This window comes from Halomonas cerina, from assembly GCF_014192215.1.
GTDB lineage: Bacteria > Pseudomonadota > Gammaproteobacteria > Pseudomonadales > Halomonadaceae > Halomonas > Halomonas cerina.
The window spans coordinates 169,428-227,098 of sequence record NZ_JACHXP010000001.1; the positions used below are offsets into that span (position 1 = coordinate 169,428).

The 57,671-nt window shown below is 65.4% G+C and carries 41 protein-coding genes and 1 pseudogene (2 of these 42 cut by a window edge); 24 read left to right on the forward strand and 18 right to left on the reverse strand.

The annotated features are described in order from the left end of the window. The 9 genes and pseudogenes from FHR94_RS00805 to FHR94_RS00845 all read left to right on the forward strand — a co-directional run. Positions 1 to 1,100, forward strand: the 3' portion of a protein-coding gene (locus FHR94_RS00805; RefSeq protein WP_183323552.1) for an argininosuccinate synthase. 121 nt of this gene lie to the left of the window's left edge; 1,100 of the gene's 1,221 nt are visible here — the last part of the coding sequence; its start codon lies beyond the left edge, outside the window; its stop codon occupies positions 1,098 to 1,100. A gap of 48 nt (positions 1,101 to 1,148) precedes the next feature. Continuing rightward, complete coding sequence (locus FHR94_RS00810; protein WP_183323554.1) at positions 1,149 to 1,448, forward strand: HlyU family transcriptional regulator; 300 nt, start codon at positions 1,149 to 1,151, stop codon at positions 1,446 to 1,448. Between the two features lie 127 nt (positions 1,449 to 1,575). Further along, positions 1,576 to 2,703: a DUF294 nucleotidyltransferase-like domain-containing protein gene (locus FHR94_RS00815; RefSeq protein ID WP_183323557.1), complete on the forward strand. Its 1,128-nt coding sequence runs from the start codon at positions 1,576 to 1,578 to the stop codon at positions 2,701 to 2,703. A 38-nt stretch (positions 2,704 to 2,741) separates the two neighbouring features. Continuing rightward, a pseudogene (locus tag FHR94_RS00820) lies at positions 2,742 to 2,960 on the forward strand (transposase); the annotation flags it as partial. Between the two features lie 186 nt (positions 2,961 to 3,146). Then, positions 3,147 to 10,544 carry a SpvB/TcaC N-terminal domain-containing protein gene (locus FHR94_RS00825; protein WP_183323559.1) on the forward strand — a complete coding sequence of 2,466 codons (7,398 nt, stop codon included), beginning with the start codon at positions 3,147 to 3,149 and terminating at the stop codon, positions 10,542 to 10,544. A gap of 69 nt (positions 10,545 to 10,613) precedes the next feature. Further along, positions 10,614 to 11,228, forward strand: a complete 615-nt coding sequence (locus FHR94_RS00830; RefSeq protein WP_183323561.1) for a hypothetical protein — start codon at positions 10,614 to 10,616, stop codon at positions 11,226 to 11,228. 47 nt (positions 11,229 to 11,275) lie between these two features. Then, entirely contained in the window at positions 11,276 to 20,425 is a 9,150-nt protein-coding gene (locus FHR94_RS00835; protein WP_183323563.1) for a Tc toxin subunit A-related protein, read from the forward strand. A 555-nt stretch (positions 20,426 to 20,980) separates the two neighbouring features. Further along, complete coding sequence (locus FHR94_RS00840; protein ID WP_183323565.1) at positions 20,981 to 21,382, forward strand: antitoxin Xre-like helix-turn-helix domain-containing protein; 402 nt, start codon at positions 20,981 to 20,983, stop codon at positions 21,380 to 21,382. Beyond that, the gene (locus tag FHR94_RS00845) at positions 21,376 to 22,068 is read left to right on the forward strand and encodes an RES family NAD+ phosphorylase (RefSeq protein WP_183323567.1); all 693 of its coding nucleotides are present in this window, start codon (positions 21,376 to 21,378) and stop codon (positions 22,066 to 22,068) included. The genes FHR94_RS00840 and FHR94_RS00845 overlap by 7 nt, the downstream gene beginning before the upstream one ends. A 585-nt stretch (positions 22,069 to 22,653) precedes the next feature. On the opposite strand, the gene FHR94_RS00850 is transcribed toward FHR94_RS00845, so the two are convergent. The 6 genes from FHR94_RS00850 to nth all read right to left on the reverse strand — a co-directional run bounded on the left by FHR94_RS00850 (position 22,654) and on the right by nth (position 29,285). Further along, positions 22,654 to 25,407 (reverse strand): ATP-binding protein, encoded by a 2,754-nt coding sequence (locus tag FHR94_RS00850; protein ID WP_183323569.1) that lies wholly within the window; start codon positions 25,405 to 25,407, stop codon positions 22,654 to 22,656. Positions 25,408 to 25,414: 7 nt separating this feature from the next. After that, positions 25,415 to 25,612, reverse strand: a complete 198-nt coding sequence (locus FHR94_RS00855) for a hypothetical protein (protein WP_183323571.1) — start codon at positions 25,610 to 25,612, stop codon at positions 25,415 to 25,417. After that, complete coding sequence (locus FHR94_RS00860; protein ID WP_183323573.1) at positions 25,609 to 27,681, reverse strand: 3'-5' exonuclease; 2,073 nt, start codon at positions 27,679 to 27,681, stop codon at positions 25,609 to 25,611. Before FHR94_RS00860 ends, FHR94_RS00855 begins: the two co-directional genes overlap by 4 nt. After that, positions 27,681 to 28,052: a response regulator transcription factor gene (locus FHR94_RS00865; protein ID WP_183323575.1), complete on the reverse strand. Its 372-nt coding sequence runs from the start codon at positions 28,050 to 28,052 to the stop codon at positions 27,681 to 27,683. The genes FHR94_RS00860 and FHR94_RS00865 overlap by 1 nt, the downstream gene beginning before the upstream one ends. Before the next feature lie 196 nt (positions 28,053 to 28,248). Then, entirely contained in the window at positions 28,249 to 28,518 is a 270-nt protein-coding gene (locus FHR94_RS00870; RefSeq protein WP_183323577.1) for a hypothetical protein, read from the reverse strand. Between the two features lie 131 nt (positions 28,519 to 28,649). Further along, positions 28,650 to 29,285, reverse strand: a complete 636-nt coding sequence (gene nth / locus FHR94_RS00875) for an endonuclease III (protein ID WP_183323579.1) — start codon at positions 29,283 to 29,285, stop codon at positions 28,650 to 28,652. A 242-nt stretch (positions 29,286 to 29,527) separates the two neighbouring features. Here nth and FHR94_RS00880 point away from each other — a divergent pair, with 242 nt between their 5' ends. Beyond that, positions 29,528 to 30,469: an IS1595 family transposase gene (locus FHR94_RS00880; RefSeq protein ID WP_183323581.1), complete on the forward strand. Its 942-nt coding sequence runs from the start codon at positions 29,528 to 29,530 to the stop codon at positions 30,467 to 30,469. 28 nt (positions 30,470 to 30,497) lie between these two features. Here the strand turns inward: FHR94_RS00880 and FHR94_RS00885 are convergent, their stop codons facing one another. Both FHR94_RS00885 and metG read right to left on the reverse strand, forming a co-directional pair. Beyond that, on the reverse strand, positions 30,498 to 31,274 hold the full coding sequence (locus FHR94_RS00885; RefSeq protein WP_183323583.1) for an RnfABCDGE type electron transport complex subunit B: 777 nt from the start codon (positions 31,272 to 31,274) through the stop codon (positions 30,498 to 30,500). 11 nt (positions 31,275 to 31,285) lie between these two features. Further along, the gene (gene metG, locus FHR94_RS00890; RefSeq protein ID WP_183323585.1) at positions 31,286 to 33,322 is read right to left on the reverse strand and encodes a methionine--tRNA ligase; all 2,037 of its coding nucleotides are present in this window, start codon (positions 33,320 to 33,322) and stop codon (positions 31,286 to 31,288) included. A 282-nt stretch (positions 33,323 to 33,604) separates the two neighbouring features. Between metG and FHR94_RS00895 the strand changes: the two genes are divergently transcribed. From FHR94_RS00895 to FHR94_RS00910, 4 genes are all read left to right on the forward strand, one after another. After that, positions 33,605 to 33,874: a hypothetical protein gene (locus FHR94_RS00895; protein WP_183323588.1), complete on the forward strand. Its 270-nt coding sequence runs from the start codon at positions 33,605 to 33,607 to the stop codon at positions 33,872 to 33,874. 197 nt (positions 33,875 to 34,071) lie between these two features. Beyond that, positions 34,072 to 34,770, forward strand: a complete 699-nt coding sequence (locus tag FHR94_RS00900) for a TVP38/TMEM64 family protein (RefSeq protein WP_183323590.1) — start codon at positions 34,072 to 34,074, stop codon at positions 34,768 to 34,770. A gap of 39 nt (positions 34,771 to 34,809) precedes the next feature. Beyond that, positions 34,810 to 35,166 (forward strand): hypothetical protein, encoded by a 357-nt coding sequence (locus tag FHR94_RS00905; protein ID WP_183323592.1) that lies wholly within the window; start codon positions 34,810 to 34,812, stop codon positions 35,164 to 35,166. 12 nt (positions 35,167 to 35,178) lie between these two features. Continuing rightward, on the forward strand, positions 35,179 to 35,718 hold the full coding sequence (locus tag FHR94_RS00910) for a cytochrome P460 family protein (RefSeq protein WP_221188309.1): 540 nt from the start codon (positions 35,179 to 35,181) through the stop codon (positions 35,716 to 35,718). Between the two features lie 44 nt (positions 35,719 to 35,762). Here FHR94_RS00910 and thiI read toward each other — a convergent pair whose 3' ends face one another. The 5 genes from thiI to FHR94_RS00935 all read right to left on the reverse strand — a co-directional run bounded on the left by thiI (position 35,763) and on the right by FHR94_RS00935 (position 41,706). Beyond that, a complete protein-coding gene (gene thiI / locus FHR94_RS00915) occupies positions 35,763 to 37,247 on the reverse strand; it encodes a tRNA uracil 4-sulfurtransferase ThiI (RefSeq protein WP_183323594.1) in 1,485 nt (494 codons plus the stop codon). A gap of 89 nt (positions 37,248 to 37,336) precedes the next feature. Then, positions 37,337 to 37,618, reverse strand: a complete 282-nt coding sequence (locus FHR94_RS00920) for a hypothetical protein (protein WP_183323596.1) — start codon at positions 37,616 to 37,618, stop codon at positions 37,337 to 37,339. 90 nt (positions 37,619 to 37,708) lie between these two features. Further along, on the reverse strand, positions 37,709 to 39,475 hold the full coding sequence (locus FHR94_RS00925) for an EAL domain-containing protein (protein ID WP_183323598.1): 1,767 nt from the start codon (positions 39,473 to 39,475) through the stop codon (positions 37,709 to 37,711). Positions 39,476 to 39,553: 78 nt separating this feature from the next. Further along, entirely contained in the window at positions 39,554 to 40,747 is a 1,194-nt protein-coding gene (locus tag FHR94_RS00930; RefSeq protein ID WP_246389771.1) for a 1-acyl-sn-glycerol-3-phosphate acyltransferase, read from the reverse strand. Between the two features lie 26 nt (positions 40,748 to 40,773). Continuing rightward, complete coding sequence (locus FHR94_RS00935; RefSeq protein ID WP_183323603.1) at positions 40,774 to 41,706, reverse strand: recombination-associated protein RdgC; 933 nt, start codon at positions 41,704 to 41,706, stop codon at positions 40,774 to 40,776. A gap of 335 nt (positions 41,707 to 42,041) precedes the next feature. On the opposite strand from FHR94_RS00935, the gene gyrA reads away from it, so the two are divergent. The 8 genes from gyrA (at position 42,042) to FHR94_RS00975 (ending at position 53,024) form a co-directional block, all read left to right on the forward strand. Next, the gene (gyrA, locus tag FHR94_RS00940) at positions 42,042 to 44,753 is read left to right on the forward strand and encodes a DNA gyrase subunit A (RefSeq protein WP_183323605.1); all 2,712 of its coding nucleotides are present in this window, start codon (positions 42,042 to 42,044) and stop codon (positions 44,751 to 44,753) included. A gap of 22 nt (positions 44,754 to 44,775) precedes the next feature. Then, complete coding sequence (gene serC, locus FHR94_RS00945) at positions 44,776 to 45,879, forward strand: 3-phosphoserine/phosphohydroxythreonine transaminase (RefSeq protein WP_183323957.1); 1,104 nt, start codon at positions 44,776 to 44,778, stop codon at positions 45,877 to 45,879. Positions 45,880 to 45,882: 3 nt separating this feature from the next. Then, positions 45,883 to 46,977, forward strand: a complete 1,095-nt coding sequence (pheA, locus tag FHR94_RS00950; protein WP_183323607.1) for a prephenate dehydratase — start codon at positions 45,883 to 45,885, stop codon at positions 46,975 to 46,977. Positions 46,978 to 46,979: 2 nt separating this feature from the next. Next, entirely contained in the window at positions 46,980 to 49,244 is a 2,265-nt protein-coding gene (locus FHR94_RS00955; RefSeq protein WP_183323609.1) for a bifunctional prephenate dehydrogenase/3-phosphoshikimate 1-carboxyvinyltransferase, read from the forward strand. Next, entirely contained in the window at positions 49,241 to 49,936 is a 696-nt protein-coding gene (gene cmk / locus FHR94_RS00960; protein WP_183323611.1) for a (d)CMP kinase, read from the forward strand. The genes FHR94_RS00955 and cmk overlap by 4 nt, the downstream gene beginning before the upstream one ends. Positions 49,937 to 50,114: 178 nt before the next feature. Continuing rightward, positions 50,115 to 51,791: a 30S ribosomal protein S1 gene (gene rpsA / locus FHR94_RS00965; RefSeq protein ID WP_183323613.1), complete on the forward strand. Its 1,677-nt coding sequence runs from the start codon at positions 50,115 to 50,117 to the stop codon at positions 51,789 to 51,791. 360 nt (positions 51,792 to 52,151) lie between these two features. Beyond that, complete coding sequence (locus FHR94_RS00970; RefSeq protein WP_183323615.1) at positions 52,152 to 52,535, forward strand: histone-like nucleoid-structuring protein, MvaT/MvaU family; 384 nt, start codon at positions 52,152 to 52,154, stop codon at positions 52,533 to 52,535. A 195-nt stretch (positions 52,536 to 52,730) separates the two neighbouring features. Beyond that, positions 52,731 to 53,024 (forward strand): hypothetical protein, encoded by a 294-nt coding sequence (locus tag FHR94_RS00975; protein WP_183323617.1) that lies wholly within the window; start codon positions 52,731 to 52,733, stop codon positions 53,022 to 53,024. A gap of 9 nt (positions 53,025 to 53,033) precedes the next feature. Here FHR94_RS00975 and FHR94_RS00980 read toward each other — a convergent pair whose 3' ends face one another. From FHR94_RS00980 to FHR94_RS00995, 4 genes are read right to left on the reverse strand one after another with little or no spacing between them, the layout of a single operon-like run. Continuing rightward, complete coding sequence (locus FHR94_RS00980; protein ID WP_183323619.1) at positions 53,034 to 53,912, reverse strand: DNA replication terminus site-binding protein; 879 nt, start codon at positions 53,910 to 53,912, stop codon at positions 53,034 to 53,036. After that, entirely contained in the window at positions 53,909 to 54,142 is a 234-nt protein-coding gene (gene yacG / locus FHR94_RS00985) for a DNA gyrase inhibitor YacG (protein ID WP_183323621.1), read from the reverse strand. Before yacG ends, FHR94_RS00980 begins: the two co-directional genes overlap by 4 nt. Positions 54,143 to 54,192: 50 nt before the next feature. Beyond that, positions 54,193 to 54,807 (reverse strand): dephospho-CoA kinase, encoded by a 615-nt coding sequence (coaE, locus tag FHR94_RS00990; RefSeq protein WP_183323623.1) that lies wholly within the window; start codon positions 54,805 to 54,807, stop codon positions 54,193 to 54,195. Positions 54,808 to 54,820: 13 nt separating this feature from the next. Further along, positions 54,821 to 55,672: a prepilin peptidase gene (locus FHR94_RS00995; RefSeq protein ID WP_246389772.1), complete on the reverse strand. Its 852-nt coding sequence runs from the start codon at positions 55,670 to 55,672 to the stop codon at positions 54,821 to 54,823. Positions 55,673 to 55,825: 153 nt separating this feature from the next. Here FHR94_RS00995 and nagZ point away from each other — a divergent pair, with 153 nt between their 5' ends. Beyond that, complete coding sequence (gene nagZ, locus FHR94_RS01000; protein ID WP_183323627.1) at positions 55,826 to 56,839, forward strand: beta-N-acetylhexosaminidase; 1,014 nt, start codon at positions 55,826 to 55,828, stop codon at positions 56,837 to 56,839. Positions 56,840 to 56,895: 56 nt separating this feature from the next. After that, a complete protein-coding gene (locus tag FHR94_RS01005; protein WP_183323629.1) occupies positions 56,896 to 57,474 on the forward strand; it encodes a hypoxanthine-guanine phosphoribosyltransferase in 579 nt (192 codons plus the stop codon). A gap of 140 nt (positions 57,475 to 57,614) precedes the next feature. Here the strand turns inward: FHR94_RS01005 and FHR94_RS01010 are convergent, their stop codons facing one another. Beyond that, positions 57,615 to 57,671, reverse strand: the 3' end of a protein-coding gene (locus FHR94_RS01010) for an AMP-binding protein (protein WP_183323631.1). Its footprint extends 1,635 nt past the window's final position; only the last 57 of its 1,692 coding nucleotides appear in the window; its start codon lies off the right edge, out of view — the gene reads right to left on this strand; its stop codon occupies positions 57,615 to 57,617.

The window sequence follows — 57,671 nt, forward strand, 5'->3', positions numbered from 1 at the left end:
AGGGCGAGGAAGTCGAGCCGGCGCGGGCCAAGGCGCAGGCGCTGGGTGTGAAGGAGATCTATATCGAGGACCTGCGCGAGGAGTTCGTCCGCGACTACGTCTATCCGATGTTCCGTGCCAACACGATCTATGAAGGCGAATACCTGCTGGGCACCTCCATCGCTCGCCCGCTGATCGCCAAGCGGCTGATCGAAATCGCCAACCAGACCGGCGCCGACGCCATCTCCCACGGCGCCACCGGCAAGGGCAACGATCAGGTGCGCTTCGAACTGGGGGCCTATGCGCTCAAGCCTGGCGTCAAGGTGATCGCGCCGTGGCGCGAGTGGGATCTGACTTCCCGCGAGAAGCTGATGGCCTACTGCCAGCAGCACGACATCCCGGTGGACTTCACCAGCCAGAAGAAGAAGTCCCCCTACTCCATGGACGCCAACCTGCTGCACATCTCCTATGAGGGCGGCAACCTCGAGGACCCCTGGGTCGAGGCCGAAGAGGACATGTGGCGCTGGAGCGTGGCGCCGGAGGTAGCCCCGGATACCCCCACCTATGTGGAACTGACCTATGACAAGGGCGACATCGTGGCCATCGACGGCGTGCCAATGCGGCCCCACGAGGTGCTCGAGAAGCTCAACCATATAGGTGGCGACAACGGCATCGGCCGCCTCGACATCGTCGAGAACCGCTATGTGGGCATGAAGTCACGCGGCTGTTACGAGACCCCGGGGGGCACCATCATGCTGCGCGCCCACCGCGCCATCGAGTCGCTGACTCTTGACCGCGAGGAGGCCCACCTCAAGGACGAGCTGATGCCCAAATACGCCGAGGTGATCTACAACGGCTACTGGTGGAGCCCCGAGCGGCGCATGCTGCAGGCGGCCATCGACGAGACCCAGAAGAATGTCTCCGGCGTGGTGCGCATGAAGCTCTACAAGGGCAGCGCCACCGTGGCGGGTCGCAAGTCAGACGCCTCGCTGTTCGACGAGTCCATCGCCACCTTCGAGGACGACGCCGGCGCCTACGACCAGAAGGATGCCGAGGGCTTCATCAAGCTCAACGCCCTGCGTCTGCGCATCGCCGCCGGCAAGGGCCGTCAGCAGGATTGATACCGGGCCGGCGCGAGCCGGCCCTTTTCTGCACCAGGAGGTGGGCCCATGCTGAAGAAACTGCTGTCTGGCCTATTCGGTGGTGGGGAAGACAAGCCGGAGGAGGCTCTCGCCGCCGAGCCGGTGGCGTACAAAGGCTACCTGATCGTCTCCGAGCCTGCCGACGAGGGCGGCCAGTTTCGGGTCAGTGGCTGGATCCGCAAGCCGCTGGAAGGAGGCGGGGCGCTCGAGCATCGCTTCGAGCGCTCCGACATGGTCCCGGGGCGTGAAGCCTGCAACCAGTTGATGGTCAGCAAGGCCCAGCGCTTCATCGACGAGGTGGGCGACGACATGTTCGCTTCGCGTTGACCCGAAAGGCTATCACCGTGACGACGCCGGCCCTGATGGGCCGGCGTCGCTGTCTGTGGCCGGCCGGCGTGCCAGGTTGCCGGTGGCTCGGTACACTGGCCCCGTTCCGCGTCGACCCGGAGGGGCCATGAAGCTGCTGCAGCGCGCCTCGGCCTGGCGTGAGCTCTTCGCTGGCGACCGCCTGCCCGACCCGACGGCCTGGCCACCGGTGCTCTCGCCGCTGCAACAAGCCCTGACCGCCCTGGGGGCCGAGCCCGACCTGGCCCATGTGCATGCCTGGCGCCTCTCGCTGGTCGACGCGCTCGATCGCCTCGACCTGCCGGCCTGGCGCATCAGCCAGCTGGTCAGCGACCTTAACGACTGGCTCTATCGCCGCGCGATCACCCTCAGCCTGGAGGAGATGCGTAGTCGGGGCTGGGGCGAGCCGCCGGTGGCCTTCTGCGTGCTGACCCTAGGGTCGGCAGCGCGTCACGAGAGCCTGCTCGGTCCGGATCAGGACAATGCCATGATCATCGCCGACTATCCGGATGCCCGGCATGTCGAGATCGACGGCTACTTTCAGGCCCTCGGCGAGCGCTTCACCGCGCGTCTCGCCGATGCCGGTATCCCGCTGTGTCCGGGGCATGTCATGGCCCGCTGGCCCATGTGGCGCAAGCGGCTCGGTGAATGGGACGCACAGCTTGCGATCTGGACCGCCGAGCGCCGGGTCAAGCGGGTGCAGCAGGCCAATATCCTGCTCGATTTCCAGCCGGTGTACGGGGACAAGACCCTGGCCGAGACCCTGCGCGACCGGGTGGTCGCCCTGATGCCTCGAGCCCACCTGTTTCTGGATGAGATGGAAGCGCTGCTCAACGAGCTGCCGGTGGCGCTGGATCGCCTCGGGCGCCTGCGAAGCGGCGACGCCGCGGCACCCCACGGGCGGGCCCTCGATCTCAAGCATGGGGGTGTGCTGCCACTGGTCAATGCGGTGCGCCTGCTGGCGCTGCGCCATGGCGTGCGGTCATCGGCCACCCGGGAGCGCCTGGTGGCACTGGTGCTCGCAGAAGCCTTGACGGCCGACCAGGCCCGGACGCTGACCGCGGCCCTGGAGCGTCTGCAGGCGCTGCTGCTCGAGAGCCAGCGCCGGGCCCTGGCGGAGGGGCGCGCCCCGGACGGCTGGGTGGATCTCGACCGCCTGGACGAGGCGCAGCGCCTGCTGCTACGTCACGATCTGGGCATCATTCGTCGGCTGGTGAGGGAGGCAAAGACGCAGTAGGCGTGGAATTCAAACAGGGAACCTACTGAACCGCCGGTACGGTGGCGGAACCGAATCAGGCCTGGGTGGCCGATATCACGGCGATCTGGACACTGGAAGGATGGCTCTATCTGGCGGCGGTGCTCGACCTCCATGACCGGCAGTTGGTGGGCTGGGCGATGGCGGACCACATGCGCACGCCGCTCTTACTGGACGCCTTGGAGATGGCCGTGGGTCGCCGGCAGCCCAAGAGCGGGTTGATCCATCACAGCGACCGCCATCCAACGTGAAGGGCTGGCCTGCTCGCACAGCAGGGCACACTCGCGGCGCTGGTGAAATATCCGGGCTAAGCTAGCCTACACACATGGAGTAAGGGATTTTGCCAGCCACTCGCTGCGCAGAATAAGGTGAGGAGGCCAACTGCGTGGCATGTTCCCTTGCCGGCCAAGGGGGGGATGACACCCATGGCCAAAGCAGGCAAAGCCAACGAGGTCATTTCGCTGCCACCGGGCGGTGGAGCGGTGTCGGGTATTGGTGAGACCTTCTCGCCAGACCTCTTCACTGGGACCGGGAACTTCACCGTTCCGATCGAACTCCCCCCGGGCCGGAACGGCTTCCAGCCCGAACTCAAGCTGATATACAGCACGGGTAACGGCAACGGGCCCTTTGGTCTTGGCTGGAGCTTGAGCATCCCCGGCGTCAGTCGCAAGACCTCCAAGGGGGTACCTCGCTACCGCGACGCAGCGGACGTTTTCCTCCTTTCCGGGGCCGAGGATCTAGTACCCGTTTCCGGCGACTTCCCCGGTGAAGTCCAATATCGTCCTCGCACCGAAGGCCTCTTCGCGCGCATCGCCTATCACCGCGACAACCAAAACAGCTTCTGGAAGGTCTGCAGCAAGGACGGCCTGGCGAGTGTCTATGGCACGCCTGCGGCGCTTGGGGCCGATCCGGCCGTAGTGGCTGCTCCTGACGACCGGACTCAGGTCTTTGCCTGGAAGCTCACCCGGACCCTGGATGCCTTCGGCAACCGGATCGAGTATGAGTATGAACGAGATAGCGGTGAGGAAGGGCCTCATCGCTGGGATCAGCTATATCTCAAGCGCATCCGTTACGTCGAGTATAACGAGGCGGGCACGAATGCCGAGCGGTTCCTGATCTCGGTCGGCTTCGAGTACGAAGAGCGCCCCGACCCCTTCTCCGACTACCGCTCCGGCTTCGAGATCCGCACCCGCAAGCGGTGTCGGCGGATCGTGGTCCGGACCCATGCGGACAAGGACCGACGCGTCCGCATCTACCAGCTAAGCTATCTCGACGAACGCATCGCGGCCGGTGAGCTACCCGAGGCGCTCTCGCCGCTCAACGGCGCCTCCTTGCTCAGCCAGATCCGGGTCATCGGCCACGATGACGAGCAGTCAGAAGAAGCGGATCAGACCGCAGCCCTTCCGCCACTGGAATTCAGCTACACCACGTTCCAGCCCAAGGAGCGAGACTTTTTTCCGCTCGAAAGCCGCAACCTGCCGGCCCGTTCCCTGGCCAGCCCGAACCTGGAGCTGGCCGACCTCTTCGGCAATGGGCTTCCCGACATCATCGAGATGAACGGCGCTGTCCGCTACTGGCGCAACTTGGGCGGCGGCCGTTTCGATCTGCCGCGCGAGATGCGGGAAGCCCCGGTCGGGCTTCGACTGGCCGATCCGGGCGTCCAGCTCATCGACGCCAACGGCGACGGCCGCATCGATCTGCTGGCCACGGCGAACGGGCTTTCCGGCTACTTCCCCTTGAACTTCCAGGGGGCCTGGGACCGACGTTCCTTCCAGCGCTATCGGCAGGCCCCCAGCTTCAATCTGGAAGATGCCGAGGTGCAGCTCGTCGATCTGGATGGCGACGGGGTCACAGATGCCATTCGCTCGGGCCGCCGTTTCGAGTCCTTCTTCAACGATCCCCTGGAAGGCTGGAACGATACCCGCCGGGTAGAGCGCCGAGACCTCGAGGCGTTTCCCGACGTCAACTTCTCCGATCCGCGCGTCCGCTGGGCCGACATGACAGGGGATGGCCTGCAGGACATCGTCCTGGTCCACGATGGCAACATCGAGTACTGGCCCAACCTGGGCCACGGCGACTGGGGCAAGCGCATCCATATGCGGGGCGGCCCGCGTTTTCCCTATGGGTACGACCCACGGCGCATCCTGCTCGGCGACGTGGACGGCGATGGCCTGGCCGACCTGGTGTACGTCGATCACTGCAAGGTGGTGCTGTACATCAACCAGGGCGGCAACCGCTGGAGCGAGCCGATCGAGATCGACGGTACCCCGCCTGTGACCGACCTGGATGCCGTGCGCCTGATGGATATGCTGGGCACCGGCGTCAGCGGCGTGCTGTGGAGCGAGGAAGCGAAAGGGCAGGGACGTCCTCATATGTTCTTTCTCGATTTCACCGGTGGGGCCAAACCCTACCTGCTGGACGAGATGGACAACCACCTGGGGGCGGTGACACGAGTGGCTTATGCGCCCTCCACTCGGTTCTATCTGGAGGACGAACAAAGTCCTGAGACACGCTGGCAAACGCCGTTGCCGTTTCCCGTCCAGGTGGTGGCCCGGGTCGCGGTCGTCGACGAGATCTCGCGGGGCAAGCTGACCACCGAATACCGCTACCATCACGGCCATTGGGACGGCGCCGAGCGCGAATTCCGCGGCTTTGGGCGGGTCGACCAACGGGATACCGAAGTCTTTGAGGATTACCAGGCCGCCGGCCTGCACCCGGACCGATCTTTCGCAGCCGTAGCGAGCGAATCGTTTTCACCGCCGACCGAGACACGCACCTGGTTCCATCAAGGGCCTATCGGCGAGGAGTTCGGCGACTGGTACGAGGCGGACTACAGCGCGGAGTTCTTTCCCGACGATCCACAGCGGCTCGAACGACCCGCAGACTTTGCGGCCTTCCTCCGCGACGCTGACATTCCGCGCCGCGTGAAGCGCGATACAATTCGGGCACTCCGCGGGCGCATCCTGCGGACCGAGCTCTATGCCCGGGACGACTCGGCGCGCGAGGACCGGCCCTTCACCGTGACCGAGCACCTCCACAGCGTGCGCGAGGAGCAGGCGCCCGCCGATCCAGGCGATCGGTCGCGCCAGCGGATGTTCTTTCCTCACCCCGTTGCCAACCGCACCACCCAGTGGGAGCGCGGTGACGACCTGATGACGAAGTTCCGCTTCACCGAGGATTACGATCCTTTCGGCCAGCCGCAGCAGGAGACCCGGATCGCCTGTCCACGCGGCTGGCGGGAGCTCGAGGACACGCCGGGCGAGCCGTATCTGGCCACTCAGAGCCGCACGGTCTACGCCGAGCCCGTCGACCCTGAGGTCTACATCGTGGACCGAGTGGCGAAGGTCACCACCCGCGAGACCGGGAACGACGGCACCCAGCGCGTGCTCGAACTGAAAGACGTACCCGACGACAGCGCCGCGCTCACGGTCATCGAGCAGACACTTAATTTCTACGACGGCGAGGCCTTCGAGGGACGGTCTTTTGGCGAAGTCGGGGAGCACGGCGCCCTGGTGCGTTCCGAGAGCCTGGCGCTTACCGAGGACATCCTGCACGACGGCTACAAGAGCGGCGACGCGATTGCGGATCCGCCCGAACGGCCGTCCTACCTGGTGCCGGGGGCTGCGCCGGTGGCCAACGTCGAGCATCCGCAGGAATTCCTCGACTTCCTGCCTGAGCTCGCCGGTTATACCTTTCATCCCGGCGATGCCGATCGCGAGCGCGGCTACTTCGTGGTTACCACTCGGCACAAGTACGACGTTCAGGACAGCCCGGAGGGAACGGGACAGGGCATGCGGATCGTGACCCGCGACCCGCTGGGGGATGAGACCGGGAACCGCGATACCCATATCGACTACGACTTCTTCGACCTGTTGCCGACCAAGGTCACCGATCCGGCCGGCCTGGAGATTCTCGCCAGCTACGACGCGCGCGTGCTGCAGCCGCGCGAGGTGAGCGACTCGAACGGCAATCGCACCGAGTACGCCTTCACCCCGCTGGGGTTGCTCGAGGAGATCTTCGTCCGGGGCAAAGATGCCACCGAAGGAGACGACAACCGGCCCAGCACGCGCTTCGAGTACGACTTTCTGGCCTTCGCCAACAGCCCGCCCGATCAGCGCCAGCCCGTTTTCGTGCACACCATCCAGCACGAGCATCACGATACCGAAATGGACGTGCCCCTGCCGGAGCGGAATGCGACCATCGAGACACGCGAATACTCCGACGGCTTCGGCCGTCTGCTGCAGACGCGCACCCAGGCCGAGGACGTGCTCTTCGGCGAACCGGTTTTCGGTGGCGGGGTGCTGCCGGCGGATCAGGACGAGACGGCCAGTACCCAGGCCGCCGTGGTCGGGCAGGAACGCAGCCCGGGCGATCCCCCCAACGTCGTGGTCAGCGGCTGGCAGATCTATGACAACAAGGGACAGGTGGTGGAGCAGTTCGAGCCGTTCGTCTCCCGGGGCTACGGTTACCTTTCCCCAGACGACGAACGGACCCGGTTCGGGCGGGAGGTGCTCGGCCAGAAGGTCACCCTGTTCTACGACCCGCGCGGCCAGGTGATCCGTACCGTCAACCCGGACGGCTCCGAGCAGCGCGTCGTCCAGGGCGTTCCGGGCAGCATCGCCCAGCCCGACGTGGCGCGCCACAATCAGAACGGCGAGATCGTATTCGAGCCAACGCCTTGGGAGACCTACACGTATGATCCAAATGACCTGGCTTCGCTGAGCGAGCCTCCCGATCAGACCGGCCTCACCCTGGCGGATCGCGCGCCGGAAGATCACCACTTCACCCCGGCCAGCATCGAGGTGGATGCGCTGGGCCGAACGATAAAGTCGGTCGAGCGCAACGGGCCAAACCCATCCGCCGACTGGTTCACCACGCGCTCCACATACGACATTCGCGGCAACCTGCTCACCGTGACCGACGCCCTGGGCCGGAAAGCCTTCCAGTACACCTACGATCTTGCGGACAACCCGCTGCGCATCGAGAGCATCGACGCGGGCCTGCGGCGCCTGGTGCTGGACGCCGCCGGCAACGAGATCGAGCGGCGCGATGGCAAGGGCGCACTCATCCTCCAGGCCTACGATCGCCTGCAGCGACCGATTCGAATGTGGGCGCGCGATGATGCCGCCGGCACCGTGACCCTGCGCGAGCACCTGGTCTACGGCGACGCCGGCGATCCGGCTCAGGCTCCAGTCGAGCGGGCAACCCATCGCGCCGAGAACCGACTGGGTGCGCTCCACGAGCACTACGACGAAGCGGGCCGCCTGACGTTCGAGCGCTACGACTTCAAGGGCAATGTGTTGGAGAAGGTGCGGCAGATCATCGGCGATGATGCCATCTCCAGCGTGGTCGCTTCCGCGTTTCAAGTGGATTGGCAACCGCCCGGCGGCACCACCTTGGACGCCCATGCCGCCACGCTGCTCGACTCCTTCGAGTACCGCACCTCGTCCGCGTACGACGCACTCGACCGAATCAAGCGCACGCTGTATCCCCAGGATGTGGAGGGACAGCGCCAGAAGTTGCGTCCGATCTACAACCGGGCCGGCGCCCTGCAGCGGGTGACGCTTTCAACGGATAGCAACGCCGAGCCCGTCACTTACGTCGAGCACATCGGCTATGACGCCAAGGGACAGCGCACGCTGATCGCGCTGGGCAACGGCGTGATGACCCGCTACGCCTATGATCCTGAGACGTTCCGGCTGGCGCGGCTGCGTAGCGAGCGCTACGAAAAGCCAGAGCCGGACACGCCTATCTACGAGCCCACCGGCGCTGCGCTCCAGGATTTCGCGTACGAGTATGATCTGATCGGCAACATCCTCGCGATCACCGACCGCACACTGGGTTGCGGCGTGCAGGACAACCCGCAGTCCGCACTCGTTTCCGATCCAGCCCTGGCATCGCTGGTGGCCCAAGGCGATGCCCTTATCCGCCGGTTCATCTACGATCCCCTCTACCGCTTGACCGCAGCGACGGGACGCGAGTGCCAAGACATTCCACGGCCTCGCCCGTTTGCGGACGACCAGCGCTGCGGTGCCAACTCAGGGAACCATGGCACACCGAACCAGGAAAACGCCCCCCATCTTACCGCCCCCTATCGCGAGGAGTACGCCTACGACCCGGCGGGCAACATGCTCTCCCTGACCCATCGGCACAACGGCAACGCCTGGACACGGCACTTCGGCATGGGCGGGATGACGCCAGAGCAGTGGAATAACGAGTGGCCCGTCCACCTTGCCACGGGCGAATGGCCCGATCCTCGCGGCAACCACCTGACGCATGTGGGCCATCAGGCTGCAAATATTCCTCAAAGTCATTTCTTCGATGCCAACGGCAACCTGACGCGGGAACACACGGCGCGTCACTTCGAGTGGGACCACAGTGACCAGCTGAAGGCCTACCGTACCCAAGTGGAGGGTTCGCCGCCGTCGGTGCGCGCCCATTACCTCTATGATGCGATTGGCCAGCGGGTAAAGAAGCTGGTCCGCAATCAACAAGGCGAGATCGAGGCAACGATCTACATCGACGGGTTTTTCGAGCACCACCGCTGGCAGGGTAACGGCTCTGGTACCGGAGAGAACAACCGATTTCACGTGATGGACGATCAGCAGCGCATCGCCATGCTCCGTGTCGGTGATCCGCACCCGAAGGATGAGGGGCCGAAGGTGCAGTACCCCCTGGGCGATCATCTGGGAAGCAGCAATCTGGTCGTTGATGATCAAGCGAACTTCATCAATCGCGAGGAATACACACCCTACGGCGAGACCAGCTTCGGCAGCTTTGGCAGGAAACGGTATCGATTTTCGGGCAAGGAGCGGGATGAAGAAAGTGGGTTGTACTACCACGGGGCAAGATATTACGTGCCATGGGTAGGGAGATGGGCAACAGCGGACCCTGCGGGATTGGTGGATGGAACGAACTTGTACCGATATGCTCGGGACAATCCGATTGGCCTAATCGATCCAGAGGGTATGCAGGCACAGCCAGAGAACGAAAGAGGAAGAACACGAAACTTACAACCATCCATAGTTTCTGTCTCTTCGGAGAAAAAAGACGAGCTATCAAAGGAGCTTGATATACAGTTAGGATCGTCGCGAGGCCTGGAAGGCGCTGTCGAGGAGGGAAGCAAGGAGGCCAGGACTCAGCCCCTGGCTCTGATGGAGCAATTGGAGCAGTCGGCTCAAGAAATAAGCGAGATAGAGTATCCAAAGAATGTCGATTTGAGGCTTGAAAAGTTTTTACTGGAGCTCAAACTCATAGGTATGCGCTTAGAGGAGATTCGACGGATTGTCGAATTACGAGAGGGAGGTACGTATGGCGAGGAGCTCGGGTCACCGAACGAAAATCAGACTCGCAATGAATCGGCCAGGGGTGAACGAGAGGCGCAGAAGACAGGATTAACGAATGAGCGAAAGCTCCCCCCAGACCTCGGCCTCGGACCTGGCTCGACCGGCGAGCTAACTTTAAGGGATGACCGCCCAAAACCTAAACGATTCCGCCAAGGAGAGCGGTTGAGAGGGCGGCTAAGTAAAGGAAAGGATTATTTGGATATCGCAAGTGGATTTGCAGAGCTGTTTGGCCTCACAAAGCTTTCGCTTGGGGAGGCTTTTAAAAAAGGTCCCGTGGAGTTCACGCTTGTTGTCGTATGGCAAGCGAAGCAGGGTGCAAAAATGACCAGAGACTTTCTCCTTTCCAAAGGGGAAGAAGCTCTTATAGGGTTCTCGGAGCAGGCAGCCAAATGGATTTTTGGTGAGGCAACCCAAAGCCGTGAAGGCGCCGATGAAGGGCGACCATGCGTTCCATGCATGATTCGGTGGCGCCTTTAACGGGCAGACTGATCCGCTTCAAGTCTTCAAAAGCAAGTCTATACAAACTTGACCGCTAAAAGACAACTTATGCCACTCACCGAGATTGCAGCTATTGCGGGACCGATCGTGGCTCTGATCGGAGCGTATCTGGCCTACAGCCATCGGCGCCAGATAAAGCTACAAGTGGCGGAGAAGCGCCTGGCCGCCTACGAGGCGCTGTGGGATAAGATGGGTATTGCCAGCCCGGTACGGCTGACCGAGTGGAAAGCTGAGCCGCTTACACAGCAGGAACGCGAAAAACTCTTTGACGACTTTACCGCCTGGTACTTTAAGAATGGTAACGGCATGTTCTTGGGCGGAAGAACTCGTTCCGTTTACCTGCGGGTGAAGGATAACTTGATCTGCGACCTTGCGTATTACGAGCCTCTATCTATCCGTGAAAAGTTGCGCCAATTGCCGTCCGAGCGGCAGGAACAGGCGCGCGGATACCTCTCCATCCGTCAGTTGTCGCTGCTTCGTAACCGCATGAAGGCCGATCTGGACGTTTACGGGTTACCCTACCATGTTGATCTGGACGGGGATGACAAGGCATTTTTGGATTGCTGTGGGGAAGATCTATCTTCGAAGCCGTGGATCAGACGGCAACGTATGCCCAAAAAGATTGATCAGAATGTGAAGATCTTTCCCAAGCAAGAGAGCTAAACGAGAGGCACTCCGTCGTTCCTGCCGAATGCCAATGGAGGCTTACCATGAACCTACAAGGTCGAAATCTATCCCGTGGAATGCAAGGCGAGGATGTCCAGCTCCTGCAAAGCGAACTGCAGAAATTGGATTTCACCATTGCGGTTAACGAGACCGACGCGGGGTTCTTCGGTGAAGCGACCACCCTGGTGGTGATGGCGTTCCAGACTCAACACGAATTGGAGGCGACCGGCATCGTTGACGAGCGCACGGCCCAGGCGATCAATGCCGCTGTCGATGCCGAGCAGCCGGAGCGGTTTGTCGTCAACGGCCAGGTGCAACAGCGGGACGGCACGCCCGAACCTGGTGTCCTTGTGCGCGCCGTCGATCGAGATCTGCGGCGTGAGCAAGAGCTCGGTCAAACCCTCACTAACGAGTCCGGACGGTACGAGATCGCCTACACCGCGGGCCAATTCCGCCGCGCCGATAAGGGTAACGCCGACCTCGTGGTCCGGGTGTTCGACGCGGAGGGCCGGGAGCTGGCCGCCTCCGAGACGATTTTCCACGCTCCGCCGGTTGCCGAGGTGGATCTCGTGGTCGCAGCGCGCGAGGAGCCGGAGCCTTCGGAATACGAGCGGCTTCTGGCCGGGCTGAGTCCCGTGCTCGAGGGCGTGCAGCCGGCCGAGCTCATCGGAGCAGACGTCGACTTCCTGGCAAAGGAGACAGGGCTGGAGTGGCAGCGCATCGAGATCCTCGTCGAAGCCTTCCTGCTCGCCCCGGATACGCGCCTGCCGGCCGAGGCCTTCTACGGTTGGGGCCGGCTGGGTTTCTCCTTGAAGCTCGAAACCCTCCTCGATCAGGAGCCCGAGGCGCTGCGCACGGCCCTGGAGAAGGCCATCGATGAAAACATTATCCCCGCCCGCTTGCGCGAATCGCTCGGCGCGATCATGGACCTCCTGGAGCAACTGCGCCTCGAGCGAGGCTTTCTGGTCGTGCATGAGATGGTCGGCCGGCTGCTCGCCGAGGAGACCGAAGAGCCCCTGAGCGGTTTCACCCTCCATGCCTTCGACCTGGGTGCCGGCCCTGAGCCCAGAGATCTCGGCCACGAGGCCACCGACGGAAATGGATTGTTCACCCTGCTCTACTTTGCGCCGCGCCGGGAGCCGTCAGAGGAGGAAGAAGAGGAAGGGGAGGAGGGACGCCGGCTCCATTTGCATATCATCGCCCGGGACGGCACAGAGATCGCCGAGACCGATCTTTCTGTCCCCCAGGAGCAGGAAGAGGTGATAGAGGTTCGCGTCGCCGTGCCGGAGGAAGAGGAGCCGTCTCCGACGGTGTCGGAGCTTGCCGAGGCCCTGTCGATGGAGCTGCCGGAGGGGTTGCAGGCGACGCTGATCGACCATGGTATCCGCACTCTGGCCGACATCCGCCGGGAGGGCGGGATTGGCCACCTCGAGGGGGTAGATCCAGCAGACCCGGCCGTGCCAGTAGTGGAGGCGCACGCCCGCCTCGGCGCCCTGTCGACCAACACGGAAGCCAATACGGCGCTCATCGACGCCGGCTACGATGACGTTCCCGCCGTGGGTCGTGCTACGCGGGTGAATGTCGTCGATACCGCGCGCGAGGCACTGGGCGACTTCGGGGCGGCGCGGCTTCCGGTCGAGGCCCGCGCCCAGAAGCAGTTTCTCGACAACGTCATCGCCTCCTACCGGGCGGATCGGGCCAACGGCTTGACCGCGCCCTCGTCCGATATCGATCCCGACGGCGCGCTGGCGGTGCTGTTTCCCGACACGTGCCATTGTCGCGATTGCGATGCGGCGGTCAGCCCCTTGGCCTACCTGGCGGAACTTCTCGACTACGCCGTGACGCATCTCAAACGCGAAGATGGCCAGGGCGACGAGGTGGAGGTCACGCTGGAGGACCTTACCGAGCGCTTCCACCAGCCCTTCGGTGACCTGCCGACGGCGTGCGAGGAGGTCGAAAGGAAGGTCCGGCAGGTGCGCATCTGCATCGAAGTGCTGCGGCGGTATCTGGCCGCCGCCGGGCTGCCGCCCAGTGAGTCGCCTCAGGAAACGGCGCTGGCGGAGGCACAACGGGAGTATCACAGGGAAGCTTACATGGCCCTTCTGACCCGGCTCGGCACCTCCTTCGAAGAACTCCGACTGGCCCAGACGACCGGAGCGGAGGCACGAGACACCGTGGCGAACCGCCTCGGCATCCCGCCCGATGCCCTTGACCGGCTCTTACTCAATCCGAAGGCCGCACCGACCGACCCTGATGCCGTTACGGAAGAAGCCCTGGAGCGGCTCTTTGGCTTGGTTGACACCACGCGCGATCCGCTCTCTGAAGGCATCAAGCGGGGCGATGAGACCGAGCAGATCGGCCGCTGGAACCTGGACGGCGTCGTGTGGAGCCGCCACACCGCCCCGGACGGCACGGTCTATATTAGCCTGACGGGCGCCCCGGCGGCCAATGTAGTCCGGGTCGAGCTATTCCGGGACCAGGACAGGACACAATTGGTGGCTTCCGGCGAGCGCACTACGGCCACGGGACCGGTGGCGGTGGCGGCGGTCGACGGCAGCGCGCTCTCCGGCCGGTTCGAAATCGATTTCATTACCGCCACCGAGACCATCGAGATCGTCGCCGTTCCGCATTTTCTGAGCGCGCGGCTGCAGTACCTGCGCACCCTCTGGCGCGAGCAGGACTGGCCGGCAGATCCCTACCGGGACGCCGCCGAGGCGCCGCTGCCCATCATCGACCCGGACATCATTGGCCCGGACGACCTGCGCAAGCCGATAGCCGGCAACGCCGCCTTCGACCTCTGGCGCAAGCGACGCGAATGGGTGGACGAGCGGGTGAACGAGCTGGTCGCACTGACCAAGACTGTTGCCGATGAGGAAGGCAACGACGTCGAAGTGCCCGACGTCACGGCCCTGTTCGACCGCATGTACCAGACGGTCACCTACGACACCACCGACGTCACGCCGTGGGCCGACACGACGCCACCCGCCGATTTCAGCACGCTGCGCGATAACCTCGCCGGGGGGAACAAGGGCGAGGTCGAAATGGCAACCGAGCAGCTTGACGAAGATTTGCGTCTGACGGTCGAGGCCTTCAACCAGCTCCTAGCGATTCGCGACAAGGCGGCGGCCTGGGAAACCGATCCGCAGCGTGAGCCGGTCACGGACGACGAATGGCGCGCCTTCTTCTCCATCCTGGTGCAAGCCCAGAAGCGGGCCTTTTATCCGACGTGGATCGACGAGGAGAAGGATCAGGACGTCGAGCTCGACCCGAAGCGATTCTGGATCTCCTTGCGAGAGCCCCAATTGCCCCTCTGGCGTGCGAGTGCAGAAGCCCGTGCCGCCTGGCAGCGGGCGCTGCGCCAGCGCGGGCAAACCCCGCACCTCGACCCGGATCTGGTCCGTCCGGACGACCTCAGGGATCCTCTCTCGGGCGCGACGACTGAGTTGTGGCAAGAGAGGCGCAATTTCATTGAGCTTCAGCTAAATGTGCTTAGGGCAGAACGAGAAGCAGCGGCGACGGCGTTAGCCGGGTTTGATGAGAACTTCGACGACACCATCGGCGTGCCCGCTTTGGAGCTCGATACGCTGGCCGAGCGACGCGAAGAGGGAGAAGAGATCGTAAACCGCCTTGAGCAGCTCGATCTCACCACCGAAGCGTTCGATTACCTGCTTCGGATTCGCCGTCTGACCGAGGAGGAAGTGCCCATCCTGGACGACGAATGGAAGAGCGTCGACGCCATCCTGGTGCAGGTAAAGAAGCGCCGCGAATACGCCATCTGGCGGATACAGGAGCGGCAACGCGGCATCACCCTTGGCCCGGATCACTTCAAGATCCCGGAGCCTCCGCCGCTCCAGTTCCCGCCACCCGAGCCGGAACCGCTCCCCGAATGGCGGGCGACTTCGACCGCGCGCCGCGCCTGGGAGGAGACGCTGCAGTCGCGCATCGACCAGGAGCAAGGCGTCATCGAGGCACTGGATGAAGCCGTCAGTGCCACCGAAGAAGCGGTTTTGCCCCGGTTGCGCGACGCCTTGGTGCGGGTCAGCGATGCCGCAGGCAACACTCTCGAAGCCAAGGCGAAGGCCCTCACGGACGAGCTACTGATCGACGCCCGGGCCGATGCTTGCCAGATGACCACCCGCCCCGCGCAGGCCAGCACGACGCTCCAACTGCTGCTGTGGTCCTTGAGGACCGGCCAGCTCCAGGACACCCATCCGGACCTGCTGCTGGATGCCGACGACTTCGACGAGGCCTGGGAATGGCTCGGTTCCTACCAGACCTGGCGCTCGGCGATGCTGGTCTTCCTCTACCCGGAGAACATCCTGCTGCCCAGTCTGCGCAAGTGGCAGACGCCGGCCTTCCGCGAGCTGGTCAAGGAAACCCGCACCAACACACGCCTGACCCCGGAGAACGCCTGCGAAGCGGCCACCACCTACGCGGACTATTTCCGGGACGTCTGCCAGCTGAGTCTGGAGGCGTCCGTGGTGGCTCGTACCGATGCCTTCGAAGGCGACTGCCGCACCAAGTCGTTCGAGGGAGACCGCCACCTCGTCTACTTGTTTGCCACCGGCGGAATCACGAAATCGGTCTACTATTCGCGATACGATCCCAAGGACGATACCCCGCACGCCCAGAGTCTCTGGACGCCCGTACCAGGCATCGAGCCAGAAAGCGAGGCCATCGGCGCCGCCGCCTACGCGATCAACAATGAAGAGCGCTACGTCTATCTCTTCGTCCGCGTCCAGGACGCGGGTGAGCACAAGCTTATCTACACCCGGTTTGATCTGACGAAGGACGAGTGGACCGGCGAGACAACTGAGCTGGAGCCGCCGGAAGACGCCACGAATTTCTCGGCGGCCGTAAAGCAGCGCCACCGGGAGGATGAGCCGCCCCATCTGGCCATCTTCGTTTCCGACGGGGCCATCTACGCACGCAAGCTGAACCGGGCCGGCACCGCCTGGCAGGACGGTGAGTGGTACCCCCTCGTTGGCCGCCCCAAAGCGCGAGAGTTCAGCGAGCTTCATGCGATGATCGAGCCTGCGCTAAAAGAGTACTATCTGATCGTGCGGGGAGGTGACAACCAGCTCTTTTACCGCCTATTTGGTGAGCGGGATGACGGGAAGTGGCGGGAGCTGAGTCCTGTGTTTCACACCTATCTCGGAGGATTTCCCTGGCCAGGCACGGATCACGTTTACGCTTTTATGCGGCAGGGCGAGGGGCCTTTAACGCGCTATGTGTCTCTCCAGAGATCGAGCTCGGTGTTTGCTGTCGGATTGGAAAGCTACGACGCCTTTGACGAATTTGATGATTCCTGGCTGAAGCCAGTTACAGGCCTAAGCCTGAGTGGTTTTGTAATCGAAGGCGAAGATTTCGATGGAATGAATCTGCTAGTGTTCTTTGTTGAGGAGGCACGAGATCATAAGGAGAAGGCGAAAGGGATCATTGAGTCACTTGCGGGAAAAATAAACAATCAATCTGATGAGCCCGGGTGGAAGGACTGGAAACTAGTAGATGAAACCATCCAGCGTTTCAGCTTTGGGATCGATCTCACATTGGAAGGGGCACTCAAACGATTACTGGAAGGGAATCTGGCCTCATTTAAGAGCCGGAGGGATTCACAGGAAAAGATAGGACCCATTATTGACTTTCGTGGACTTAACCGCATCGTTATCGGCGCCGGCAAGGCTCCAGTGGACTTGCCGAGCCGTGTGACCTATCACCAGACCACGGGGACAAGGGGCCGGGTGATTCTCGAATCAGATACAGTCGCCTTTGCACTGCCTCCGGGCAGTAGAGATTTGGTAGTCCACCCCGATTTTCGCCCTCCTCGCGTCGTTTTTGTACGCTCGGAGTTCGTTCAGGAAAGTGACAGTAGCCTGACGCCAACGGCGCCGATCCCGGTGGCACCGTTCGTGACCGAGCCGTTCGAGATTACGGAGCAACTGTCGTCGGATGAGCTGCAGGTGCGTCGTCACCAGATCGCGGACGCATTCGAGAAGAACACGGACGCGCCGGCGTCGGTGCTGACCTACCTGGAGGAGGCGTACTACTTCGTTCCCATGCATCTGGCGTTGCAGCTCCAGCAGCGCTCGCATTATACGGCGGCGCTGGACTGGTTCCGCACGGTGTATGACTACAGCGTATCCATCGCTAGACGCAAGATCTCCTATTACCTCAAACAAGAGGAGTCGCTCGCCGCCGGTTTTGAGCGCGCCGAGGAGTGGTGGCTGGATCCCCTCAACCCGCATGGCATCGCGCGCACGCGCGCCAACACCTACACCCGCTTCACGCTGCTGTCGCTGGTCCGGTGCCTCCAAGCCTTCGCGGATGCGGAGTTTACCCGCGACACGGCCGAGTCCCTCCCGCGCGCCCGTACCCTCTACATGACCGCGCTCGAGCTGCTCGACCTCCCGGTGCTGAATCAGGAGCTGAACGGATGCGATGAACTGATCGGCACCCTCGACATCGATCTCGATGCGGAGGACGAAGCGGAGGCTCCGCGGCTGGTGGTCGCCTGGGCGGAGCTCAAAGCGAGCCTTCGCCGCATCGACGATGAAGAAACGCTGCAGGAGACCATCGGCAAAGTGCGTGAGATCCTGGGCGCCGGCGAGGCCTTGGCAACGCGCCTTGCCAAGGCCCGCGACGCCGTAGCCGAGGCCCGTGTCACCCAGGCGCTCTCGCCCACGCTGGCGCAGGCGATCCAAACAAAGAACACGACGACGGGCAGGGCCCACGCCCTGCTGCTCCGCCAGCCGGTCGTCGCGAAGGCCGTCACCGCGCATTCGTCCGCGGCCGGGAAGGACTTCGGCCGCGCCGTCGCGGATGTCACCGGCAAACGGGTCGCGACGCTCGAGACAGGTGAGGTCGCGCTTCCCTGGTTACGCTTCAGAGAAGAAGCCCTGGCAACCGGGGGCGGCGCGGCTGTCTCGGAGGAAGGGGACGACGACACCTCGGTGCTCACAGCCCGTCGCGTGATCGAAACGCCTGCCCTCACTCGGATGGCGAGGATCGAGCCTCTTCACGCTGTGGAGACCGCACGCAGGTTCGCGCCATCGTATGTCCCGACGATCACCTACCGCTTCTGCATTCCGCCGAATCCGATCCTTTCGTCCCTGCGCCTTGGCGCCGATCTGAATCTGTACAAGATTCGCACCTGCCGCAACATCACCGGCGACGAGCGCCGACTGGAACCGTATGCAGCGCCGAGCGACGCGGAACGCGGCCTGCCTACGATCGGGCCTGGTGGCGACCTTGCGCTGCCCGGCACCATCACGCTCCAGCCGACGCCCTACCGCTATGAGGTGCTTATCGACCGCGCCAGGCGCCTCGTCGGTCTGGCCCAGCAGATCGAAGCCGCCTTCCTGTCGACCCTCGAGAAGCGCGACGCCGAGTACTACCAGCGCCTGAAGGCGCGTCAGGAGATCAGCCTGACCCGTGCCGGCGTACGGTTGCAGGATCTGCGCGTAAAAGAAGCGCAGGACGGCGTGAAGCTGGCCGAGCTGCAGCGCGGGCGCGCGGAGATACGAGTGGATCACTTCCAAGGTTTGCTGGATGAAGGTTTTCTAGAAGTGGAACAGGCAGCTATCGGATTTATGATCAATGCTGCTGCGTTTCATGCGACAGCCGCAGCGGGATCCATATTCTCTGATATAAACCCTTTCAAGAGCGCTGCACAAGCAGCATCTTCTCTGGCAGCGGTATCTTCAACCACGGCTTCTATTCTCCAAATTTATGCCAGCCATGAGCGACGGAAAGAGGAATGGAGACTGCAGCGAGATTTGGCGCGGCAGGACATTCGCATCGGCAGCCAGCAGATACTCCTTACGCAGGACCGCGTGCGTGTGGTGGGACAGGAGCGCAGGATCGCCGAGCTGCAGGCAGACCATGCCGAGGAAACCACCGACTTCCTGGCCACCAAGTTTACCAATGCCGATCTCTATGGCTGGATGAGCGGCGTGCTGGAGGGCGTGTACCGCTTCTTCCTGCAGCAGGCGACGTCGATGGCCCAGCTCGCCGAGAATCAACTGGCCTTTCAGCGCCAGGAGCTCCCGCCGTCCCTCATTCAAGCGGACTACTGGGAAGCGCCGCTCGGCCTGGAAGCACGCAGCGCCGACGAGAGTGGCCCGGACCGCCGCGGGCTCACCGGCTCGGCCAGGCTACTTCGAGATGTCGAGAAGCTCGATCTGTACGCCTTCGAGACCGACGAGCGCAAGCTGCAACTGACCAAGACGTTCTCCCTGGCCCGGCTGGCCCCGGCCGAGTTCCAGCGCTTTCGCGAGACCGGCGTGCTGCGCTTCAATACCTCCCAAGAACTGTTCAACCACGACTTTCCGGGCCACTACCTGCGGTTGATCAAGCGGGTGCGCACTTCGGTGATCGCCCTGATCCCGCCCACCGACGGCATCAAGGCGACCCTCTCCACCACGGGGCTCTCGCGCGTTGTGATCGCCGGCGATGGCCTTTTCCGGGAGGTCCGGGTCAACCGCCCGCCCGAGTCCGTCGCCCTCAGCTCACCCAGCAATGCCACGGGCCTGTTCGAGCTTGCGCCCCAGACCTCGGAGAAGCGGTTCCCATTCGAGAGCCTGGGCGTGGACACCGCCTGGGAGTTGCAGCTCCCCAGAGCCGCCAACCAATTTGACTTCAGCACCATCGCCGACGTGTTGCTGACCATCGAGTACACCGCGCTCAACAGCTTCGCGTATCGCCAGCGGGTGATCCGGGAACTCGACGACACCCTCAGCGCCGACCGGCCGTTCAGCTTCCGTCAGGAGTTCGCCGATCCCTTCTACGACCTGCACAACCCGGAGCAGAGCGACACGCCGATGGTGGTCCGCTTCGAGACCCGGCGCGAGAACTTCCCGGCCAACATCGACGAGCTGCGTATACAACAGGTGGTGCTCTTCTTTGCCAGGGCCAAGGGCGCCTCGTTCGAGGTGCCGGTGACCCACCTGCACTTCATCGAGCAGGGTAGCGCCGGTCCCGCCGGGGGCGGCGCGACCTCGATCGATGGCGTCCTCAGTACCCGCCGGGGCAACGCGAGCAGCTGGGCAGCCATGATCGGCAAATCACCCTTCGGCAAGTGGGAATTGGCCTTACCCGATACAGAAGAGATGAGGAACCGGTTCAAGCATGAACAGATTGAAAACATTCTATTTGTCGTGACTTATTCTGCTCGAACGCCGGCGTGGCCCGCCTAACTTGGCTGATGTTGCATGAGCGCCGTCCTCGGCGCTCATAGTGCCCTGGAGACGTGTGGGACCTGTACCACAGCCAGACTCAGCGTTTAGCACTACAGCCGCAACTTAGCTTAACTATACTGTATATCACTGAATCCTCGAGCATTTGGCGATGAGGTATGTAGCCGCCAGAAACCACCATGTCACCCCGCTGGGATGCCGATGCCGCACGTGATGTCCTCTACCAATGGGTCATCGACACGCTGGGTGATCCCGAGAGTGCTCTGGTGCTGGATGGGTGGTCGCAGCCCGGGGCCGGCCTGGCGCATCCGGGAACCTCGCGGCCAGGTGTCTCCCCAAAGCACCGCTGGCTCGGCTGTCACACTGTACCGTCGATACCGCCAGCCGCTGATACCCTCTCGTCAAGCTGTCGTGACGACACAGTGCACCGATGTCCCAGCGAGGACCGTTCGCAGCACGGTGCTGTCGTGACAGTCGGCCGGGGCTATCCAGATGCACCTGTAGAGACTTAAATGCTATAATTGTGTCTATAGACACATACGAAAGGAGGGTGCCATGGCGACCCTACAAGCCCCGGTGCATGACAAGGCGAAGTGCGCGGCCGGCTTGAAGGCTGCCGTTGCCATCCTGGAGAAGTGGGGCGCCACAGGCGAGCAGGCCACGGCGATCCTGCGCGTCTCCCGTAGCACTTATGCGCGAGCCAAGCGCCGGGATCCCGCATGGCAGGTCAGCCTGGATGAAGACCAGCTCACCCGGATCAGCCTCGTGCTGAACATCCACGCCGCGCTAAGGGTGATCTTCGACAACCCGGAGAACCTCTACGGCTTCATGGCGATGGCCAACCACAACGACTATTTCAATGGCCGGGCGCCCTTGGAGATCATCGCGAGCGGCGGGATTCTTGCGCTCTACGAGGTGTTTCAGCGCATCGACAGCCTCCGGGGTGCTCAATGGTGAGGCTGGAGGAGCTACCGCGCCTGCCGGCCTGCGCCTGCCAAGTCTATCGACTGGTGAACTCCAAGTTTCCGCCAATCGACCTGTTCGATGATGTCGCGAGTGCCGAGGAGTTCGACATGCTCTATGAACTGCAGGCGATGACAAACCCTCGCCTGAGGGCGGAGGTGGGTGACCTGGGGTTGATCCCCACCACCGAGATTCCGTTCGGCATCCCGGGCTGCTCCTATGCGACAGCACCGTTCACCCACGTGACTCCGGCTGGTTCTCGATTTAGCCATGGCCGGTATGGCGTGCTCTATATCGCCGACGTCATGGACACGGCCCTGGCCGAGGTTCGCCATCACCAGGAGACCTATTGGCGCAACGTGACCGATCTAAGCTATGAGCGTTTTGTCTTCCGGGGCCTGGTGTGCCATTTCGATGAAGCGGAGATGGCGGATGGGCTGGCGATTCCGAGAGAGCACCCCGTCTATGCGCCTGACGACTACAGCGCTTCCCGCGAGCTTGGCGATGTCATAAAGGCTGAGGGGGTACCTGGGCTGCGCTACCACTCTCTGCGCCGGCCGGGTGCCATATGTTGGGCCCTGATGACACCGCGTCCGGTGACGTCCATCGTGCCAACAGTCCACTACGAAATGATCTGGAATGGTTCGATTACTGGGGTTAGTCGTATCTCTTCTCCGTGACGACACGCCTCCGCTCCGGGCACAGCTCGACCGCCCCAGCCGACGTCTACCCACTGCGCCGAGGTCACCGCCTGCTAGACTGTATTGACCGCACAGCGCTCTAGCTATGCGACCGGCCAGAGTAATTGTCGCTCTATAGTCGAGACACCCGTCATCGACTCGCTGAACAACTGGCTCGACGCACTGGTCGCCGATGGCGCCTGGCTCTTGGCGCGATTGCTCTTGGTGCTGGTGCCGCGGGATGGGGGGAGCCTCGACACTGCCGGGCTTTCGATCGGGTTTCAGGATGAGCTCGGCACATCGACGACGACCAGCGGCCTGCCGGCCTGCGACTGGCGGAATCGGCAGGATCCCATTGGGAGAATGGTGAGCCCTGGCGACTTAGGGTTGTCTCGGGACACTTGGGTCCCGAGCGCGTCGAAGACGTGCAGTTGCTGATGGTGTATACCGTCAGTTGATGGTGAAGGGCGGGACGCCTTACTGCTGTATAGCGCTGGGGAAAGCCGGAGCACGTTTGTGCCAGGCCTCGATATAGAGCGATAACGGTGATCGTCGCCGAGGCGCCGGAACGCAAAAGTCAGCCCACTACGAGGTCGCGGGCTCTGCAGGTGTCTCCTTGTCCGCCGGCGCCTCCGGCAGCTCCATCACCAGGCAAGCGCCACCCAGGCTCGGCGCGTCCTCGACCCATAGCCGACCGCCCAGGTGGGCGACGATGCCGCGGCTGATCGGCAGGCCGAGCCCGCTGCCCCGGGGGCGGCCGCGGGCCGGGGTATCGTCGCTGCGCTCGATCTGGTGGAACTTCTCGAACACCCGTTCGCGTTCCTCCGGCGCGATACCCGGGCCGTTGTCCTCGACACTCAGCCGGTAGTGGGCCTTGTGGCGCACGAGACAGAGCTTCACCCGCGGCGCCTCGTCGGCGGCGAACTTGCCGGCGTTGTCGAGCAGGTTGATGATCACCTGCTCCAGGCGATCCGGGTCGCCGATCACCGGGGCGTCATCGACCTCGATCGCCACGTCCAGGGCGATCCCGCGCTCCTCCTGAAGACGCTGTACGGCCTCCACGCTGTGGCGGGCCAGTTCCACCAGGTCCAGGCGACGGGGCGAGAGGGCCAGCCGTCCGCTCTCGAGACGCGCCAGGTCGAGGATCTCCTCGATCAACCGCGAGAGCCGCTGGCTCTCCCGAACCACCACGTCGAGGAAGCGGGCGCGCTTGTCCTCGGGCAGGTCGGGGCTGTCGCGCAGGATCTCGGCGAAGGAGCGGATCGAGGTCAGGGGCGTTCTCAGCTCATGGCTGACCATGGCGACGAACTCGTCCTTGAGACGGTCGAGTTCGCGCAGCCGCTCGTTGGCGGCGCGCAGCTCCTCGCTGGTGTGGGCCAGCTCCCGGGACTTCTGCTCCAGGCGGCGGTTCATCTCCAGGGTCTCGGAGGTGGTGTCGAGGATGCCCAGGATGGCCTCGAGGTCCAGGGCCTCGCCGCGCACCACCGAGTCGATCAGCACCCGGGCCGAGGCATTGCCCAGTGCCCCGGCCAACGCCTGCTCGGCATGGGCGATCAGGGCGGCAGGCGCCGGCTGATCGTCGTCTTCGGCGGTGCGGTCGGCAAACACCCGGGCCGTGGCGGCGGCCCCCAGGTAACGATCGAGCAGGGCGCGCAATTCGCCGCGGCTGGTCTGGCCCTGCCACAGCGAGGCCTGGGCGAGACGCGGGTGCATCGCCTCGGTGAACAGAGCCGCCTGGGTCTGCTCCAGCGGCCCCTGGCGGGTGAACAGCGACACCCCGACCAGCAGCCCCATGTTGGCGGTGAGGCTCCACAGCAGGGAGTGGGTGTAGATGTCCCAGCCCTCGAGGCCGAACAGCGCATAGGGCCGCAGCCAGTCGAGCCCGAAGGGGCCGTCGGCGAGGAAGCCGGCATCCAGCCAGCCCGACTGGGCGAACCCCGGGATCAGCAGGGTCCAGGCCCAGAGCAGAATACCGGCGGTCATGCCCAGCGCCGCCCCCAGGCGATTGGCGCCGCGCCAGTACAGGCCGATCAGCATCGCCGGGGCGAACTGGCAGGCCGCGGCGAAGGACACCAGGCCGATGGTCACCAGGCTGTAGGCGTCGCCGACCAGCGCGTGGTAAAGGTAGCCCATCAGCAGGATCAGCACGATGGCGACCCGGCGGATCGCCAGCAGGCGCCCGGCCAGCCCCCGCCGCGTGGCCCGGGGCAGGCGCCCGAAGCGCAGCAGCAGCGGCATCACCAACTGGTTGCTGACCATGGTGGAGAGCGCGATCGTCTCGACGATCATCATCCCGGTGGCCGCCGATAAGCCGCCGATGAACACCAGCAGCGGCAGGCCGTCGAGCCCGGAAGCCAAAGGCAGGGTCAGCACGACGCTGTCGGGATCCCCACCGGTGCCCAGCAGCAGGCCGGCCAGGGCGATAGGGATCACGAACAAGTTGATCGCCAGCAGGTAGAGCGGGAAGAGCCAACTGGCGCGGGTGATGTGCCGCTCATCGACGTTCTCGACCACCAGCACCTGGAACTGGCGGGGCAGGGTGAGGAACGCCAGGAAGGCCAGCACCAGCATGCCTACCCAGCCCAGGGCGCCCCCCGGCACGGTCTCGAGGCTCATCGCGCCGGCCAGTTCGGGCGTCGCGGCGACCCGCGCGAGAAGATCCCCCGGCCCGTTGAACAGCACGAAGACCGTGAATACGCCCACCGAGAGGAAGGCCGCGAGCTTGACCAGCGATTCGAAGGCGATGGCGGCGACCATCCCCTCGTGGCGCTCGCTGGCATCGAGGTGGCGGGTACCGAAGAGGATGATGAACGCCGCCAGTACCAGCGCCACCCAGAACGACTTGTCGGCCCAGAAGGGCGCCGCGGCCAGGCGCAATGCCGGCGGGGCCGGGTAGTCGACCAGCACCGCATGGCTGAGAGTAATCGCCTTGAGCTGCAGGGCGATGTAGGGCGTGATGCCGACCAGCGCGATCAGTGCCACCAGCGCGCCCAGGCCCGCGCTCTTGCCGTAGCGGGCGCTGATGAAGTCGGCGATGGAGGTGATGCGCTGGGCGCCGGCGATGCGCACCATCTTGCGCACCACGAAGGGGGACAGCAGCATCGCCAGCGTGGGGCCCAGGTAGATCAGCAGGAAACTGGGACCGTGCTGGGCGGCCCGGCCGACGCTGCCATAGAAGGTCCAGGCGGTGCAGTAGACGGCGATGGAAAGCGCGTAGACGGTGGGCGAGCCGATCAGCGAACGGCCCTGTTCGGCGCGTCGGTCCCCCCAGGCGGCGATCACGAACAGCAGGGCCAGATAGCCGAAGGCGACCGTCAGTACCACCAGGTCATGTCGCATCGCCCCGTTACTCCTGGTCCCGGTGTTCCATCAGCCAGGCCATCAGGCCAATCACCAGGCCCCAGGCCACGAACAGATAGAGCGGCAGCCACGATAGCCCACCTGGGCCGACCCGGTCGGCGATCAGCAGCAGCGGCGGTGAGAAGAGCGCCGTCGCCAGGACGGTCAGAGCGATCAGGCGTTCAATGAGGCGCGAGGCGTTCATGAGGCGCTCGCATCTGCCCGGTCGAAGGCGCTGGCCTGCAGCTCGAGCAGCTGCGCCAGGGTCTCGATGCCCCGGGCCTCGAGTCGCGGCAGCAGGGCCAGCCAGAGTTCCGCCGTGACCCGGGCGTCACCCAGGGCGGTATGGCGCGTGCCGGGCGGGAAGCCGAGGTCGTAGCGCTCGGCCAGGGAGTCGAGGTCGTGGCCGTCGAGGCTGGCATCCAGCGCCCGCGAGAGCAGCAGGGTGTCGAGTACCGGCATGTCGAAGGTCACCTCGCCACTGGCCGGCTGAATCGCCAGCAGGTCGAAGGCGGCGTTGTGGGCCAGCAGCACGGCATCGCCGACATAGTCGCGAAAGCGCGGCAGCACCACGGCAAGCGGCGGCGCCCCGGCCACGTCGTCGTCGGTGATGCCATGGATGGCGGTGCTGGCCGGCGGGATCGGCTTGCCCGGGTCGACCTTCAGATCGAAGGTGTCGCTGGCCAGCAGCCGGGCATTGACGATGCGGCAAGCGCCGATGCTGACCACGGTATCGCCGCGGCGCAGCTCCAGCCCGGTAGTCTCGGTGTCGAAGGCCACGATCTCCAGAGTGCGCAGCGTTCGCGCCGCCAGCTCGGCATCCGGCGCCGGCAGGTCGGCGATGCCGAAGTCGTGAAATTCGGGACGCGGTGGGGGGCAGGGGGACGGGGCACCGACCCGCTCCACGGCCGGCAGCGGCAGCCGCAGCCGGGCGTGCTCGCCGTCCGGGTCCGGCAGGCTCCAGGCCTCACTGGCGTGCTGGCGCAAGACATCGCCGACCCGGGGGGCCAGCGGCAACGCGGTCAGGCGCTCCTGGCGCCAGGCATCGAGCTGGTGCTGGGCCAGGGGGCGGCCTCGCCAGATCAGGTCCAGGTAGACCTGCCGGTTGCCCAGGCAGATCTCACCCTCGAGATCGCCCGGCTCGGCATGCCGGTCGAGGTGCTCGACCAGGGCACCGAGCAGGACGAGCAGCGCCGGCGCATCGCCCTTGAGCCAGGCCGGCATGCCGATGGGGACCACCCGGCGTGCGGTGTCCGGCAGGCGTTCCGCCAGGGCGGCCCAGAGGTCATTGGACCACAGCGGCGAGAGACGCTCGCCCTGGCGGTGCATATCGTCCATCACCCGGCCCATGTGCTGGAGCGCCTCGCCGAGGGCCTGGCCTTCCTCGCGGATCACCGCCTCGAGCCGTTCGCGCAGGGCCGCGTCTCGGGGGCCGGCCTGACGAGAGGCGGCAAGGGCGTCCGTGGCGCTGGTCAGGCTGGCGCTATGGCGACGCAAGGCCGGGAGTAACTCGGCCAGTTCGGCCCGGGCGCCCATCTCGCTGGTCCAGGCGGCCGTGGTGTCGGTCAGTGTCAGCAGCGTCTCGCCATTGCTGCCCGGCACCCGACGCAGTACGGCCCGCAGCCAGCGATCATCCTGGGGAACCAGCACCTCCCGGGGGCTGCCCTCGGCGGGCAGTTGCTGCAGGGCGTCCTGGAGGCTGGTGGCCGGCAGGATGGCATCCACGCGCTTGCCGAGGCCGAAGCCGGGCAGGCTGCTGAACATTGTCTCGGCGGCCTGGTTGAACAGCAGCAGGCGACGGTGGTGGTCACACAGCAGCAAGGGGGTGTCGAGCACCTGCAGCAGGGTCTCGAGTTCCTGGCGGATCCGCGCCGCGCTGCGCGCCCCCTCGGCATGCGCCGTGGCGAGCTGGCCGCGGTCGCTGCGCCAGGCCTCCCGGATGCGCACCAGGTCGGGGCCCAGGCCGCGCAGCCAGCCCTCGGGCGGGTGGTCGTCGCGGGCATCGGGGTTGGCCACCAGGCGTGCCAGCTGGGCCTGCAGGTGGCGCAGTGGCATGAACAGCTGGCGCTCGAGCAGCAGGCCGACCAGGAAGATGGTGCCCCCGCCGGAGAAGCAGCCCAGCCACAGCACCAGCCGCGCCAGGCCGCGAAGCTGGACCAGGCTGTCGAGCCACAAGGCGAACACCGCCCCACCCAGCAGGCTCACCCCGCTGAGCAGCAGCCACAGGCCCACCAGGCGCTGGCGACGCGGCAGACCGGCAGGCGGGCGGGGCATCAGGGCGCCTCGGTGAGCAGTGACTTGACTTTATCGACCAGCGCCTGGGTGGAGAAAGGCTTGGTGATATAGTCGTCGGCCCCGAGGGCCATGCCTTTCTCCCGCTCGACCTCGCGACCGTGGGCGGTGAGCATGATGATCGGCAGGCGGGCATGGGCGGGGTCGGCGCGTAGCCGTTCCAGTACATCGAAGCCGCTGATGCCGGGCAGGCTGATATCGAGCAGGACCAGATCGGGGGCGTCGTCGGCGACCGACGCCAGGGCCGCTTCGCCGTCCTCAGCGGTGGCCACATCGAAGCCGGCCTGCTGCATCAGGAACTCCAGTGACAGGACGATGTTGGGTTCATCGTCCACCACCAGCACCTTGGCCATGGCGCTCTCCTGTTGTCATCGTTATTGCCGTCAGTCTAAGTGGGCCCCGAGGGGCGAGCAAAGACGACCTTGGGCCAACTGGCTTGGTGTGAGTGCCGACCGCTGGGCGGTGCCGCGGGGCGATGGGGCTGAGGCGGCAAAGACCTTCGCTTGCGCACAGCGATGCGGCGTTCGGTGTGGCATTGCGGCGCGTGGCTCAGTTGCGACGGCGGGCGATCCTGGGCCCCAGTGGGCCGAGCCATAGCCAGATCTGCAGGATCACCAGCAGCGGGAGCAGCCAGGCCGGTGCTCCCACCAGCCACAGCAGCAACTGGTGAATCACGAAGGCGGTGAGGCCGCCCAGCATGCCCACCAGCGGGAACATCAGGGGCCGTTCGCTGCCGGGGCGGCGCGACAGGCGAAACAGGGTACCGATGAAGGCGCCGAAGGCGACGGTGAGGGTCAGAGGAAGCCAGAAGCCTTGCATGGAGGGTCTGCCATGGGTCGGAAGGATTGCCGTACCCGTGAGCGTAACGCGACTTTTCCTGTCCTGCCTTTGCACTTTTGGTTCATCGCCTGTCCTGGGAGCAGGCCCCGCACCTGGCTTGAGCCCGGCGGTCACAGGTCGGTCTTGTGGGGGTACTCGCAGAGGTCCTCGATCACGCAGCTGCCGCAGCGCGGCCGTCGGGCCACGCAGGTGTAGCGACCATGCAGGATCAACCAGTGGTGGGCATCCTGGCGAAACTCCCGGGGCACATGGCGCATCAGCTTCTTTTCCACCTCGACGACGTCCTTGCCCTTGGCCAGGCCGGTGCGGTTGGCCACGCGGAAGATATGGGTATCCACGGCGATGGTGGGTTCGCCGAAGGCGGTGTTGAGGATCACGTTGGCGGTCTTGCGGCCGACACCGGGCAGGGCCTCGAGGGCCTGGCGGGTCCGGGGGACCTCGCCACCGTGCTGCTCGAGCAGAATCCGGCAGGTCTTCATCAGGTTTTCGGCCTTGGTGTTGTATAGGCCAATGGTCCTGATGTGTTCCTTGAGCCCGTCCAGCCCCAGGGCGAGGATGGCGGCCGGGGTGTTGGCCACCGGGAAGAGCCGGGCGGTGGCCTTGTTGACGCCGACATCGGTGGCCTGGGCGGAGAGCAGGACGGCGACGAGCAGCTCGAAGGGCGTCGACCAGTTCAGCTCGGTGGTGGGATCGGGGGTGTGCTCGCGAAGCCGGGCGAAGATCTCGTAGCGTTTCTGGGCGTTCATGGTGATTCCTGCTGAGGGGCGCCGGGGGCAGGTCAAAGAGGAGGTTCTACGCCAGGGATAGCGTCGATAGCGCCCAAGGACGGGTTTACAGCGCCTCCTCGATGGTCCGACACTTCGGGGCCTGCCACCGGATCAGCCCCGGGCGGTAACTTCATATTTCTTCCTGATTACGTATGTTCATCCGCTATCATGCCAGCCTGTGGCTATACTGGAATCATATGGTAGGTCAAGGAGTTAACGTCATGGCTCGCAATCCTATCCAGTTCCAGCCCGGTCTGTCGTTGCCGGCGTTTCTCGAGCAGTACGGCACCGAAGAACAGTGCCGGGCGGCTCTCTTCCAGCACCGTTGGCCCAAGGGGTTCGTGTGCCCCGAATGCGGCAACACCACCGGCTGCCAACTCGCGCGCGGATTGTACCAGTGCCATCACTGTCATCATCAGACCTCGCTAACCGCCGGCACCATCTTCCATGCCACCCATCTGCCCCTCGCCACCTGGTTCCTGGCCATCTACCTGCTGACCCAACGCAAGAATGGCCTCTCGGCGCTGCAGCTATCCCGGGAGCTCGGCGTCAGCTACAACACCGCCTGGAAGCTCAAGCACAAGCTGCTGCAGGTCATGCACGAGCGTAACCAGGGGGAAAGGCTCGCTGGGCGCATCGAGATCGATGATGCCTACCTGGGCGGCGAACGGCCGGGAAAGCGCGGGCGCGGCGCCGAGCACAAGGTCCCGTTCGTCGCCGCGGTACAGACCGATGACGATGGCTATCCGCAGCGCGTCCAGCTACGCCGCGTGAGCGGCTTTACCCTGGCCGAGGTGCGTCGCTATGCCCATGCCGCCATCGCGCCCGGCAGTCAGGTGGTCAGCGATGGTCTGGGGTGTTTCCGCGCCTTCGAGTCACCGGACTACACCCATGAACGCCTCATCACCGGCGGTGGCCGGGCCAGTGCCCAGATCCCCGCTTTCAACTGGGTCAACACCGTGCTGGGCAACGTCAAGAACGCCATCACCGGTAGCTACCATGCGATACGTGGCCAGCATGTGCCGCGTTACCTGGCCGAGTTCGAGTACCGCTTCAATCGACGCTATGACCTCAAGGCCATGATCCCGCGGCTTCTGACGGGGGCGGCCAGAACACCGCCGATGCCGTATCGGCTCCTGAAGCTGGCTGAGCCATATACGTAATCAGGTATTTCTTTGTTATTGGGGGGATTCAGCCTTTCCGGGCCTCTTCCAGTGCCTGGCGGGCGCTGGCGAGCAGCCGCTCGGCCTCGGGCAGCTGTGCCCGGGCGGTGGCCTCGGCGTCGCCGTCGCCGCGGCGCTGGGCGCTCTCCAGCTGCTGGCGCGCGCGCCTGAGCGACTGCTCGGCGGCGTTGACCGCCATCTGGCGCTGACGCTGCTCGGCCTGATGGGACGAGGCGCTGCGGGTGGTGCGGGATGCCTGGCGAATCAGGCGCCGTTGTCGCTCCCGGCGTTTCTCGCGAGCGTCTCGTGCCAGCCGTGTCTGACGCGCCACAAAGCGCCGGCGCCCCTGCTCCGCACGCCGCGCCAGGTAGGCCTGGCGATCAGCCTCGTTCTCGGCCGCTTCCCAGTCGGGATGGGGCAACAGGTCGATGCAGTCGACCGGACAGGGTGTCACGCACAGCTCGCAGCCGGTGCACTCTGCCTCGATCACCGTATGCATCCGCTTGGCGGCGCCGAGGATGGCATCCACCGGGCAAGCTGCCAGGCACTTGGTGCAGCCGATGCACTCGTCCTCGCGGATCCGGGCCACCAGAGGCGACTGGGCGGGCTCGGCGAGGGGCAGCGCCTCCCGGCCGGTCAGCGTGGCGAGACGCACGATCGTGGCCTCGCCGCCGGGCGGGCAACGATTGATCGGCTCGCCGTCGGCGATGGCCTCGGCGTAGGGGCGACAGCCGGGATGGCCGCACTTGCCGCACTGGGTCTGCGGCAGGACGGCATCGATGGCCTCGATCAGTTCGGTATCCACGTGAACGCGGCTCAGTTGATCCGCTGACCGGGCTCGGCCCCGCTGTGGGGTTCCAGCAGGTAGATGCTCTCACCGCTGCCGGCGGCCAGCACCATGCCCTCGGAGACGCCGAAGCGCATCTTGCGTGGCGCCAGGTTGGCGACCATCACGGTCAGCCGGCCTTCCAGGGCCTCGGGGGCATAGGCCTTGCGGATGCCGGCGAAGACGTTGCGGGTCTCACCGCCCAGGTCCAGGGTCAGCCGGAGCAACTTGTCGGCCCCCTCGACGTAGTCCGCCTTGGCGATGCGGGCGATGCGCAGATCGACCCGGGCGAAGTCGTCGAAGGCGATCTCCGGCGCGATGGGGGTGCCGGCCAGCGGCCCCTTGGGGGTGTCCTTGAGTTTCTGTTCTTCCACCAGGTCCTCCTTCGAAGCCTCGATCATGGCCTCGATGCGGTCACCCTCGATGCGGGTCATGAGGGGCTTGAACTTGGCGACCTCGTGATCGAGCAGCAGTTCCTGGCGGCTGTCCCAGTCGAGGCTCTCGAGCCGCATGAAATGCCGGGCGCCCTCGGCCATGGCCGGCACCACCGGCGCCAGGTAGACCATCAGCTGGCGGAACAGGTTGATGCCCACCGAGCAGATGTCGAGCACCTCCTGGTCGCGGCCGGCCTGCTTGGCCAGCACCCAGGGCTCGGCCTCGGCGATGTAGGTGTTGGCCTCATCGGCCAGCTCCATGATCCGGCGCATGGCACGGCCGAACTCGCGGGCTTCGTAGTGCTCGGCGATCTCGTTGCCGGCACTGATGAAACGGGCGACCAGCTCGGGCGCCGCGCAATGGCCGGACAGACGGCCACCGCCGAGCTTGTTGACGAAGCCCGCGCAGCGACTGGCGATGTTCACCACCTTGCCGACCAGGTCCGCGTTGACGCGCGCCGCGAAGTCCTCGAGGTTGAGGTCGAGGTCGTCGATCCCGGCGGTCAGCTTGGCGGCGAAGTAGTAGCGCAGGTACTCGGGGTTGAGGTGGTCGGCATAGGTAGCGGCCTTGATGAAGGTGCCACGGGACTTGGACATCTTGGCGCCGTTGACGGTGACGAAGCCGTGACAGTTGACCGCCGTGGGCGTGCGCAGCCCGGCGCCATGCAGCATCGCCGGCCAGAACAGCGCATGGAAGTAGACGATGTCCTTGCCGATGAAGTGATAGACCTCGGCATCGGATCCCTCACGCCAGTAAGCATCGAAGTCGATCCCTTCACGGTCGCAAAAGTGCTTGAAGCTCGCCAAATAGCCGATCGGCGCGTCCAGCCAGACGTAGAAGTACTTGCCCGGGGCATCGGGGATCTCGAAGCCGAAGTAGGGGGCATCGCGGGAGATGTCCCACTCGTTGAAGCCGGACTCGAACCACTCCATCAGCTTGTTGCGGATCTGCGGCTGCACGTGGTCGTCGTCGATCCAGCCCTTCAGGAAGCGGGCGAAGTCGGGCAGCTTGAAGAAGTAGTGGGTGGAGCTTCTCACCTCGGGGGTGGCGCCGGAGATCGCCGAGACCGGGTCGATCAGCTCCGCCGGGGTGTAGGTGGCGCCGCAGGCTTCGCAGTTATCACCGTACTGGTCGTCGGCGTGGCACTTCGGGCAGGTCCCTTTGATGAAGCGGTCGGCCAGGAACAGCCCCTTGACCGGGTCGTACATCTGCTCGATGTCGCGGGTGGCGATGTGGCCGCGGTCGCGCAGCCGAGTGTAGATCAGCTCGCTGAAATGGCGGTTTTCCTCGGAGTGGGTCGAGTGGTAGTTGTCGAAGGCCACTCCGAAGCGCGCGAAGTCCTCCTGGTGCTCCCGGGAAACCCGGTCGATCAGCGCCTCGGAGGTGATGCCCTCCTGCTCGGCGCGCAGCATGATGGCGGTGCCATGGGCGTCGTCGGCGCAGACATAGTGGCAGTGGTGCCCGCGGCTCTTCTGGAAGCGCACCCAGACGTCGGTCTGGATGTATTCCAGCAGGTGGCCCAAGTGGATGGCGCCGTTGGCATAGGGCAGGGCGCTGGTGACCAGGATCTTGCGCGGGGCGGTATTCGACATGGTGGTTCCGAGGTTCCCGTAAGCGTGGTACATGGCGGCCGACTCGACGCCTGGGCGAAGTCGAGGCCGCCATGCGAAAGGTCCGTGAAATCAGGCCTCGATTGTAGCATCTTCGCGCCCGGCTGCATCCGTCCGCGTATCGCGCTTGTCGCGCCGGTGGCGACCACGGTAGACTCCCGCCACGCCGGAGGCGCGTCGAACGGATTGATGGCGGCTCGGCCTTCTCATCGCTTCGCCAGGTCACCTTCGTCGAACCCATGTTCCCCACGGAGGTACTTCCCTATGGCATTTCGCCGTTTCCTGCCGATCCTCGGCCTTGTGACCCTGATGACCGGCTGCGCCGGTGGCGCGATCGCGCCAAACTATACCAGCGAGAACCCGGACATCATGCGCATCGGCAATGAGCGCCCGGCCGATCCCCAGGTCACCACCGAGAGCCTCGGTTCCTACTGCGTCAAGGTGACCGAGACCTGGCGCGAGGAGGGCAAGACCCCGGACGGCCAGAAGCTCTGGGCCCTCAACACCCAGCGCAACGTAGTGCCCTGCAACTGATCGACACCCCTCAGTGGTGACCCGGCCCGGTACGTCCTCGCGTGCCGGGCCGTCTTGTCCTGGTGGGGGCTTTCTTGCGCCGTCGTTGGCGCGTTCCTGCCGCCCGAAACGGGCGTCCGCATGCCACTACACTCGAGTCTGGGGCCTCCCCCCGACGCCGTATGGGCAGAGGCCGGCAATTGTCAGAGAGGTCCGTGATGGGCGTTGATCCGCGGCATAGGCATCAGGCGATCCTGGCGGGGCTGGTGCTCATGGGGCTGGTGGCGCTGGGCGTGTGGCTGTACCAACAGGGCTTTATCGACCCGCAGCGGCTGGAGCGACTCAGCCTTCGGCTGGGCCCCTGGGGGCCGCCCATGCTGGCCGGCGTCATGGCGCTGACGGTGGTGGTCGGGCCCATTCCGACCATGGTGGTGAGCGTGGCCGCGGGGATGCTCTACCATCCCTGGGTGGCCTTCCTGCTCAGCATGACCGGTGCCCTGGTCGGGGCGTGGGTAAGCTTCTGGATCGCCCGCCTGGTGGGGCGACCGGTGATCGAGCGGTTCTTCCACGGCCATGTCGCGCTCTTTCCCCACTGCCCCCAGAACATCCTCTTCGGCATGGTGTTGGTGGCGCGGCTGATTCCCGTGGTCTCTTTCGCCCTGGTCAGCTACGCCGCGGGGCTCACGGCCCTATCTACCGGCCGCTTCCTGCTTGCCTCGGCCTTGGGCATGGCGCCGATGACCCTGCTCTATGTCCTGGCGGGCAAGGGCATGGCCATCGACAGCGGCTGGGCGATGGGGGTGGGCCTGGTCGTGTTCGTTTTTCTGGTGGCCCTGCCGAAGCTTGTCGATGCTGGCTGGATCCCCCTGCCGCAACGTTGGAAAGACGTCATCGATCATCTTCGTCACCACCGCTAGTTCGTTTTGCAGAGATGGCTAATGTAGGAGGGTAATGGCATGACGCGAGGCGTCCTGGCGATGGTGCTGGCTGGCTGTTGGCTGCTGGTCGGCACCAGCGCATGCCTGGTCGTCCTGGAAGCCGCCGGCCGCGCTGGGGTGCTGCGTGCCCTCGAAGCGGCGACCGGCGAGGTGCGCTGGGCTCGCCGCTTCGAGGGCTGGATCTACCCGCCCGCCAGGCAGGCGGGTGGGGTGGTCACCGGAGGCGAGTGGCGGCGTCGGCGCCACGACCCGCCACTACCCCTGGCGGGACCTGCCTGGGAAACTAAACGGGAAAAAGGGGTATCAGGGTGTAAGGTTCGCCAGCCCGCCACCACCAATCCCGTGCAAGCCTCAATCCCCAACGACAAGACGTGAGGGAGGTGTGCCATGCAAGCGAAGATGATGATGGGAACCATCGGTGTCGGGTTACTCCTCGGGACTCAGGCCGCGATTGCGGCTCCCTTCGGCGGCGAGGAAGACACGGCCTATGCCGCGTCCCTGTGGAATGCCCTGACGGAGGCCAGCTTGGTCGGGGAAGGGCGTACCATGTCCGCCCCCTACCCCGGTCAGCATCCCCATGGGGCCATCCTCGATACCATCGACAGCGAGATGACCGTCGAGGGCACCACCGGGCCGGTGATCATCAAGCGCAACTACGGCGGAGAGGGCGTCACCAAGCAGGCGGTCTGGAACGACCCCGATGCCTACCTGGGCGCGGTGACGGTGATGTTCAAGCGCGAGGGCTACGATCCCGACAATCAGGACTGGTTCTGGGTCAAGTACCTGCCCGATGGCGAACTGGATACCAATCCTCAGGGCGTCCCGCTGGCCGGACGGGTCGCCAAGGGCATGGATCAGGGCTGCATCGCCTGCCATAGCGCCGCACCGGGTGGCGACATGGTCTTCGGCCACGACCGCTTCCAGTGACCCGCTGCCGGGCGGGGAGCTTCTCCCGTCCGGCTCCTCCGGGCTCAGGCGTCTGGCGTGGGCCCACGATAGATCCCGAAGTGGGTCAGGCCGCGGTCGGCCAGGTGCAGGGCCTGCATCCGGCTCATCACACCCTGGTCGCAGTAAAGCAGGTACTCGTGATCGTCGGGAAGTGTCGGCGCTCGGTCCTGGAGCTCGTAGAACGGGATCGCCAGCTGCGCTACCCGAGGTAGCGTGAGGGGGGCCGCGTCGCGCTCCGCGGGGGGGCGGATATCGATCACGCAGGGGGAGGACAGCGCGACCAGGGTCGCGAGGGAGGTCACGGTACGTACCTCGATCGGGTCTGGCGCCTGATTCCTCAGCCGGTCGACCCGCGTGGTCTCGCTGGCTTCGAGGGCGGCGTCGAGGACCGCGGGGTCGAAGCCCGCCTCGGCGGCCTCGATATCCCGCCGCCGGGCGCGGACATGGGGACGGCGCGAGATCACGCCGCAGTATTCCGGCATCCGCTCGGCGAAGCGGGCGGTATCGAGCCGGCGGGCCGCGTCGATGATCGCCTGCTTGTCCTCGGTGAGCAGTGGCCGCAGGATCGGCAGCTCGCTGGCCGCATCGATGCTGCCGAGGTTGGTCAGTGTCTGGCTGGAGACCTGGGCGATGGCATCACCGGTGACCAAGACCGGAATCCTCATCGTATCCGCCAGCCGGCTGGCGGCCCGTACCATCATGCGCTTGAGCACCACGCCCATCAGGCCGTCGGGAATGGTGCGCAGGATCTCGCCAACCACGCCCTCGAACGGCACCGAGACGAAGCGCACATGGTGAGACGCGCCGTGATGGCGCCACAGATGGTGGACCACCTCGCGCACCCCGGCCTCGTGGGGCGCCCCGCCCAGGTTGAAGAACAGGAAGTGGGTCTTCACGCCCCGACGCATCATGCGCCAGGCCGCCACCGGAGAGTCGAAACCGCCGGAAACCAGAGCAAGGGCCTGGCCCTGGACGCCGAGGGGATAGCCACCGGCGCCCGGGTGGCGAGTCCTGATCAGCTGCAACTGGTCGTCGACCACGCTGACCGGAACCTCCACGTCCGGATGGCGCAGGTCGACGCGTGCGCCGGGCGCGGCGGTGAGCAGTGCGCTACCCAAGTGGCGCTCGAGGTCCTCGGAGGAGAAGGCGTGTCGTCCCCGACGCTTGACGCGGACCCGGAAGCGGCGGTCGCGGATGACTTCCTGCCAGAGCGGTACCACGCGTCGGACGGTATCAGTGAAGGAAATGAAGGGCACGAGCTCGGCCGCCTGGACCTCATGGATGCCGGGGATCCGGGCCAAGGCGGCCTCCAGGCAGCGGATCTCGTCGTCGCCCAGAGGCTCCGGCAGGCGTACCCGGATCAGGTCCCACCCGGCCTTCACCCGCACATGGGCGGCATGGTGCTGGAGCGTGTTGCGCACGTTGGTGGCCAGGCAGCGGGTCATCTGCTGGCGAACGGAGCGTGACTTGATGGTGATCTCGGGGGAGAGCTTAAGCAGGTACAGCATGTGACAGCGGCATGGCGGGGGTGTCGCCGTATTCTATCAAGGCGCGGCGTGCCCCGCATCGTCGTCAGGCGACACGCCGCGGGATGAGGTCAGTAGAGGGCCTGCTCCTCCTTCACCACCTCCTTGAGCAGCTCGAGGAAGAGGCGGTCGGCCTCGGAGTGGTCGGCCGGATCCTCGGGGATATGCACGCTGGTGGTCTCCGAGATCTCGTTGGCGATACGCGCCATGACGTCGGTCTGGTCGGCGTCACCCAGGCGCCGGCGAGTGACCTCGAGGGACTGCTCGAGGATCTTGGGGTCCTGCAGCAGCTTCTTGATGAAACCACGGAGCTCGTTGATCACGCGGGTCTTCTGGATTTCCGATGAGGTCATGGCGTTCTCCTTGTGTGACCGGGCCGTGTCGATGTCTGGCGAGACGATAGCACGTTTCCCTGAGCAGGTGAGGGGCTCACGAGGGAGGCGTCAGGCATCGGGCCAGTCACCACGCCGAATGCCGGGGCCGGTGGCCGCATCGATGCCCAGCGTGAAGAGGACACGGGCGTCCTCGAGGGTCTCGACGCCCTCGCCGATGACGAGCAGGTCCAGCGAATGACCGAGCGTCGCCATGCCCCGCAGGATGGCCTGGCGCTCGGGGCTGGTCTCGACGCCTCTCACCAGGCTGGCATCAATCTTGAGGTAGGCCAGTCCCAGATCGTGGAGGTCGGTAATGTGGGTGAACCGGGTGCCGACGTGCTCGAGTCCCAGCCGGCAGCCCAGGGGACGCAGTTCCCGGCAGAGGCTGTGAAAGCCTGGCATGTCCTGGGTGGCCAGCGCCTCGGGCAGTTCGACCCAGAGCTGGCGGGCGGCCTCGGGATGGGCGGCAAGGCATCGACGCAGCTCCAGCACGAAGCGGGCATCCTGGATCGAGGCGATCGAGAGGTTGATGGCGATCGGCTGACGGCGCTGGTCGATGTCCTTGAGAGCGGTCACGGTCACCGCCAGGTCAAGCGCCGCGTCCATGCCCAGCCGCGAGACCCAAGGCATGAAGCGTCCGGCGGGCTGCCAGGCGTTGCCGAGCCGCAGCCGCGCCGGGCATTCGAAGTGCAGCAGCTTGCCATGGGCGTCGAGCACCGGATAGTGGGCCAGGTAGACCCCCTCGGCGATGGCTTGTTCGAGGGCGCGTCGCCAGCTGGCATGGTCCGCGAAGAGCGGTTCGCGGTGGGTGTCCTCGACGATGACCGGCCCGGGCTCCCCGTCCTGGGCGGCACTGGCGAGGGCGCCATCCAGGCTGGCCAGCAAGTCACCCGGAGTATCCCCCTGGTGATAGGCGATCATGGCGGTTGGCAGTGTCACCCCGGGCGCGATCCGGTGTTGCAGGCGCTCCAGTCGCTGGCTCAGGGCCTGGCGGATCGCGTCCATGTCCGTGGCACCGGGCAGCAGCAGGGCGAAGTCGCAGCCCTTGAGCCGCCCGACCAGGCCGCCGTCGTGCACCTTGCCGCACTGCTCCAGCTCCCGGGCCAGTTGCTTCAGCAGGGCGTCGGTAGGGGCATGGCCCAAGCGCTCGTTGGTCTCGGCGAGCCGGTCGATGCGCACCAGGGCGAGCGTGCCGCTGGCGCGGAAATCGCGGCTTTCCAGGAGGCCGCGAAGCTGGCCCAGGAAAGCCTCGCGGTTCATCACCCCGGTCAGCCGGTCATGCTGCAGATGACGGCGCAGCATGTCGAGCTTGCGGTGCTCCTCGCCGAGGATATCGCTCATCCCCCGTGACAGCTGGTTCAAGGCCTGCACGACCTCGTGGAGCTCGCGGAGCCGGGGTGTTCGTGAGATCGTGAAACGGCGATGGCCGATGTCGCGTGCCTGCTCGACCACCGCACGGAGGGGGCGGCGAAGGCCGTGCACGATTCGCCATGTCACGATCAGGCCGAGCATGCCGGCCAGCAGGCACCAGACGCCGATCGCCAGGGTGGTCTGCCACAGGGCGTGATAGGCGAGGTGGGGCTCCAGGCGCACCTGGGGAGGCGTGGATCCGTCGAGCGCTATCTCGGCCCGGCCGGTAGGGTTCTCCAGGCGCACCAGGTCGACGAACCAGCCGGGGACGGTCTCTTGCGGTGCCCCGGCGGCATCGGCATTGCTGGGACGCAGGTCCTGCTCGAGGGCAGCACGCAGGGTGATCACACTAATGACAAGGCTGCCGGCGAGGGTGACCAGCACAAGCCCTCCGATGGCCAGCCACAGCTGCTTGATGAGCGACATTGCATTACCCTCCGGGGTCTTTCCGTGACGGCGGATCGATATGGAAGGTCACGTCGGCGAGCTCGGCGGCGCCACGGTTCAGAGCCTGCTGGCGCTACAGCGCCCGGCGCAGTGGCGCCCGGCACGGTTGCGTACCGGGTTGGCGTACTGGCGCAGCCACCAAGGGCGCAACGCCTCGGGGACCTCGGCGAGGCGTGCCTGGAAACGAGTGCGATCGGCCTGGGTGACCTCGGTGAGGTCCAGCAGGTCGTGGTCCTCGCCGAGAGCCTCCAGCGCCAGGTAGTGGCTGGGAAAGAGGTGGTAGCCTTGGAGGACTTGGCGGTCGATCTCCTCGGCCACTGCGTCGGGCGTGTCGAAGTCGGCCGTGAGCGGTGTGCCGAAGCGCAGGTGGACGCGTCCCTTGTGGCCGGTGATGCCGGCGACGATGGAACGAATGTCTTCGAACTCGCTCTTCGCGTAGGCACCACTGGTCGCCATGGCGTGGAGCTCCCGGGCCTTCTGCAGGTCGCAAGGATCGTACTCGTAGCTGATCGAGACCGGCACCAGGCGCAGTTCGGCGATGGCCTCGCCGATGCCGGCGCGGCGATCCTCGCTGCGATGGGCCATGGTCAGCATCTTGATGATCGCTGGATCGGTGCGGTCGATGCCGTTCTTGGCCCGGCCCTCGCGTTGGGCCATCCAGATCGAGTGGTTATCCTCGAGGATCGAGTGGCGGATGTAGGCGGAGAGCTGCTGGTAGGCGGCCAGCATGGCGCGTTTACCGCGGGCACTGCGCGGCACGATGAAGCTCTTGTTGAGGCGCATCAGGTCGGTGACATAGGGCTTCTTGAGCAGGTTGTCGCCGATGGCGATGCGCACCGTATCGCGCCCGGCCAGGTACAGGGCGTAGTTGACGAAGGCCGGGTCCAGGGCGATGTCGCGATGGTTGCCGATGAACAGGTAGGCGGTACCGGGGTCGAGGCGCCCGAGCCCGTCGACGCGGAAGTCGTCGGTAGAGGTACGGATCATGCGCTGCATGTAGCCGGCGATGCGTGACTGGAAGTCGCGCACCGTGGTCACGCCACGGACCTCGCGGCGGATGGCCAGGCTCGCCAGGATCCGGGAGAACCGCGGCATGAGACGGGCCAGGCGCGGCAGCCGATAGCGGGTCAGGGCGGTCAACAGCTCTGGGTCCCGGGCGATGCGTTGCAGCACCTCGGCCACCTCGGCGTCTTGGTAGGGGCGGATCTCGGCCCAAGGGTCGAGAGGGGTGTCGTCTAGCGTCTTGGTCATGAGCGTGGCGCCGTGATCGTTGTCGGTCATGCGCTGCGAGGGGCGGGTGTGCCGTTGGCCTCCCCGCCGAGCCACTCGAGCAGTCGCTCGATATTGTCGGCCAGTGCCTGTGTCATCAGAATGAAATCCGTTTCCAGGCGCACCAGGGCATCGTCGCCATCGTCGGCCTGGGACGCCTCGTCGATCAAGGCATCGTCGAAGCGCAGCGACTTGATGGCGAGGTCATCATGCAGCACGAAGCTTAGCCGGCCATCGATCGCCAGGGCCAGCTTGCTGGCCTGGCGACCCCCCTCGAGGAGCTGCTGGATCTCGTCACTGTCGAGGTCCACCTGGCGTGCGCGTAGCACGCCATCATCGCCCTTGGCCTTGAGCTCGACCTGGTCGCCCAGTGCCAGATCGCCGGGACGCGAGCCCGCGTCGCCGAGCCAGGCGGTCATGGCCCGCATGGGCAGGGTCTGGCTGGCCAGCGGCGTCACCTTGAGGCTGCCCAGGGTCTCGCGCAACAGGTCGAGAACCTCCTCGGCCCGCTTGCGGCTACTGGTGTTCACGGCGATCAGCGAACGCCGGCGGTCCCACCAGAGATCGACTTTCTGGCTGCGCACGAAGGCGCGGGGCAGCAGCTCCTCGAAGACCTGTTCCTTGATGGCGAGCTTCTCCTGACGGCGCAGCTTGCGACCCTCGGCGCTCTCGATAGCCTCGCTGCGCTCCTCGACCTCCTCTCGCACCACCGAGGCCGGCAGGATGCGCTCCTGACGAAGCGCCGTCATCAGGCGCTGCCCCTGAAGCTCATGCAACAGCTGGGTGCCGGCGCGCCCCGCAGGAGCGCACCAGCCAAGGCGCCTCGCCTCGCTGCCACCGAGGGGACGAAAGGCCTGCTCGCCCAGGGCCTCTTCCAGGGTCGCGGCGTCCAGTTCCGGAGCGCCATGCAGGCGATAGAGATGCAAGTGCTTGAACCACATGAAGCATTTCCCGCAAGAAAAAGAGGCACATTATGGCCAATGGGAAGCGGGGCTGCCAGCGATGATCCCGCCCCGCGATGAAAACTATTGTTTTCATCGCGGGGCGGCTGCCTTGGAATGCCCTGCATCCGTTACACAGGCCATTCCCCGGAAGGTCGGCGTTCCCCGGTCACGCGGCACGGGATGCCGCCCCGCGGGGGTAGGGAACGCGGGATGATGGCAGGGCCCGCTGCCTTTGCCGCGTCCGGAGTGGTATGATGTGACGCTGTTATTGCGCGCCATGTCACGGCCACGTGACGCGCCAACCTGTTGCAGTGCAAAGGATTCGACGACCCATGGGTGACATCGCCAGAGAGATTCTGCCAGTCAATATCGAGGACGAGCTCAAGCAGTCGTACCTCGATTACGCGATGAGCGTGATCATTGGCCGTGCGCTGCCCGACGTGCGCGATGGCTTGAAGCCCGTCCACCGCCGGGTGCTGTTCGCCATGCATGAACTCGGCAACGACTGGAACAAGCCCTACAAGAAGTCCGCCCGTGTGGTCGGCGATGTCATCGGTAAGTATCACCCCCACGGCGACAGCGCCGTCTACGACACCATCGTGCGCATGGCCCAGGACTTCTCCATGCGCCACGTGCTGATCGATGGCCAGGGCAACTTCGGCTCCATCGACGGCGACAACGCCGCCGCCATGCGTTATACCGAGGTGCGCATGGCCCGGCTCGCCCACGAGCTGCTGGCCGACCTCGAGAAGGACACCGTCGACTGGGTCGACAACTACGACGGTACCGAGCGCATTCCCGACGTGCTGCCCACCCGGGTGCCGAACCTGCTGATCAATGGCTCCTCGGGCATCGCCGTGGGCATGGCGACCAATATCCCGCCCCACAACATGGCGGAGGTGATCGACGGCTGCCTGGCGCTGATCGACGACTACACCCTGTCGATCGATGACCTGATGGCCTACATCCCCGGGCCGGACTTCCCGACCGGCGGCATCATCAACGGCCGCGCCGGCATCCTCGAGGCCTACCGTACCGGCCGCGGGCGCATCTACGTACGCGCCCGCCACACCATCGAGCATGACGACAAGACGGGCCGCGATCACATCATCGTCACCGAGCTGCCCTACCAGGTGAACAAGGCCCGGTTGATCGAGAAGATTGCCGAGCTGGTCAAGGACAAGAAAGTCGACGGTATCGCCGAATTGCGCGACGAGTCCGACAAGGATGGTCTGCGGGTCGTCATCGAGGTCAAACGCAGCGAGTCCGGCGAGGTCGTGGTCAATAACCTCTTCGCCCAGACTCAGCTGCAGAACGTCTTCGGCATCAACATGGTCGCTCTCGAGGATGGTCAGCCGCGCACCCTGAATCTCAAGGAGGTGCTCGAGGCCTTCATCCGCCACCGTCGCGAGGTGGTCACCCGGCGCACCCTCTTCGAGCTCAAGAAGGCCCGCGAGCGTGGCCATATTCTCGAGGGCTTGGCCGTCGCCATCTCCAACATCGATGCGGTGATCGAGCTGATCAAGGCCTCGCCGAACGCCGCTGCGGCCAAGGAGAAGCTGCTGGCGCGGGCCTGGCAGCCGGGGCAGGTCACCGGCATGCTCGAGCGGGCCGGTGCCACCTCCTGCAAGCCGGAGGAACTGGAAGAGGGCTTCGGGCTGAACCCCACCGGCAGCGAGTACCGCCTGTCCGCGGCCCAGGCCCAGGCGATCCTCGAGTTACGCCTGCACCGCCTGACCGGGCTGGAAACCGAGAAGCTGCTCGACGAGTACCTGTCGATCCTCGAGAGGATCGCCGAACTTACCGCGATCCTGGCCTCCGCCGATCGCCTGCTCGAGGTGATCCGCGAGGAGCTCGTTGCGGTGCGCGACCAGTTCGGCAATCCGCGCAAGACCGAGATTCAGGCTAGCCATCTGGATCTGCGCCTCGAGGACCTGATCGCCGAGGAGGACATGGTGGTCACCGTGTCCCGCTCCGGCTACGCCAAGACCCAGCCGCTCTCCGACTACCAGGCCCAGCGACGCGGCGGGCGCGGCAAGTCCGCCACGGCCATGAAGAACGAGGACGTCATCGAGCATCTGCTGGTGGCCTCGACCCATGATACCGTGCTGCTGTTCTCCAATCGCGGCAAGGTCTACTGGCTGAAGGTCTACGAGATGCCCGCGGCCAGTCGTGGCTCGCGGGGCAAGCCGCTGGTCAACTTGTTGCCGCTGGACGAGGGCGAGGCCATCAACGCCATCCTGCCGGTGCGCGACTACGACCCGTCGAGCTACATCTTCTTCGCTACGGCCCGGGGCACCGTCAAGCGCACTAGCCTCGAGCAGTTCTCGCGGCCGCGCAGCGTGGGCCTGATCGCCATCGAGTTGGAGGAGGATGACCGCCTGGTGGGAGCGGCCATCACTACGGGCAGCGACCATGTCATGCTGCTCTCCTCCAACGGCAAGGCGATCCGCTTCGAGGAAACCACGGTGCGGGCCATGGGCCGTACCGCCCGTGGCGTGCGCGGCATGAAGCTGCTGGGCGGTGCCGAGGTGATCAGCCTGATCATCCCTCAGAGCCAGCAGATCGATGCCGAGGCCGACGTCGGGGCCGAGGCCGAGCAAGGCGCAACCGTCGAGAATGGCAACGGTGGCCAGATCTATATCCTCACCGCCAGTGAGAACGGCTACGGCAAGCGCACTCGCCTCGAGGAGTTCCCGCTGCGTGGGCGCGGTGGCCAGGGCGTAATCGCCATGCAGACCAGCGATCGCAACGGCGCCCTGGTCGCCGCCATGCAGGTCTACTCTACCGACGAGATGATGCTGATCACCGATCGCGGCACCCTCGTGCGTACCCGGGTCGACGAGGTCTCGATCACCTCGCGCAACACCCAGGGCGTGATGCTGATCCGCCTGGGCAATGACGAAACGCTGGTCAAGACCGTGCGCATCGACGAGCCGGGCGACGCCTCGCCGGGCGACGCCTCGCCGGGCGACGCCTCGGAATCGGGGACAGATCCCCATTTCGATGTTGAAGGTAAAGAAGGGGAGCGAGATGGGGAATAAGGGCAATGGGGGACAGTCCCCCATTCACCGTCGCTATAACTTCTGCGCCGGACCGGCGGCGCTGCCCACGGCGGTGCTGGAGCGGGCCCGGGATGAACTGCTGGACTACCACGGCCGCGGCCTTTCGGTGATGGAGATGAGCCATCGCGGCGAGGACTTCGTTGCCATCGCCGAGCAGGCCGAGGCCGACCTGCGGGAGCTGCTGGCCATTCCCGACAACTATCGGGTGCTGTTCACCCAGGGCGGGGCCAGCCTGCAGTTCGCCGCGGTGCCGTACAACCTGCTGGGCCACGGCGGAAGCGCCAATTTCCTGTATACCGGCATCTGGGGCAAGAAGGCCATGGCCGAGGCCCGGCACCTGTTCGGCGGGGCCCCGGTCGCGGCGTCCAGCGAGGCCAGCGGCCATACCGAAGTGCCCCGTCAGTCGGACATCGTGCTGAGCGACGATGCCGCCTACCTCCACTACACCGCCAACGAGACCATCGGCGGCCTGGCGTTCGACTATGTTCCCGAGGCGGTGCAACCCGACGGTCGCGAGGTGCCGCTGGTCTGTGACATGTCCTCCAGCATCCTCTCCGGTGCGCTGGATGTCTCGAAGTTCGGCGTGATCTACGCCGGTGCCCAGAAGAACATCGGCCCGGCCGGCCTCGTGGTGGTGATCGTCCGCGAGGACCTGCTCGACCGCGCCCGCGCCGACATGCCCAGCCTGCTCGGCTACAAGACGCTGGCCGAGGCCGGCTCCATGGTCAATACCCCGGCCACCTACAGCTGGTACCTGGCCGGCCTGGTCTTCCAGTGGCTCAAGAATGACATCGGTGGCCTGGCGGCCATGGACGCCATCAACCGCCGCAAGGCCGAGACGCTCTACGCGGCCATCGACGCAAGCGACTTCTACGCCAACCCGATCGCCCGGCGCAATCGTTCACGGATGAATATCCCCTTCGTGCTGGCCGACGACCGCCTGGACGAGCCCTTCCTGGAGGAGGCCGAGGCGGCCGGTCTGCTCAACCTCAAGGGACATCGCAGCGTCGGGGGCATGCGGGCCAGCCTCTACAACGCCGTTCCCGAGGCCGCGGTCGAGGCTCTGGTCGACTTCATGGCCGATTTCGAGAAGCGCAAGGGATAATTCATGACCGACGACACCCCCATCGATCTCGAGGCGCTGCGCGAGCGCATCGACAGCCTGGACAGCGAGATCCTGCGCCTGATCAACGAGCGGGCGGCCTGCGCCCAGCAGGTGGCGCATGTCAAGCTGGCCGAGGACCCTGGGACGATCTTCTATCGCCCCGAGCGTGAGGCTCAGGTACTTCGCCGGATCATGGCGCTGAACAAGGGGCCGCTGGACAGCGAGGAGATCGCCCGCCTGTTCCGGGAGATCATGTCCGCCTGCCTGGCGCTGGAGCAGCCGATCAAGGTCGCCTACCTGGGGCCGGAAGGCACCTTCACTCAACAGGCCGCGCTCAAGCACTTCGGCGAGAGCGCCATCAGCCTGCCCATGGCGGCCATCGACGAGGTGTTCCGCGAGGTCGAGGCCGGCGCCGTCAACTATGGCGTGGTGCCGGTGGAGAATTCCACCGAGGGCGTCGTCAACCACACCCTGGACTCCTTCATGGACTCCGGGCTCAGGATCTGCGGTGAGGTGGTGCTGCGCATCCACCATCACCTGCTGATGAGCGAGACCACTCGCCGGGACAAGGTGTCGCGGATCTACTCCCATCCGCAGTCCTTCGCTCAGTGTCGGAAGTGGCTCGACGCTCACTTCCCCCATGCCGAGCGGGTGCCGGTCTCGTCCAATGCCGAGGCGGCGCGCCTGGTCAAGACCGAGTGGCACAGTGCCGCCATCGCCGGGGACATGGCCGCCAAGCTCTATGGCCTGACCCGGCTCGCGGAGAAGATCGAGGATCGTCCCGACAACTCCACGCGCTTCTTGATCATCGGCCACCAGGACGTCCCGATGTCCGGCGAGGATAAGACCTCAATCGTGGTGGCGATGCGCAACCAGCCCGGTGCCCTGCATGAGCTACTGGAGCCCTTCCACCGTCATCAGATCGACATGACGCGCCTGGAGACGCGGCCATCGCGCAGCGGCGTATGGAACTATGTCTTCTTCATCGATTTCAAGGGACACCACGACGAGCCGCGTGTGGCGGCGGTACTCGAGGAGGTCAAGTTGCGCGCCGCCGAGGTGAAGGTGCTGGGTTCCTACCCGGTGGGTGTGCTCTAGGCATGCGCATCGAGGAGTCCCGTATCCTGATCGTTGGCCTGGGGTTGATCGGCGGGTCCCTGGCCGCGGCACTGCGTCGCTCCGGCTTCGCCGGCGAGGGCCGAGAGATCGTCGCCTGTGACCCGGACGCCGGCGAGATCGAGCGCGGCATCGCCATGGGCCTGATCGAGCGTGGTGGCACTCGGCTGGCCCCCCTGGTCGAGGGGTGCTCGCTGATCGTGCTCGCCGTCCCGGTGCTGGCCATGCGCGGCGTCATGGACGAGCTGGCGGGGTGGCTCGAGCGGGCCGCGCCCGGTGTGGTGATCACCGATGTCGGTAGCACCAAGGCGACCCTTCGCGAGGCGGCCCGCTCCGCCTTCGGGCGGATGCCCACCAACCTGGTGCTCGGCCATCCCATCGCCGGTTCCGAGAAGAGCGGAGTGGCCGCGGCCAACGCCGAGCTCTACGTGGGACACAAGGTGATCCTGACCCCTCAGGCGGACACCGATCCCGACGCCCTGGCCCGGGTGCGGGCACTGTGGGTCGCCACGGGCGCCGAGGTGCTGGAAATGGAGATCGAGCGCCACGATCAGGTGCTGGCGCGGACCAGTCATCTGCCGCACCTGCTGGCCTTCTCGCTGGTCGATACCCTGGCGCGCCAGGACGAGCGCCTGGAGATCTTCCGCTATGCCGCCGGCGGCTTTCGCGACTTTACCCGCATCGCCGGCAGCGACCCGGTGATGTGGCGTGACATCTTCATCGCCAACCGTGACGCGGTCCTCGAGGCACTGGATGACTTCGAGGGCGGGGTGGCGCGCCTTAGGCGCGCCGTGGAGGCCGGTGACACCGATGCCATGCTGGCGACCTTCGACCGGGCCAGCCATGCGCGACACTATTTCGAATCGCTGCTGAACCAGACCAGTTATCAGGCGGAATACCAGATGCAACCACACGGCAACCTGCGCTACCGGGTCAGCCCCGGCGGCGGCGTGAGCGGGCGCATTCGCGTGCCCGGCGACAAGTCAATTTCTCACCGCTCCATCATGCTCGGCGCCCTGGCCGAGGGGGTGACCGAGGTGAAGGGCTTTCTTGAGGGCGAGGACAGCCTGGCGACCCTGCAGGCCTTCCGCGAGATGGGCGTGGCCATCGAGGGGCCTCACCAGGGACGCGTCACCATCCACGGGGTGGGTATGCGTGGCCTGAAGGCCCCGAGCGGCCCGCTCTACGTGGGTAACGCCGGCACCGCCATGCGGCTGTTCGCCGGGCTGCTGGCCGGTCAGGCCTTCGACACCGAGCTGACCGGCGACGCCTCCCTGACCAAGCGGCCCATGGGCCGGGTGGCCGACCCGCTGCGCGAGATGGGCGCGGTGATCGAGACCGCCGAGGGGGGCCGTCCGCCGCTCAAGATCAAGGGCGGCCAACGGCTCACCGGCATCGCCTATGACATGCCCATGGCCAGTGCCCAGGTGAAGTCCTGCCTGCTGCTCGCCGGGCTCTATGCCGAGGGCGAGACTCGAGTGCGCGAACCGGCGCCGACCCGCGACCATACCGAGCGCATGCTGGCCGGCTTCGGCTATGCGGTGCAGCGGGATGGCAACACTTGCTGGCTCACCGGTGGGGGCAAGCTTATCGCCGCGCCCATCGATGTGCCCTCGGATATCTCGTCGGCCACTTTCTTCCTGGTGGCCGCGGCGATATCCCCGGGGTCGGACCTGGTGCTGGAGCATGTCGGCATCAATCCCACCCGGATCGGCGTGATCAATATCCTCCAATTGATGGGCGCCGACCTGCACCTGGAGAACCAGCGCGAGGTGGGCGGCGAGCCGGTGGCCGACCTGCACATTCGCTACGCGCCGCTCAAGGGCATCGATATTCCGGTGGAGCAGGTGCCGCTGGCCATCGACGAGTTCCCGGCGTTGTTCGTCGCCGCGGCCAATGCCGAGGGCGTGACGCGTCTGCGCGGCGCCGGTGAGCTGCGCGTTAAGGAATCCGACCGGCTGCAGGCCATGGCCAACGGCCTCACCGTGCTGGGTGTCGAGAACCGCCTGCACGAGGACGGCATCGACATCGTCGGGGGAGGGCCGGAGGATGGCCCGAACTACGGCGGCGGCCATATCGACAGCCTGGGGGATCACCGTATTGCCATGGCCTTCGCCATCGCCGCTCTCAGGGCGTCCAGCGAGATCATCATCGATGACTGCGCCAATGTGGCCACCTCCTTCCCCGGATTCATCGATCTGGCGCGCCGGGTCGGCCTCGTCCTCGAGGAAGCGCAGGAGGTGTCATGAGCAGGATGGCTGCCGTCCCGGTGCTGACCATCGATGGCCCTGGCGGGGCCGGCAAGGGCACCATCAGTCGGCTGGTGGCCGATCGCCTGGGCTGGCACCTGCTGGACAGCGGTGCCCTGTATCGGCTGACCGCGCTGGCCGCGGTCAAGCACGAGGTGGCGCTGGACGATGAAGCGCGGGTGGCCGAGGTAGCCGCCGAGCTTGACGTGGCCTTCGTGGCCGAGTCGGAGGCCACCCGGGTGCTGCTCGAGGGCGAGGATGCCACCACGACCATTCGCACCGAACAGATCGGGGATGCCGCCTCGCGGGTGGCCGCGCTGCCGGCGGTGCGCGAGGCGCTGCTCAAGCGCCAGCGCGACTTCCGGAAGTCTCCTGGTCTGGTGGCCGACGGTCGCGACATGGGCACCGTGGTGTTCCCCGAGGCACCCCTCAAGGTGTTCCTGACGGCCAGCGCCGAGGAGCGCGCCCGGCGGCGCCACCTGCAGTTGCGGGAGGCCGGGGTGGATGCTAGTCTATCGAGTCTTCTAAAGGAGATTCAGGCACGCGATGCACGCGACATGCAGCGCAGCGTGGCCCCGCTCGTACCGGCCGATGATGCGGTCGAGCTGGACACCACGAGCCTGACGATACCGGAAGTGGTGAATCGGCTGACGGATCTGCTGACCGAACGGGGTCTGGCAACCGCCACCTGAACTCCCTTGCGGAGCCCCCGGCCAGATGTGATGACGTGATCAGGCACCCCGTTTCCCGTGAGCCAGGTCAGGTCGAACCAGCGCCAACATCCCCGGGGGCTGTCTGGAATGGCCCGCACTCGCTGGTGGTGCGGAGAAGCGGTCCTGCCGCACACAACGTTGATCACGTAGGAACATCATGAGCGAAAGCTTTGCTGAACTGTTTGAACAGTCACTCCAGGACATCAACATGGAGCCGGGCGCCATCGTTCCGGCCACCGTCGTCGATATCGAGGGTGACTGGGTCACCGTCAATGCCGGCCTGAAGTCCGAGGGGCAGATCCCCGCGGCCCAGTTCCGCGACGAGAACGGCGAACTGACCATCGCCGTCGGCGACGAAGTCCACGTCGCCCTGGAGGCCGTCGAGGACGGTTTCGGCGAGACGCGCCTGTCGCGCGAGAAGGCCAAGCGCGCCGAGGCGTGGAAGGTGCTGGAGGCGGCCTTCGAGAAGGAAGAGATCGTCAAGGGCGTGATCAACGGCAAGGTCAAGGGCGGCTTCACCGTCGACGTGGATTCCATCCGTGCCTTCCTGCCGGGGTCCCTGGTGGATGTGCGCCCGGTGCGCGACACGACCCACCTCGAGAACAAGGAACTCGACTTCAAGGTCATCAAGCTCGACCCGAAGCGCAACAACGTGGTGGTGTCTCGCCGCGCCGTGCTCGAGGCCGAGAACAGCGCCGAGCGTGAGGCCCTCCTTGCCACGTTGCAGGAAGGCCAGCAGATCGTCGGTATCGTCAAGAACCTCACCGACTACGGTGCCTTCGTCGACCTGGGTGGCGTCGATGGCCTGCTGCACATCACCGACATGGCCTGGAAGCGCATCAAGCATCCCAGCGAGATCGTGGCCGTGGGTGACGAGATCACCGTCAAGGTGCTCAAGTTCGACCGTGAGCGCAACCGCGTCTCCCTGGGCCTGAAGCAGCTGGGCGAGGATCCGTGGGTCAACATCAAGGATCGTTATCCGGAAGGCACCAAGGTCCACGCTACGGTCACCAACCTCACCGACTACGGCTGCTTCGCCGAACTGGAAGAGGGGGTCGAGGGCCTGGTTCACGTCTCCGAGATGGACTGGACCAACAAGAATATCCATCCGTCCAAGGTCGTCCAGGTCGGCGATGACGTGGACGTCATGGTATTGGATATTGACGAGGAGCGTCGCCGTATCTCGCTGGGTATCAAACAGTGCACCGCGAATCCCTGGGAGACCTTCAACGCCCGCTACAACAAGGGCGACCGGGTGTCCGGTACCATCAAGTCGATCACCGACTTCGGTATCTTCATCGGTCTCGAGGGTGGCATCGACGGGCTGGTCCACCTGTCCGACATCTCCTGGACCGACGGGGGTGAAGAGGCCGTTCGCCAGTTCAAGAAAGGCGACGAGGTGGAAGCCGTCATTCTCTCCATCGACCCGGAGCGTGAGCGCATCTCGCTGGGCATCAAGCAGCTCGATACCGATCCGGTCTCCGAGTTCCTGGCCGTCAACGACAAGGGCTCCATCGTCACCGGTCGCGTGGTCGACGTCGATGCCAAGGAAGCCCAGGTCGAGCTGGCCACCGATGTCGTCGCCGTGCTGAAGGCATCCGAGATCAGCGCCGACCGTGTCGAGGATGCCCGCAACGTGCTGAGCATCGGCGACAGCGTCGAGGCCCGTATCATCGGGGTCGATCGTAAGAATCGCCAGATCGCCCTGTCCGTCAAGGCCAAGGATCAGGATGATACCCGTCGCAGCATGAGCAAGCTGCGCGAGCAGGATGTCGAGGGCGGTGGCCCGACCACCATCGGCGACCTGATTAAGCAGCAGATGGGGCAGGACTGAGTCTGACGGACCACGTCCGCACGACGTCGGTAACCCGCGAGCACCGCCCTTCGGGGCGGTGTTTGTTTATAGGCCGCATGAAGTTTCATGGTTCCTCATGATGCTTCTCCTTGCCGGCACCGACGGTTTGACAGTATTTCGCATTAGCTCGTGTGTCCAGGATCCCGTTATGCCGCGATAGGGGAGAGGCGGGTTAACGGAAGAGTGGGGTGTTTCTATTGACGGCTATAGTGCTCGAACAGCAGTCGGGTTATTGTGCCGTTAAAGAACTCGGCCTGTTTCATATGTTGCGAAACGAGTGGGCAACGGTAATAATGCCGGGGCATCCCGATTATCCATGTTCAAGAAAGGAAGTGCCCCATGTCCTCCATGCTCAGCAATTACATGCAGAAGGAACAGCAACTCAAGCAACTCCAATCCGAGTTGGAAAAATTGCAGAATGACGACCGGCTCAAGGCCGAACTCGAATTCAAGGACAGGCTGGAAGCGCTGATGCGCGAATTCGACAAGAGTGCGGCCGATGTGATCGAGTTGCTGAACCCCCAGCCGGCCGCTGCTGCGCCCAAGAGTGCGGCGTCGACCACCAGTACCGGGCGTCGCAAGCGCAAGTTGAAGATCTACAAGAACCCCAATACCGGTGAGGTCGTCGAAACCCGTGGCGGTAATCAGAAGACCTTGAAGGCCTGGAAGGACGAGTTCGGTGCCGACACCGTCGAGTCCTGGCTGGTGCGGGTCGAGGAGTGATACCTGGCACCGATCGGTAAAGGACGCATCGGCGCCGCCTGCGGGCGGCGTCGCCGTTTTGCCTGGTCACTGCTACCCACGCGGGGTGACAGGTGATTTACGGCATGTCAGGCGGTATACTGATTATTGGACTCCGCGTGGATGTCGGCATTTCCCCCTATCCTTGGCCGACATCATCTGGATCACAGGTAACGCATGAAACAGCAGAATTCACGAAAGCCCATGGATGAGCGTGAGAAGTTGCGCAAGTTCCGAGAACTGGATGACGCTTTTGCCGATGCGCTACGCGAACTCGAAAGCCCCGAGAAGCGTCGGGATATTCCCACTGGCCCGCCCGTCCGTTCCCTTGAGGCGCAGCAGCAAGACGCCCCGTGCCGGCAACAGGCCTTCGAGGAGCGTCTGGAAGCGCTGATGCAAGAGTATGCGCAACCGGCCGAAAGCGTCAGCCATCTCCTGCAGACATTAAAAACCCTCGGACGGATTGCCTGACCTGACCCTCTAGCGACGGTAGCGATAGACCCTCAGGCTGGGCAGGAACGCGGTCTCCTCCAGCCGCTCGTCGCGCCGGCGCGCCCGTAACCGGGTCTCGGGGGGACGTGCCGGTGGCAGGTTGTGATCCGGAAGCCGGCCATTCGTCGAGGGCAGGAACAGGGGCAGGGCGACGTTCATGGCCCGTCGGGTGCGCCCGTCTGCCAGCGGCTCGCGATAGAAGAGGTTGGCCCGCATCAGCGGAGCCTGGCGCTGGACTTGGGCCAGGGGCTCGCTGTCAGGGAGGCCGGCCAGCCGGCGCAGCTGGAGACGGACGTGGGGGGCGTCGGTGTCCAGGGTCAGCAGCTTCTGCTCGGCGTCTCGTACCGTCAAGCGCTTGATGGACCGACCGCTGGCATACCAGGCAAGGCGCACCCGCGCCACCGGTGCCTCCGCCAGCGGGATGGACCGCCAGCACTGCTTGAGGTGCAGGCGCGCCAGTCCCGACCCCTGCAAGTGGTCATGCAGCACCGGGTGGCGGAAGGGAAGTGATGCCTTGATCTCCGGAAGCAGCGCCGGTTGGTCGCGCCGAATCCCGGCGAGTAGCGCCGCGAAGGCCTCCTTGGCCGCATTCACGGCTTCGACCTTCTCGAGCACCAAGGGCGTGGCGGCCACCAACCCGATATGGCTGCGCGTGATGCGCCCATCCTGACCGTCCTCGTACCAGACATCCAGCAGTGCCTGGCGCAGCCAGTGGCTGTCCGCGTCGATCTGGCCGAAGGCCCAGGCTGCATGATCCCCGCTTTCCCAGGTCTCGACCAAGACCTCGACCTGCTCGATGAGCCGGTCGAAGGTGCTTTCGAGCTCCGCCAGCAGCCGGTATTCAGGCGCTCGGGAGGGAGAGCTCATGCTGGCTCGCCATCACGGTCGGCGCGTGCCAGCAGGGCGTCGAGATCAGTCTCGTCCATGGCGGGCTCACCGGCAATGCGGTGTGAGCCGTCGGCCCAAGCGCCCAGGTCCAGCAACCGGCAGCGCTTGCTGCAGAACGGGCGAAAGGGGTTGTCGTCGGTCCATGTCACGGTCTTGCGACACTGCGGACAGGCGATTTCCAGGGGGCGGGTTTGCGTGGCGTGGCTCATGGGGACGCGTGCCTTTATGAATCTCATGGAAGTGAAGAAAGGATGACGAATCATGGCTCGTGAGGCAATCCGTCGAGCCGTCGGTAGCGCCGGTCCAACTCGGCGACCCGGTCGGCCAGGGCGGCCTCGCCTTCGCTGTTGTCAAGCACGTCGTCGGCGCGAGACAGCCGTTCGGCGCGAGGCATCTGGGCGGCCACGATGGCCCGTGCCTGGTGTTCGTCGACATCGTCCCGGCTCGCCGTACGGGCGATCTGGAGCGCTTCGGGCACGTCGATGACCAGGGTGCGGTCGACCAGCCGTGACTGCCCCGATTCGAACAGCAGGGGGGAGACGAGCAGCACATAGGGCGCCTCGCCCGCGGCAAGCTGCGCCAGGCGTTCGGTCAGGCGCTCGCGGATTCGGGGGTGGGTGACCGATTCCAGCCAGCGGCGCTCGGTCTCGTCGGCGAAGACGATCTCGCGCAGCGCGCGCCGGTCGAGCCGTCCGTCCGCCTGAAGTACTCGTGGGCCATGGCGCGCGGCGATGGCCGCGAGCGCCGGCTCGCCGGGCTCGACCACTTCCCGGGCCACGTCGTCGGCATCCACCCAGGGAATGCCGAGTCGCTCGAAGGCCCTGGCCACGGTCGACTTGCCGGAAGCGATACCGCCTGTCACGCCGATGATCATGGGAGTCTCCTGGTCAAGGGATGAGGGTCAGGTAGGAGGCCATCAGCGGCTCCCCGACCAGCAGGGCCAGCCAGCCGGCCATGGCGAGCCAGGGACCGAAGGGCAGGGGGACGCCGCGTAGCCGGGGAAGGGCGACCTGGAGGAGCAGGCCGATGACCGCCCCGGCGCCGGCCGAGAGGATCAGGATCAAGGGCAGATACTGCCAGCCCACCCAGGCGCCCAGCGCGGCCAACAACTTGAAGTCGCCGTATCCCATCCCTTCCTTGCCGGTGACCAACTTGAATAGCCAGTAGAAGCTCCACAGGGCAAGATAGCCGACGATCGCGCCGATCACGGCATCCGGCAGCATCAGCGGCTGGAAGAGCAGTTGGTAGAGAAGGCCCGCCCAGAGCAGGGGCAGGGTGAGCAGGTCCGGGAGCAACTGGGTGCGCAGGTCAATCACCGCCATGGCCAGCAGCGTCAGGCAGGCGCCGAGGATGAACACACCTTGGAGCGTGGCGCCGTACAACCCCAGGACGGCCAGGGTCAGCGCCCCGCCGGCGAGTTCCACCAGTGGGTACTGGGGGCTGATGTGACCCCCACAGGTGGCGCAGCGACCGCGCCGCTTGAGCCAGCCCAGCACGGGGATGTTGTCGTGCCAGGCGATGGGGGCCTCGCAGCGCGGGCAGATCGAGCGGGGGGTCACCAGGTTGAAGCGAGGGGGGGCTTCCTCTTCCAATTCCAGGGCGGCGCGGGCCTCCGACCGCCAAGCCTGCATGAGCATCACCGGCAGTCGCGTGATGACCACGTTCAGGAAACTGCCCAGGCACAGGCCCAGCACGGTGGCCAGCGTCCAGAGCAAGGGAGGGGGAAGGTCGACAAGCAAGGGAAGACTCCTGTCCGATCGGGAATGGTGACGCCATTCTATCGGGCCAGGCGGGTGAAAGCTTGCCATGTCGTGAGACGCCCTCGGGCTGTTGCGGACGCGGGCTTTGGTCTAGAATCGGCGTCCTTTCTCAGTCAGGAGCGGAGCGCTACCATGACTCGGACGCTCGGACCGGTGATGCTGGATCTGGAAGGCCCTCGACTCACGAGGGCGGAGCGCCGCCTGCTGCGGCAACCGGCGGTCGGGGGGGTCATCCTGTTCGCCCGCAACGTCGAAGAAGCCTGCCAGGTACGTGGGCTGTGTGACGCAATTCGCCAGGAGCGCCCGGAATTGCTGATCGCCATCGATCAGGAGGGCGGACGCGTCCAACGTCTAGTGCAGGGAGTCACGCGCCTGCCGGCCATGGGCCGGCTCGGCCGGGAGTACGCCGACGCCCCCGAGGCGACCCTCCGTCTGTGTCGCGATGCCGGTTGGCTGCTCGGCATGGAGATGGCGGCCTGCGGACTGGACCTGAGTCTCGCGCCGGTGCTGGATGTCGATGCCGGGCACTCCTCGGTGATCGGTGATCGCAGCTTCTCCGCCTTGCCGGAAGAGGTCGCCGCCCTGGGAGCCGCCTTCATCGATGGCCTGCACGAGGCCGGCATGGCGGCAGTGGGCAAGCATTTCCCGGGGCACGGTGGCGTGGCCGCCGATTCCCATCTCGAGCTGCCGGTGGACGAGCGTTCCCTCGACACCCTGCGCGCCCATGACCTGGTGCCGTTCAAGGCCCTGGCGCCTCGGCTCGGGGGCATGATGCCGGCCCATGTGGTCTATCCAGCCTTCGACCATCGTCCTGCCGGCTTCTCGCCTGCCTGGCTCGGCATGCTCCGCGAGACGCTGGGCTTCAAGGGCACGATCTTCTCCGATGACCTGAGCATGGCGGGCGCCTGCTCGGCGGGATCGCCTGCCGAGCGTGCCCGTCGAGCGCTCGACGCCGGCTGCGACATGCTGCTGGTCTGTAACGACCGCCGTGCGGCGCTAGAGGTACTCGAGGCCTGTGAGGCGCGTGATGCAGCCCGTCCGGCCAGACTGCGCTATGGGCGGGCACGCCCGGAGCTCGAGGCCCTGGCGGCCCTGCCGCGCTGGAGGCGGGCGCATGCCCGACTCGAGGCCATGGCCGTGACCTGACCGTCGCCCTGTCTCGATGGATTCCCCTCTCCCTGGAACGACAACGAGCCGAACCGATGCCCAAACTCGATGCCGACCCTCAGACCTCCCTGGCCGACATGCGCGAGCTCATGGAGAATGCCGACTGCCTGATCGATCCGCAGGCGGTGGAGCGGGCCCTGGATCGCATGGCCGGGGCGATCACTCGTGATCTGGGTGACAAACTGCCGGTCTTCTATTGCGTGATGAATGGTGGTCTGTTCACCACCGGGCACCTGCTGACACGTCTGGGCTTTCCGCTGGAGGTCGACTATCTCCACGCGACCCGCTATCGGGGTGGTCTGCGGGGCGGTGAGCTGTTCTGGCGTGTCTCCCCGGAGATCCCGATGGCCGGGCGCCATGTGGTGATCGTCGATGACATTCTCGATGAGGGAGCAACGCTTGCCGCCATCCTCGATTACTGCCGCGAGGCGGGAGCGGCCAGCGTCGCCACCGCCGTACTGGTGGACAAGCAGCACGAGCGCAAGGCCGTGCCGGGGCTCAAGGCCGACTACTGTAGCCTGGAGGTGGCCGACCGCTATGTCTTCGGCTTCGGCATGGACATCAAGGGCTACTGGCGCAACGCCCCGGGGATCTTCGCGCCCAAAGGGCTGTAGGCCCTTCGGGCAGCGCCTAGCTACAAGCACCGAGCGCCCAGCCGTGCAGTGACGGGAAACCCCACCGGACTCGACACCTGGTGGGGTTTCTCATTGACGCCTGATCCGATACCGGCATCATCCCGCTCGGCGCTCGGCGCTTACTTCAAGCCGAGTTCGTGGGTGGCTTCCTCGCGCATCTTGAACTTCTGGATCTT

Excerpts from the sequence above, each read along its gene's own strand:
- FHR94_RS00880 (WP_183323581.1), top strand. The coding sequence starts at position 29,528 with ATGGCTCGCAATCCTATCCAGTTCCAGCCCGGTCTGTCGTTGCCGGCG.
- nth (WP_183323579.1), bottom strand. The coding sequence starts at position 29,285 with ATGAACGCCCAGAAACGCTACGAGATCTTCGCCCGGCTTCGCGAGCAC.
- FHR94_RS00810 (WP_183323554.1), top strand. The coding sequence starts at position 1,149 with ATGCTGAAGAAACTGCTGTCTGGCCTATTCGGTGGTGGGGAAGACAAG.
- FHR94_RS00905 (WP_183323592.1), top strand. The coding sequence starts at position 34,810 with ATGACGCGAGGCGTCCTGGCGATGGTGCTGGCTGGCTGTTGGCTGCTG.
- FHR94_RS00925 (WP_183323598.1), bottom strand. The coding sequence starts at position 39,475 with ATGTCGCTCATCAAGCAGCTGTGGCTGGCCATCGGAGGGCTTGTGCTG.
- FHR94_RS00980 (WP_183323619.1), bottom strand. The coding sequence starts at position 53,912 with ATGAGCTCTCCCTCCCGAGCGCCTGAATACCGGCTGCTGGCGGAGCTC.
- FHR94_RS01005 (WP_183323629.1), top strand. The coding sequence starts at position 56,896 with ATGCCCAAACTCGATGCCGACCCTCAGACCTCCCTGGCCGACATGCGC.
- FHR94_RS00975 (WP_183323617.1), top strand. The coding sequence starts at position 52,731 with ATGAAACAGCAGAATTCACGAAAGCCCATGGATGAGCGTGAGAAGTTG.
- FHR94_RS00830 (WP_183323561.1), top strand. The coding sequence starts at position 10,614 with ATGCCACTCACCGAGATTGCAGCTATTGCGGGACCGATCGTGGCTCTG.
- FHR94_RS00860 (WP_183323573.1), bottom strand. The coding sequence starts at position 27,681 with ATGCCCCGCCCGCCTGCCGGTCTGCCGCGTCGCCAGCGCCTGGTGGGC.
- FHR94_RS00815 (WP_183323557.1), top strand. The coding sequence starts at position 1,576 with ATGAAGCTGCTGCAGCGCGCCTCGGCCTGGCGTGAGCTCTTCGCTGGC.
- FHR94_RS00895 (WP_183323588.1), top strand. The coding sequence starts at position 33,605 with ATGGCATTTCGCCGTTTCCTGCCGATCCTCGGCCTTGTGACCCTGATG.
- FHR94_RS00870 (WP_183323577.1), bottom strand. The coding sequence starts at position 28,518 with ATGCAAGGCTTCTGGCTTCCTCTGACCCTCACCGTCGCCTTCGGCGCC.
- coaE (WP_183323623.1), bottom strand. The coding sequence starts at position 54,807 with ATGATCATCGGCGTGACAGGCGGTATCGCTTCCGGCAAGTCGACCGTG.
- FHR94_RS00855 (WP_183323571.1), bottom strand. The coding sequence starts at position 25,612 with ATGAACGCCTCGCGCCTCATTGAACGCCTGATCGCTCTGACCGTCCTG.
- gyrA (WP_183323605.1), top strand. The coding sequence starts at position 42,042 with ATGGGTGACATCGCCAGAGAGATTCTGCCAGTCAATATCGAGGACGAG.
- FHR94_RS00930 (WP_246389771.1), bottom strand. The coding sequence starts at position 40,747 with ATGACCAAGACGCTAGACGACACCCCTCTCGACCCTTGGGCCGAGATC.
- FHR94_RS00970 (WP_183323615.1), top strand. The coding sequence starts at position 52,152 with ATGTCCTCCATGCTCAGCAATTACATGCAGAAGGAACAGCAACTCAAG.
- FHR94_RS00920 (WP_183323596.1), bottom strand. The coding sequence starts at position 37,618 with ATGACCTCATCGGAAATCCAGAAGACCCGCGTGATCAACGAGCTCCGT.
- FHR94_RS00825 (WP_183323559.1), top strand. The coding sequence starts at position 3,147 with ATGGCCAAAGCAGGCAAAGCCAACGAGGTCATTTCGCTGCCACCGGGC.
- FHR94_RS00900 (WP_183323590.1), top strand. The coding sequence starts at position 34,072 with ATGGGCGTTGATCCGCGGCATAGGCATCAGGCGATCCTGGCGGGGCTG.
- cmk (WP_183323611.1), top strand. The coding sequence starts at position 49,241 with ATGAGCAGGATGGCTGCCGTCCCGGTGCTGACCATCGATGGCCCTGGC.
- FHR94_RS00935 (WP_183323603.1), bottom strand. The coding sequence starts at position 41,706 with ATGTGGTTCAAGCACTTGCATCTCTATCGCCTGCATGGCGCTCCGGAA.
- FHR94_RS00845 (WP_183323567.1), top strand. The coding sequence starts at position 21,376 with ATGGTGAGGCTGGAGGAGCTACCGCGCCTGCCGGCCTGCGCCTGCCAA.
- FHR94_RS00865 (WP_183323575.1), bottom strand. The coding sequence starts at position 28,052 with ATGGCCAAGGTGCTGGTGGTGGACGATGAACCCAACATCGTCCTGTCA.
- FHR94_RS00850 (WP_183323569.1), bottom strand. The coding sequence starts at position 25,407 with ATGCGACATGACCTGGTGGTACTGACGGTCGCCTTCGGCTATCTGGCC.
- FHR94_RS00835 (WP_183323563.1), top strand. The coding sequence starts at position 11,276 with ATGAACCTACAAGGTCGAAATCTATCCCGTGGAATGCAAGGCGAGGAT.
- rpsA (WP_183323613.1), top strand. The coding sequence starts at position 50,115 with ATGAGCGAAAGCTTTGCTGAACTGTTTGAACAGTCACTCCAGGACATC.
- pheA (WP_183323607.1), top strand. The coding sequence starts at position 45,883 with ATGACCGACGACACCCCCATCGATCTCGAGGCGCTGCGCGAGCGCATC.
- yacG (WP_183323621.1), bottom strand. The coding sequence starts at position 54,142 with ATGAGCCACGCCACGCAAACCCGCCCCCTGGAAATCGCCTGTCCGCAG.
- metG (WP_183323585.1), bottom strand. The coding sequence starts at position 33,322 with ATGTCGAATACCGCCCCGCGCAAGATCCTGGTCACCAGCGCCCTGCCC.
- FHR94_RS00840 (WP_183323565.1), top strand. The coding sequence starts at position 20,981 with ATGGCGACCCTACAAGCCCCGGTGCATGACAAGGCGAAGTGCGCGGCC.
- FHR94_RS00910 (WP_221188309.1), top strand. The coding sequence starts at position 35,179 with ATGCAAGCGAAGATGATGATGGGAACCATCGGTGTCGGGTTACTCCTC.
- FHR94_RS00955 (WP_183323609.1), top strand. The coding sequence starts at position 46,980 with ATGCGCATCGAGGAGTCCCGTATCCTGATCGTTGGCCTGGGGTTGATC.
- nagZ (WP_183323627.1), top strand. The coding sequence starts at position 55,826 with ATGACTCGGACGCTCGGACCGGTGATGCTGGATCTGGAAGGCCCTCGA.
- thiI (WP_183323594.1), bottom strand. The coding sequence starts at position 37,247 with ATGCTGTACCTGCTTAAGCTCTCCCCCGAGATCACCATCAAGTCACGC.